41 protein-coding genes and 1 riboswitch (2 of these 42 running past the window's edge) are annotated in these 57,671 nt (G+C 63.8%); of the genes, 19 read left to right on the forward strand and 22 right to left on the reverse strand.

The features are described from left to right. On the reverse strand, positions 1-19,055 hold the 5' portion of the coding sequence (locus tag R4P70_RS23390) for a non-ribosomal peptide synthase/polyketide synthase (protein WP_317832016.1). Its footprint begins 7,522 nt before the window's first position; the window shows 19,055 of its 26,577 coding nt (coding positions 1-19,055); it begins with the start codon at positions 19,053-19,055; its stop codon lies beyond the left edge, outside the window. Positions 19,056-19,334: 279 nt separating this feature from the next. Next, a complete protein-coding gene (locus R4P70_RS23395) occupies positions 19,335-19,691 on the reverse strand; it encodes a hypothetical protein (RefSeq protein ID WP_020907776.1) in 357 nt (118 codons plus the stop codon). A 189-nt stretch (positions 19,692-19,880) separates the two neighbouring features. Between R4P70_RS23395 and R4P70_RS23400 the strand changes: the two genes are divergently transcribed. Beyond that, positions 19,881-20,219: an RNA polymerase-binding protein RbpA gene (locus R4P70_RS23400; protein WP_019748472.1), complete on the forward strand. Its 339-nt coding sequence runs from the start codon at positions 19,881-19,883 to the stop codon at positions 20,217-20,219. A gap of 427 nt (positions 20,220-20,646) precedes the next feature. Here the strand turns inward: R4P70_RS23400 and R4P70_RS23405 are convergent, their stop codons facing one another. From R4P70_RS23405 to R4P70_RS23430, 6 genes are all read right to left on the reverse strand, one after another. Beyond that, a complete protein-coding gene (locus R4P70_RS23405; RefSeq protein ID WP_172932863.1) occupies positions 20,647-21,825 on the reverse strand; it encodes a PrsW family intramembrane metalloprotease in 1,179 nt (392 codons plus the stop codon). Next, a complete protein-coding gene (locus R4P70_RS23410) occupies positions 21,822-22,475 on the reverse strand; it encodes a hypothetical protein (protein ID WP_230091154.1) in 654 nt (217 codons plus the stop codon). Before R4P70_RS23410 ends, R4P70_RS23405 begins: the two co-directional genes overlap by 4 nt. 136 nt (positions 22,476-22,611) lie before the next feature. After that, positions 22,612-23,457 carry a hypothetical protein gene (locus tag R4P70_RS23415; RefSeq protein WP_113683640.1) on the reverse strand — a complete coding sequence of 282 codons (846 nt, stop codon included), beginning with the start codon at positions 23,455-23,457 and terminating at the stop codon, positions 22,612-22,614. Positions 23,458-23,549: 92 nt separating this feature from the next. Then, a complete protein-coding gene (gene lnt / locus R4P70_RS23420; RefSeq protein WP_232816933.1) occupies positions 23,550-25,055 on the reverse strand; it encodes an apolipoprotein N-acyltransferase in 1,506 nt (501 codons plus the stop codon). A 100-nt stretch (positions 25,056-25,155) separates the two neighbouring features. After that, complete coding sequence (locus tag R4P70_RS23425) at positions 25,156-26,790, reverse strand: amidohydrolase (protein ID WP_317832022.1); 1,635 nt, start codon at positions 26,788-26,790, stop codon at positions 25,156-25,158. A 12-nt stretch (positions 26,791-26,802) separates the two neighbouring features. Next, entirely contained in the window at positions 26,803-27,363 is a 561-nt protein-coding gene (locus R4P70_RS23430) for an FxsA family protein (protein WP_003944915.1), read from the reverse strand. A gap of 250 nt (positions 27,364-27,613) precedes the next feature. On the opposite strand from R4P70_RS23430, the gene R4P70_RS23435 reads away from it, so the two are divergent. Beyond that, a complete protein-coding gene (locus R4P70_RS23435; protein WP_003944837.1) occupies positions 27,614-28,273 on the forward strand; it encodes a hypothetical protein in 660 nt (219 codons plus the stop codon). A 37-nt stretch (positions 28,274-28,310) separates the two neighbouring features. Here R4P70_RS23435 and R4P70_RS23440 read toward each other — a convergent pair whose 3' ends face one another. Then, positions 28,311-28,970, reverse strand: coding sequence for a response regulator (locus tag R4P70_RS23440; protein WP_003945024.1), 660 nt, complete (start codon positions 28,968-28,970; stop codon positions 28,311-28,313). Between the two features lie 57 nt (positions 28,971-29,027). Next, complete coding sequence (locus tag R4P70_RS23445) at positions 29,028-30,191, reverse strand: sensor histidine kinase (RefSeq protein WP_020907782.1); 1,164 nt, start codon at positions 30,189-30,191, stop codon at positions 29,028-29,030. Between the two features lie 38 nt (positions 30,192-30,229). Between R4P70_RS23445 and R4P70_RS23450 the strand changes: the two genes are divergently transcribed. The 4 genes from R4P70_RS23450 to R4P70_RS23465 are packed head-to-tail and all read left to right on the forward strand — an operon-like array spanning position 30,230 to position 34,808. Further along, positions 30,230-30,997 carry a TSUP family transporter gene (locus tag R4P70_RS23450; protein WP_019748481.1) on the forward strand — a complete coding sequence of 256 codons (768 nt, stop codon included), beginning with the start codon at positions 30,230-30,232 and terminating at the stop codon, positions 30,995-30,997. Between the two features lie 30 nt (positions 30,998-31,027). Then, on the forward strand, positions 31,028-32,548 hold the full coding sequence (locus tag R4P70_RS23455) for a TldD/PmbA family protein (RefSeq protein WP_029538132.1): 1,521 nt from the start codon (positions 31,028-31,030) through the stop codon (positions 32,546-32,548). Beyond that, positions 32,545-33,903, forward strand: coding sequence for a metallopeptidase TldD-related protein (locus R4P70_RS23460; protein ID WP_317832026.1), 1,359 nt, complete (start codon positions 32,545-32,547; stop codon positions 33,901-33,903). Before R4P70_RS23455 ends, R4P70_RS23460 begins: the two co-directional genes overlap by 4 nt. Next, positions 33,903-34,808 carry a TIGR01777 family oxidoreductase gene (locus R4P70_RS23465; protein WP_317832028.1) on the forward strand — a complete coding sequence of 302 codons (906 nt, stop codon included), beginning with the start codon at positions 33,903-33,905 and terminating at the stop codon, positions 34,806-34,808. The genes R4P70_RS23460 and R4P70_RS23465 overlap by 1 nt, the downstream gene beginning before the upstream one ends. A gap of 5 nt (positions 34,809-34,813) precedes the next feature. Here the strand turns inward: R4P70_RS23465 and R4P70_RS23470 are convergent, their stop codons facing one another. Next, the gene (locus R4P70_RS23470) at positions 34,814-35,194 is read right to left on the reverse strand and encodes a PPOX class F420-dependent oxidoreductase (RefSeq protein WP_256064483.1); all 381 of its coding nucleotides are present in this window, start codon (positions 35,192-35,194) and stop codon (positions 34,814-34,816) included. Between the two features lie 203 nt (positions 35,195-35,397). On the opposite strand from R4P70_RS23470, the gene R4P70_RS23475 reads away from it, so the two are divergent. Further along, positions 35,398-37,053: a GMC oxidoreductase gene (locus tag R4P70_RS23475; protein WP_020907786.1), complete on the forward strand. Its 1,656-nt coding sequence runs from the start codon at positions 35,398-35,400 to the stop codon at positions 37,051-37,053. Between the two features lie 36 nt (positions 37,054-37,089). Here R4P70_RS23475 and cobN read toward each other — a convergent pair whose 3' ends face one another. Continuing rightward, complete coding sequence (gene cobN / locus R4P70_RS23480; RefSeq protein ID WP_317832032.1) at positions 37,090-40,710, reverse strand: cobaltochelatase subunit CobN; 3,621 nt, start codon at positions 40,708-40,710, stop codon at positions 37,090-37,092. A gap of 63 nt (positions 40,711-40,773) precedes the next feature. Next, positions 40,774-40,859, reverse strand: a riboswitch (cobalamin riboswitch). A 74-nt stretch (positions 40,860-40,933) separates the two neighbouring features. Here cobN and cobG point away from each other — a divergent pair. The 10 genes from cobG to R4P70_RS23530 all read left to right on the forward strand — a co-directional run bounded on the left by cobG (position 40,934) and on the right by R4P70_RS23530 (position 47,567). Then, complete coding sequence (gene cobG / locus R4P70_RS23485) at positions 40,934-42,076, forward strand: precorrin-3B synthase (RefSeq protein WP_020969650.1); 1,143 nt, start codon at positions 40,934-40,936, stop codon at positions 42,074-42,076. Positions 42,077-42,095: 19 nt separating this feature from the next. Then, entirely contained in the window at positions 42,096-42,722 is a 627-nt protein-coding gene (locus R4P70_RS23490) for a precorrin-8X methylmutase (RefSeq protein ID WP_007729839.1), read from the forward strand. Continuing rightward, positions 42,719-44,206 (forward strand): precorrin-3B C(17)-methyltransferase, encoded by a 1,488-nt coding sequence (gene cobJ, locus R4P70_RS23495; protein WP_047270543.1) that lies wholly within the window; start codon positions 42,719-42,721, stop codon positions 44,204-44,206. The genes R4P70_RS23490 and cobJ overlap by 4 nt, the downstream gene beginning before the upstream one ends. Positions 44,207-44,232: 26 nt before the next feature. Then, positions 44,233-44,592 carry an HNH endonuclease gene (locus R4P70_RS23500; protein WP_084325960.1) on the forward strand — a complete coding sequence of 120 codons (360 nt, stop codon included), beginning with the start codon at positions 44,233-44,235 and terminating at the stop codon, positions 44,590-44,592. Beyond that, the gene (locus R4P70_RS23505) at positions 44,589-44,993 is read left to right on the forward strand and encodes a hypothetical protein (RefSeq protein WP_020969653.1); all 405 of its coding nucleotides are present in this window, start codon (positions 44,589-44,591) and stop codon (positions 44,991-44,993) included. Before R4P70_RS23500 ends, R4P70_RS23505 begins: the two co-directional genes overlap by 4 nt. Positions 44,994-45,097: 104 nt before the next feature. Continuing rightward, positions 45,098-45,289 (forward strand): hypothetical protein, encoded by a 192-nt coding sequence (locus R4P70_RS23510; protein WP_084325977.1) that lies wholly within the window; start codon positions 45,098-45,100, stop codon positions 45,287-45,289. After that, the gene (locus tag R4P70_RS23515; RefSeq protein ID WP_020969654.1) at positions 45,286-45,618 is read left to right on the forward strand and encodes a type II toxin-antitoxin system HicB family antitoxin; all 333 of its coding nucleotides are present in this window, start codon (positions 45,286-45,288) and stop codon (positions 45,616-45,618) included. Before R4P70_RS23510 ends, R4P70_RS23515 begins: the two co-directional genes overlap by 4 nt. A 98-nt stretch (positions 45,619-45,716) precedes the next feature. After that, positions 45,717-45,956 (forward strand): PLDc N-terminal domain-containing protein, encoded by a 240-nt coding sequence (locus R4P70_RS23520; protein ID WP_020907792.1) that lies wholly within the window; start codon positions 45,717-45,719, stop codon positions 45,954-45,956. A gap of 77 nt (positions 45,957-46,033) precedes the next feature. Continuing rightward, entirely contained in the window at positions 46,034-46,603 is a 570-nt protein-coding gene (locus R4P70_RS23525; RefSeq protein WP_283567889.1) for a dihydrofolate reductase family protein, read from the forward strand. A 631-nt stretch (positions 46,604-47,234) separates the two neighbouring features. After that, positions 47,235-47,567: a hypothetical protein gene (locus R4P70_RS23530; RefSeq protein WP_176450547.1), complete on the forward strand. Its 333-nt coding sequence runs from the start codon at positions 47,235-47,237 to the stop codon at positions 47,565-47,567. 409 nt (positions 47,568-47,976) lie between these two features. Here the strand turns inward: R4P70_RS23530 and R4P70_RS23535 are convergent, their stop codons facing one another. Next, positions 47,977-48,720 (reverse strand): MerR family transcriptional regulator, encoded by a 744-nt coding sequence (locus R4P70_RS23535; RefSeq protein WP_317832043.1) that lies wholly within the window; start codon positions 48,718-48,720, stop codon positions 47,977-47,979. Between the two features lie 65 nt (positions 48,721-48,785). Between R4P70_RS23535 and R4P70_RS23540 the strand changes: the two genes are divergently transcribed. Both R4P70_RS23540 and R4P70_RS23545 read left to right on the forward strand, forming a co-directional pair. Beyond that, complete coding sequence (locus R4P70_RS23540; protein ID WP_317832045.1) at positions 48,786-50,117, forward strand: amidohydrolase family protein; 1,332 nt, start codon at positions 48,786-48,788, stop codon at positions 50,115-50,117. Next, the gene (locus R4P70_RS23545) at positions 50,117-50,461 is read left to right on the forward strand and encodes a hypothetical protein (RefSeq protein ID WP_172932873.1); all 345 of its coding nucleotides are present in this window, start codon (positions 50,117-50,119) and stop codon (positions 50,459-50,461) included. The genes R4P70_RS23540 and R4P70_RS23545 overlap by 1 nt, the downstream gene beginning before the upstream one ends. A 498-nt stretch (positions 50,462-50,959) precedes the next feature. Here the strand turns inward: R4P70_RS23545 and R4P70_RS23550 are convergent, their stop codons facing one another. The 9 genes from R4P70_RS23550 to R4P70_RS23590 all read right to left on the reverse strand — a co-directional run. Then, positions 50,960-51,742: an alpha/beta hydrolase gene (locus R4P70_RS23550; protein ID WP_134999299.1), complete on the reverse strand. Its 783-nt coding sequence runs from the start codon at positions 51,740-51,742 to the stop codon at positions 50,960-50,962. Positions 51,743-51,943: 201 nt separating this feature from the next. Beyond that, complete coding sequence (locus R4P70_RS23555) at positions 51,944-52,459, reverse strand: DUF1990 domain-containing protein (RefSeq protein ID WP_283567891.1); 516 nt, start codon at positions 52,457-52,459, stop codon at positions 51,944-51,946. Then, positions 52,459-52,818, reverse strand: a complete 360-nt coding sequence (locus R4P70_RS23560; RefSeq protein WP_021344312.1) for a VOC family protein — start codon at positions 52,816-52,818, stop codon at positions 52,459-52,461. The genes R4P70_RS23555 and R4P70_RS23560 overlap by 1 nt, the downstream gene beginning before the upstream one ends. A gap of 10 nt (positions 52,819-52,828) precedes the next feature. After that, positions 52,829-53,470, reverse strand: a complete 642-nt coding sequence (locus R4P70_RS23565; RefSeq protein WP_019748499.1) for a ScbR family autoregulator-binding transcription factor — start codon at positions 53,468-53,470, stop codon at positions 52,829-52,831. Between the two features lie 159 nt (positions 53,471-53,629). Continuing rightward, positions 53,630-54,529: a HAMP domain-containing protein gene (locus R4P70_RS23570; RefSeq protein ID WP_225320034.1), complete on the reverse strand. Its 900-nt coding sequence runs from the start codon at positions 54,527-54,529 to the stop codon at positions 53,630-53,632. A gap of 166 nt (positions 54,530-54,695) precedes the next feature. Then, a complete protein-coding gene (locus R4P70_RS23575) occupies positions 54,696-55,442 on the reverse strand; it encodes a cobalt-precorrin-6A reductase (RefSeq protein WP_317832049.1) in 747 nt (248 codons plus the stop codon). 23 nt (positions 55,443-55,465) lie between these two features. After that, positions 55,466-56,215 (reverse strand): precorrin-4 C(11)-methyltransferase, encoded by a 750-nt coding sequence (gene cobM, locus R4P70_RS23580; protein WP_019748502.1) that lies wholly within the window; start codon positions 56,213-56,215, stop codon positions 55,466-55,468. After that, positions 56,212-57,495 (reverse strand): precorrin-6y C5,15-methyltransferase (decarboxylating) subunit CbiE, encoded by a 1,284-nt coding sequence (gene cbiE / locus R4P70_RS23585; RefSeq protein ID WP_317832052.1) that lies wholly within the window; start codon positions 57,493-57,495, stop codon positions 56,212-56,214. The genes cobM and cbiE overlap by 4 nt, the downstream gene beginning before the upstream one ends. Next, positions 57,492-57,671, reverse strand: the final stretch of a protein-coding gene (locus R4P70_RS23590; RefSeq protein ID WP_051636475.1) for an SDR family NAD(P)-dependent oxidoreductase. It continues 582 nt past the right edge of the window; only the last 180 of its 762 coding nucleotides appear in the window; its start codon lies beyond the right edge, outside the window — the gene reads right to left on this strand; it ends in the stop codon at positions 57,492-57,494. The genes cbiE and R4P70_RS23590 overlap by 4 nt, the downstream gene beginning before the upstream one ends.

Below are 57,671 nucleotides of genomic sequence, written 5' to 3' on the forward strand. Positions count from 1 at the left end.
GTTTCCTTGACGACTTTCACAGCGGAGGCCGCGGTTGATCCCCCGGACAGTGCATCGACGACATTGAGTCCGGTGAGATCGATCCGGACGGGGAACAAGGTGGTGAACCAACCGACTGTGCGCGAGAGGTCTGCGCCAGGCGCTGCGTTCTCCTCGCGCCCGTGTCCCTCGAGATTGACGAGCACTTCCCCGCTGCGCTGTCCGCGCGATCGACGCCAGGCGGTGACGGCAATCGCGAGAGCAGCAAGCAGCCCGTCGTTCACCGAGCCTCCGAAATGTCGTGGCACCGCCGAGATGATGTTCTCGGTCACCGAGGTCGGTACGTCGACGCTGACGCGGTCGACGGTGGCTCCGACGTCGACCGCGGGGTCTAGCCCGCGCGTTCCGAGCATTGGTTCGTCGGTCCGCATCCTCGACCACAGGTCGATCTCGTCGCGTCGATCTGCGGCGGTCTCGGCGAGCGCTGTCGCCCAGCGACGTATCGACGTTCCGCCGGGCGGAAGAATCGGTGTTTCGCCGTCGAACGCCGACGCATATGCCGTGACCAGGCCGGGGACCAGCATTCGCCAGGACACACCGTCGACCGCGAGGTGATGAAGTACCAGGAGCAACCGTCCCGCCTCAGGCCGGTTGCCGTTCGCGCTGACCGGATCCAACCAGACTGCGCTGATCATCTTGCCGTGCTCGGGATCGAGTCGGCTGGATGCGTCCTGCATCGCGGCTTCTGCCGCGCGCAGGAATTCTTCGCCGCCGGTGGACACGATGGGGGTTCGGTGCAAGATGTCGGAGGCTGCGACGGTGCCGGGTTCGCTGATCTCGAGTTGGTGAGTCGCGGCCTCCAGACGTGCCCGCAGTACGTCGTGGCGGTCGAGGATCGTTTGTAGTGCGCGCTCCAGCGCGGGGCCGGACACATCCGCGGGCAGTGCGATCAGCGCACTCTGGCTGTAACTGCGGATCGCGCTCAGGTCACCGCGACTACGTTCGACGAGCCACTCCATGATCGGTGTGAGCGGTAGCGGGCCGGCTCCCCCGCCGGGTAGCTCGGTGAGAACCGGTGCCGTTTCCGATGATTCGATGAGGAGGACCTTGGTGAGGCCGGCCACGGTCTTCGCTTCGAAGACGTCCCGCGGAGTGAAGATGAGGCCTGCGGACTTCGCCCGTGAGACGAGTTGGATCGACATGATCGAATCGCCGCCGAGGCCGAAGAAGGAATCGTCCACTCCGATACCGCCCCGCCCCAGAACCTCTCCGAAGAGGTCCGCGAGGACCGCTTCGGTGGCGGTGGCTGGTGCCCGCGTCGCCTCGGTTGTTCCCGTCACGGTGAAGTCCGGAGCCGGGAGGCTGCGTCGGTCGAGCTTTCCGTTGACCGTCAGTGGAAGCGATTCGAGGACGACGATCGCGGTGGGCACCATGTACTCCGCGAGTTCGGCGGCGACGAAGTCGGTCACCGTCGCTGAATCGACGGTACTGCCTGTTTCGGCGACCACGTACCCGACGATCCGCGGTGACGCTCCCTCTGTGCGAACAAGTGCTACCGAGGCAGCGACGCCGGGGCAGCGGAGCATTGCGGCTTCGATCTCTCCGAGTTCGATGCGGAAACCACGCACCTTCACCTGGAAATCACTGCGGCCCACGTACTCCAACTGCCCCGCGTCGTTCCACCTCGCCAGGTCCCCGCTCCGATACATTCGATCCCCCGAACTACCGAATGGATCGGGAAGGAACCGCACCGAAGTCAATGCGGGTTTCCCGAGGTATCCCCGAGTCACCTGGTCACCGGCGACGTACATTTCGCCGACAACACCTGGTGGCACCAGGTTCAGTCGCCGATCGAGTACGTAGACGGACAATCCTGGTACTGCTCGCCCGATGATGCTCGCCGACGCGTGCTCGCTGTCGTTGCGGTCGAGCGCGATTCGACTGACGTGCACTGTCGTCTCGGTGATCCCGTACATGTTGACCAGCGTCGGCGCCGTGTCGGCCCGCCGGTCGTACCACTTGCGCAATTGCCCGAGATCGAGCGCTTCTCCACCGAAGACGACGTAGCGCAGTGCAAGGTCGGGACCGGTGCCGTTCGGTGAGTACGCACGGTCGGCTTCGGCGAGTTGGTAGAAGGCGGTGGGTGTTTGGTTCAGCACCGTCACTCGCTCACGGCGGAGCAGTTCGTGGAACATGTCCGGCGATCTGGTCGTGTAGTAGTCGACGACGACCAACCGGCCACCGTGCAGCAGTGGCCCCCACAGCTCCCAGACGGAGAAGTCGAATGCGTACGAGTGGAACATCGTCCACACGTCCGTGTTGTCGAACCCGAATGTCGGGGAGGTGTTGTCCATCAGAGTAAGGACGTTTCGGTGGCTGACCTGGACACCTTTGGGGCGCCCTGTGGATCCGGAGGTGTAGATGATGTACGCGATCGCGTCGGGCAGAAGTGGTGTCGTCCGGTCCGCGTCGGTGATGCGATGTGGCGCGGAGTGATCGAGGCGTACAGCGATCTCCGGCGATCCGAGTTCGACGATGTCGATGCCGGATTCGATGATCTCCGAAGGTAGGTCGCTTCGGAAGTCTCCGGTCGTGACCAGGCATACCGGCCGCGCGTCGTCGAAGAGGAATCGCATGCGCTCGGCCGGGTAGGTGATGTCGACCGGCAGGTATGCCGCCCCGGTTTTGATGACGGCGACGAGGGCGAGCACGAGATCGGTGGTTCTGGGCATCGCAACGGCAACCACGGATTCCGGACCGATACCGCGGCCGATCAGGAGCCGCGCCAGGCGGTTCGCGCGCCCGTCCAGTTCGGCGTACGTCATGGCGCCGTCGCTGTCGTTGACCGCGGTCGACGACGGATGTGCTGCAACAGCTTCGAAGAATCGGTCCGCGATGTTGTCGGCCGGAGCCGGTTCGGCGTGAATGTTCCACTCGGTCAGCATCTGTCGACGCTCGCCGGCGCCCACGACGTCGATGTCACCGGTAGGAGTCGACGGCTCTCGGGAGACCGCCTCGAGGAGGGTGAGCAGTCTGCGCGAGAACGACTCGATCAATCCATCGTCGAACAGGTCTGTGGCGTAGATGAATTCGGCGTCGATTCCATCCGTTCCGCCATCCGCGTCGTAACGCTCGGTGACCGAGAGTTGCAGATCGAACTTGGCGACGGGTAGGTCGAACTCGACTCCCGAGACCGACAGACCTGGCAGTTCGAGTTGCGGTAGCGCGTTGTTACGGAACTCGATGAGGATCTGGAACAACGGAGTGTGCGACGTCGAGCGTTCCGGGGCGAGTGCGTCGACCAACCTTTCGAAGGGCAAGTCGGTGTGTTGGAACGCGCCGAGGTCGCCTTCGCGAACCTGGGCGAGTACGTCCTCGAACGACGCGTCGGGCGTGATCTGTGTCCGCAGCACAAGAGTGTTGACGAACATTCCGACCAGGTGATCGAGTTCGGCCTCGCCGCGCCCGGCGACAGGTGTACCGATGGCGATGTCCTCGGTACCGGCCAGGCGTGCCGCAAGTACCGCCAGTGCTGCGTGCATGACCATGAACATGGTGCTGCCGTGCTCGCGGGCCAGATCGGTCAGCGCCCGATGGGACTGCGGCGATACCGCGAACCGGTGAACAGAGCCGACCATGGACGGCTTTGCCGGACGTGGGAACGACGTCGGCAGGGCGATCGGCTCGCCCAGTCCCGCGAGTCGGTCCTTCCAGTAATCGAGCTGACGGGTCAGAGCCGAGTCCGGATCTTCCTCGGAGCCGAGCACTTCGTGCTGCCACACAGCGAAGTCGCCGTACTGCACGGCCAGTTCCGACCAGCTCGGCGCACTGCCGGCGCTGCGGGCCGCATATGCCGCTGCCACGTCCGCTGCCAGGGGGTTCATCGAGAACCCGTCGGCGACGATGTGGTGGACGACGATCACGAGTACGTGCCTGCGCTCGTCCCCGTCGACGCGCAGGACCGCGCAGCGGATCGGAACTTCGGCCGAGGCGTCGAAGCCTGCCGAGGCCAGCTCGAGGATTCGATCGGACACTCTGGCAGCAGTGACGATTTCCGGCTCCAGGATCGGCATGACCTCGTCGCTGGACATCACCTGCTGCACCGGCTGTCCGTCGATCGAGGGGAACTTCGTCCGCAAGCTCTCATGGCGACCCAATACGTCCGCTACCGCGGCCTGCAATGCGGCGAAGTCCAGATCGCCGTCGAGGCGCACTGCCAGGGGAACGTTGTAGGCCGGCGAGGTCACGTCGAACTGGTTGAGGAACCACATCCGCTTCTGTGCCAATGACACGGGCAGTGGATCCGGGCGAGATCGCCGAGTCAACGGTGGTCGGGGGTTCTCGCCGCGGCCGACACTCTCCGCCAGACGAGACAGCTGCCGAACTGTCGGAGACTCGAACAATCCTCGAACGCCGATGTCGGTGCCGAGAAGTGCGTTGACGCGGGCGATGACGCGGGTCGCGGTCAGTGAGTTTCCGCCGATGTCGAAGAAGTGAGTGTCGACACCGATCGGGGACACTCCGAGCACGTCCTCGAAAACGCCCACCACCAGCCGTTCGAGCTCGGTCGCCGGTGCAGCGAGTGTTTCGGGATCGGTGTCGAAGCGAGGCGCAGGAAGAGCAGCTCGATCGACCTTGCCGACGCCGGTCAGTGGTAGCTCGTCGAGCACGACGACGCTCGCGGGCACCATGTGTGCCGGCAGTAGCTCCCGTGCCGCCGCCCGGATGTCCTCGGCGCTCACCGGGCGTTCGTCGTCGCAGACGACATATGCCGCCAAGGCCTGCTCGTCGGAGGGTCCGCGCACCGCCAATGTGACCGCGTACTCCACACCGGGCAGCTGACCCAACGCCGTGTCGACCTCGCCTAGTTCGATACGGAACCCGCGGATCTTGACCTGGAAGTCGCTGCGTCCGAGGTACTCGATGGTGCGGTCACTGCGCCAGCGCACCACGTCTCCGGTGCGGTACATCCGCTCCCCCGGCTCGCCGTACGGGTTGGCGACAAATCGTTCGCTCGTCAGCGATGAACGCCCGTGATAGCCGCGCGCGAGTCCAACTCCGGCGACATACAGTTCGCCGGGAACTCCGACGGACACCGGTTGAAGTCTGCGATCGAGGACGACCTCGCTGAAGCCGCGGTTCGGCGGCCCGAGATAGACCTTCTCACCGGCTGGAATGGGGTCACTGAGGTTGCAGGAGATGGTGGTTTCGGTGGGTCCGTAGACGTTGACGAACGATCTTCCCGGCGCCCAGGTGCGCACCAGGTCCGCCGAGGGAGCCTCGCCACCGACCGTGATGGTGGTCAGATCGTCGAGTCCCTCGGGATCCACCGACGTCAGCGCTGCGGGCGTGATGAACGCGTGCGTGACATGTCCCTCTCGGAGAACGTCGGCCAGTTCGGCCCCTCCGTAGACGGTGGTGGGAGCTACGACCAGTTCGCCGCCGACGGCGAAGGCGAGCAGATACTCGAGAACGGAGGCGTCGAAACTCGGCGAGGCGAAATGCAGTGCGCGTGAATTCTCCGTGAGACCGTAGCGATGACGCTGTTCGTCGGCGAAGTTCTCGAGACCGGTGTGCGTGACGACGACACCCTTGGGCCGGCCGGTCGAGCCCGAGGTGTAGATGAGGTAGGCAGTGTTCTCCAGCCGCGGGGTTCCCCGGCGCTCGTCTTCGCGTAGCGGTGACGTGGACACTCCGGAGAGCCGAGTGGCGTTCTCCGGGTCGTCGAGTTCGAGCCACTTCGTTGCGCCACCGCCGGCCGGTGCGTGTGCAGCCGTGGTCATTCCGAGCGATGATGCCGAGTCCTCGAGCATGAACGAGATCCGGTCACTCGGGTAGCGAGGATCGATCGGCACGAAGGCGGCGCCGGTCTTGGTGATCGCCCAGACCGCTGCGACGGATTCGAAGGACCGTTCCACACAGATCGCCACCCGTGAGTCCGGGCCCGCGCCTTCCGAGATGAGCACGCGCGCCCACTGATTCGACGCCTCGTCCAGCTCTCGATAGGTCATCTTTCTGTCACCACAGGACAGTGCGACCCGTTCGGGGAATCTGCTCGCGGTGTCCGAAAAGATGCGATCGAGTGTCCTTACCGAGCGGCCTTGCCGGCCGCGCGCGGGAACCAATTGCTGCACTTGCGAATCCGGCATCAAACGCAGTTTCGCCAGCGGAAGATCCGGTTGTGCGGTGATCAGTTCGAGGGTGCGGAGCAGCCGGTCCGCGATCGCGTCGATGTCGTGATCGCCCAGGACTCCCGGGAAATACTCGAATTTGAGCCGCAGTCGCCCGTCTGCCGCAGAGGCAACGATCGCGAGTGGATAGTGCGCGGCATCCTCGGCGTCGTGGACGTCGAGAACGTGCATTCCGGCGATGTCGGTGCCCGAGGAGAGTCCACCGCGGTCGACGGGATACGACTCGAACACAGTCAGCGTGTCGAACGATGCAGCGGCCCCCACTGCCGAAGTGATGTGCGAAAGCCCCACATGATGGTGATCGGACAACCGCGCCTGTTCCGCTTGGACACGAACGCACAGCGCTGCCAGTGACTCTCGCGGGTCGAGGCGAACTCGGACGGGGACAGTGTTGATGAACAAACCCACCATCGACTCGACGCCGGACACCTGGGGTGGTCGGCCGGAGACGGTTCCACCGAAGACGACGTCGTCGCGGCCGAGGAGTTCGGCGAGCACGATTCCCCAGGCCACCTGGATCAAGGAGGCTGTCGTCAGGCCACGGGAGCGGACGAATCCACGCAGAAGTTCCGTCTCACGTTCTCCGAGGGCTGTGGTGGTCGAGCGTGAGGTGGCGCCGTCCTCGTCGACGGCGTGAGTTCCGGTGAGCAGCGTCGGGTCGCCGAGTCCGCGGAGCGCTTCGCCCCAGGCTTCGATCGACACGCTGTCGTCGCGAGTGCTGATCCAGCTCAGATAGTCCCGGTAGGGGTGCACGCGTGGGATGGCACTGTGATCACTGTCGGTGGCGTAGAGCGTCAGTAGGTCACGGACCAGCAGCGGCATCGACCATCCGTCGAGGAGGATGTGGTGGTTGGTCAGGATCAACCGATACGCGTCGTCTCCGGTTCGCAGAAGCAGGAACCGCAGCAGGGGCGGCGTGGCCATGTCGAAGCCTCGCACCCGATCCGCATGGAGGAGCTCGCGTATCTCGGTTGCCTGTTCGGTGGGGGCCAACGGAGAGATGTCGATCTCGGTCCACGGCACGTCCACGTCGGCGCTGATCACCTGCACCGATCGCCCACCGGTGTCGGTCGTGAACGCAGCTCGCAGGTTCTCATGACGGTCGAGCAACGCCTGTGCGGCGCGGTGCAACCTGGACGCGTCGACGCCGTCGAGTTCGAGTGCGAGTTGGACGGTGTACGCGTCGACTGTGTGTTCGGCGTAGCGGGCGTGGAAGAGCAGTCCGGATTGCAGCGGTGAAAGGGACCAGACGTCGGTCAGTGTCGGGAACTCGCGCTCGAGGTGGTCGATGGACTCCTGGTCCAGTTCGATCAGGTCGATGTCCGACGGTGTGAGTCCCCCGCGTTCGCTGTGTTCGGCGTAGGTGGCCAGAGCGCGCAACGACTGCACCCAGAGTTCGGCGATGGCGCGAGCATCGCGCTCTGCCAGCACGCCGGTGGGATAGGCGATAGTGGCACCGATGTGCGGTGCACCCGAGATTTCGGTGGTGACGACATTGACGTCCAGGACCGAACCCACGGGCATCTCGGACCGAGCTGCCGCTTCCAGATCGACGTCACGGGCCAGTGCCCAGTCCCCCAGCGACTCTCCTGCCTCGGTGCCGGAGAAACGACCGAGATAGTTGAAGGAGATCTGCGGTTGGCGGAGATCTTCCAGTTCCGCTCGGCCCACCTCGTCGAGATAACGCAGAACTCCGTACCCGATGCCGCTGTCCGGAACTCCCAACAGTTCTTCCTTGACCCGCTTGAGAACCACCGCTGCCTCGGGGCCGCTGCTCAACACGTTCGAGATGTCGATGTCGGCGAGGTCGATTCGCATCGGGAAGACACTGGTGAACCAGCCGACGGTGTGCAGGACGTCCGCACCGGGCACCACGTGAGCCTCGCGTCCGTGACCTTCCATCGAGACGAGCACGTTGTCGGTTCGTATGCCCTGTGCCTGCCTCCACTGCGTCAGTGCCAGCGCGAGAGCAGCAACGAGACCGTCGTTGACGGATCCACCGAAGAGCGCGGGAAGCGTGGTCAGGACTGTGTCGGACAGTTCGACGGGCACGTCGGCGACAACTCGGCCGACCGAATCGAACGTGTCGAGCCGCGGGTCCAGCGGCCGGGTTCCGATCAGAGGGTCGTCACCTTCGAGGATCGAACGCCACCGGGGCAATTCGACTCTTCGATCGGGCGCGATGTCACGGAGCGCATGCGACCAACGACGAACCGACGTGCCCGAATACGACGGCTCCGGCTCCTCGCCGGCGTCGATCCGGTGGAAAGCGGACGCAAGTTCCGGTACGAGCACGCGCCAGGACACGCCGTCCACCGCGAGGTGGTGGATCACCAGGATCAACCGGCCGGTGTTGCGTACGCCGGACAACCAGACGACCCGCACCATCTCGCCCCGGACGGGGTCGAGTTCTCGACGTGCATCACCCAGGGCAGCGACGATCGCCGCGTCGAACACTGCGGAGCCCGGCTCGGCCTCGACCTCGACTACCCGGCAGATGTCCTCGGCTGCAACAGATCCCGGATCGTCGACAACGAGCCCGCGCTCGCCGTCGAGTTCGAGACGCGAGCGAAGGATGTCGTGACGATCGAGAACAACTTGAAGCGCTGCGGTCAACTGCTCCGCACTGCGAAGCCCGTGCGGCGCATTGAGAAGAGTCGCTTGGGAGAACGAATCGAGCCCCTGGAGATCGGAGCCGAGCCGGTCGAGCCACCACTGAGCCACCGGCAACAACGGCACGTGGCCGACGCCGCCTCCGGGAAGTTCCTCGAGCACCTCGGGTTCGTCGTCCTTGGTCGATGCCAGCAAAACCGCAAGACCGGCGACCGATTTCACCTCGAAGACGTCACGCGGGGTGAACACGAGCCCGGCGTCGCGGGCACGGGCGACGAGCTGAATCGACATGATCGAATCGCCGCCCATCGAGAAGAACGAGTCGTCGACGCCCACCGATTCGACACCGAGGACATCGACGAACAAGGCGGCCAGCGTGCGCTCGGTATCGGACTCGGCAGCCCGCGAGCGTGCCTGGGTTGCTCGCAGGTCGGGAACCGGCAGGGCTCGGCGGTCGAGCTTTCCGTTGGCAGTCATCGGCAGTTCGTCGAGCACGACCACCGCCGCAGGAACCATGTACGGGGCCAGAGCCGAGCCCGCGAACGCGATGACGGCCTCGGGATCCACAGTCTGAGCATCGTTGGCGGGCACGACGTATCCGACGATTCGCGCGGCGCCTCCGTCACGTTCGAGCGTGGTCACCACGGAATGCGCGACCCCGGGGTAACGAGCCAGAACTGCTTCGATCTCGCCGAGTTCGATGCGGAACCCACGAATCTTGACCTGGAAATCACCTCGGCCCTGGTACTCGAGTTCGCCGTTCTTGTTCCACCTGGCGAGGTCGCCGGTGCGGTACATCCGTGTGCCCGCACTGCCCGCGGGATTGGGCACGAAACGTTCGGCGGTGGTGCCGGCGCGGTTGCGGTAACCGCGGGCGAGTCCGTCGCCACTGACGTACAGCTCCCCCGTCACTCCGACCGGGACGCGGTGCAGGCGATTGTCGAGGACCCACGCAGTGATGCCTGTCGACGGGCGACCGATCGTCACTCGATCGGCCGGGGACATCGGCTCGGTGATGCTGGCGACGACCGTCGATTCGGTCGGTCCGTAGGCATTGATCATGATCCGGTGATCACTGACCCAGGCGGCGACGAGATCGGGCGGGCAGACGTCGCCACCGGTTCCGATGCAAACCAGCTCGTTCAGTTCGCTCGGATCGACCGTGGCCAGAGCGGCCGGGGTGATGAAGGCGTGCGTGACGTGCTGATCGGCGATCAGGCTCGTCAGTTCGGTTCCGCCGATGATGCTCGGTGGAGCGATGACCATCGTGGCCCCGGCACCAACGGCCATCAGGAGTTCGAGAATCGAGGCGTCGAAGCTCGGTGAGCTGAAATGCAGCGTGCGCGAAGTCGATTCCACCCCGAATCGAGTACGTTCCTGTTCGGCGAGTGCCGAAAGCCCACGGTGAGTGACCATGACACCTTTGGGGACGCCGGTGGAACCGGAGGTGTAGATGACATAGGCGGGATTGTCCAGAGACACCGTCCCCGCCAGTTCCGAGGCCTCCAGCCGCTGATCTCCGAACTGTTCGAGGGTTACCAGTGTCTCGGCCTGATCGAGCAGAACTGCGTCTGCCTCGTCGGGGACGACACCCACATGCTCGGCGGTGGTGAGGACGACGCCCGCTCCCGAGTCGTTGATCATGTGATGTACGCGGTCGACGGGGTACGCCGGGTCGACGGGTACGAATGCGGCGCCGGTCCGAGCAACCGCCCAGATCGCGACCACGGATTCCAGTGAGCGTGGCAATGCCAGGGCGACAACGGATTCCGGACCTGCCCCGCGGCCGATCAACAGTCGTGCAAGCCGATTGGCCCGGCGGTCCAGATCGGAGTACGTCAGATGTCGGTCGCCGAAAATCAGTGCAGTTCTCTGCGGTTCGTCGACGTACTTCCGCTCGAGCAACGTCGAGAAGTGAACCTGGCCGGGAAGTTCCGGTGCAGACACGACGCTCATCGTGTCGGTGTCGACCACGAGATCGATGTCGCCGACCGGCGTGTGCGGTGATTCGGTCACCGCACCGAGGATCCGAACAAGATATCGAGCGAAGCCTTCGACCGTCGACTCGTCGAACAGGGCGCTCGCGTAGGTGAACCCGGCCTCGATTCCCGCCGGCCGGCCGTCGTCGTCGAATGTCTCGGCAAGCGTGAGTTGCAGATCGAAATTCGAGACGGCGGATTCGAGTTCGAGGACCTCGACCTCGAGGTCCGTCAGACGAACTGCTGGTCGACTGGTGTTCTTGAACTCCAGCATCACCTGGAACAACGGTGAATGCGAAGTCGACCGCTCCGGAGCGAGCGCATCGACGACGCGCTCGAAGGGGACGTCTGCGTGAGCGAAGGCGTCGAGGTCGGTGCTGCGAACTCTGGCCAACAGATCGGTGAACGAGGCTGCGGGGTCGACATCGGCGCGCAGCACCAACGTTCCGACGAACATACCGACCATCGGATCCAGGAGGGCATTTCCGCGTCCGGCGATCGGTGAGCCGATCGTGATGTCTTCCATGCCGGACAATCTGGCCACGAGCACCGCGTACGCGGCGTGTATCGCCATGAACATACTGCTTCGGTGTTCGATCGCGGTTTCGCTCAGACGACGATGGATGCCGGCATCGATGTCGAATCGAACGACGCCGCCCGAGAGATCCTGTACACGCGGCCGCGGGCGATCTGCGGGGAGCGCGAGAAGCTCGGGCACACTTGCCAGCTGACGTGTCCAGTACTCGAGCTGGCCGGCGAGGGTGCTCTCCGCTTCGTCGATCCGTCCGAGAGCCCTTTCCTGCCAGATCGCGAAGTCCGCGTACTGGACCGGGAGAGGAGACCAGTCGGGTGCCTCACCTCGATGCCGTGCCGAGTACGCGCTCATCACGTCGAACGCCAACGGTGCCATCGAGAATCCGTCGGCGCAGATGTGATGGACGACCACAGCCAGGACGTGATCTTCTGCGTCGACCTCGATCAGTTCCGCCCTGATCGGTGGAGCCTGCGTCACGTCGAAGCCCCTCGCGGTGACGCGTTCGATCTCCCCGAGTACCGCTTCGGTGCTCGCGCCGACAATCGGTAGCGACCCCAACGCTTCACCGGGTTCCACGATCACCTGCGCCGGCACTCCCTCGATCATGGGAAACAGCGTGCGCAGCGATTCGTGGCGATCGAGCACATCGGTGATCGCGCCTTCCAAGGCCGCAACGTCCAACCGGCCTCTCAGCCTGATCGCTATGGCCACGTTGTACGCCGCGGAGGTGACGTCGAATTGATTGACGAACCACATGCGCTTCTGGGCCAGCGACAGCGGAATCGACTGCGGCCGCGGCAACGCCTCGAGCGGAAGAACGGCTGCTCCCCCTCGCGCCGTGGCGCACTCGACCGCCAACTGCGCAACGGTCGGCGCGTCGAACAACTCTCTGATCGACAGGTTCAACGAGAGTGAATCGTTCACGCGCGCCACGGCTCGGGCAGCGACGAGACTGTTTCCGCCGATCTCGAAGAAGTTGTCGTGAACACCGACGGCCCCGGATTCCAGCAGCTCCTCGAAGATCGCCGCCAACTGTGCTTCGAGCGGTGTTCGCGGCGCCAGATACGTCTGCGAGCTGTCGAAGCTGGGAGCGGGCAGAGCTTTCCGATCGAGCTTGCCGGTCGAGCCGAGCGGAAACACGTCGAGGGCGATGACCACTGCGGGAACCATGTAGGCGGGAAGGAGACCTCTCAACTCGGCGCGCATGCCGTCCGTGTCGATCGAGGTGCCGGTCTCGGCGATGACGTAGCCGACCAAGCTGTCACCGACCACGTCGTCGTGATGGACGAGAGCAGCAGCTTGCGTGACACCGGGCAGCCTGAGCAACGCTGCTTCGACCTCGGCGAGCTCGATGCGCTGGCCGCGGATCTTGACCTGGAAATCGCGTCGACCGACGTAGTCGAGCAGCCCGTCGGCGCGCCACCGGACGACATCACCGGTTCGGTACATCCGGGTGCCAGCCGGGCTGTACGGATCGGCCACGAATCTGTCGGCGGTGAGATCGCTGCGCCCGAGGTATCCACGCGCCAGTTGCACTCCCGCCAGGTACAGCTCGCCGTGAACGCCGACCGGAACGGGATGCAGCCGCCCGTCGAGGACATAGAGCTGGGTGTTCCACACAGGAGCACCGATGGGAACGGTGACGGTCATGTCTGGGGTGAATTCGGCGGCGCTCACGTCGACGGCAGCCTCCGTGGGTCCGTACAGGTTGAACAATCCTGCAGAACTCAGACGGGTGAACGCCTCCGCGGTGGTGGGAGCGAGAGCTTCACCGCTGCAGAACACCTGACGCAGGCTTGCGCACTGCCCGGCAGTCGCGACCGCGACGAATTCCGCGAGCATCGACGGAACGAAGTGCGCCGTCGTGACGCCTTTTTCGGCCATCAACGCCGACAGGTACCCGGGATCACGGTGCCCCTCCGGTTCCGCGATCACCAACTGCGCACCAGTTTGCAGGGGCCAGAACAGTTCCCACACCGAGACGTCGAAGGTCACCGGAGTCTTGTGCAGCACCACGTCCGACGCGTGAAGTGGGTACGCGTCTTGCATCCACAGAAGGCGATTGACGATCGAACGGTGTGATACTGCAACGCCTTTCGGCCGACCGGTCGATCCGGACGTGAAGATCACGTATGCAGCATTGTCCGGGAGGAGGGGTCGGATCCGATCAGCGTCGGTGATCGGCACCGTCGTGGACACGGGACGATCGAGATCGACGTCGACGATCGGGACTCGCGCGGGAAGTGCGCCGTGGTCCTGGGGCCGGCTCAGCACACAGATCGGTGCGGCGATGTCGAAGACGTACGCGATACGTTCGGCCGGATGGTCGGGGTCCACCGGGACATACGCCGCACCGGCACGGATCACGGCGTGGACCGCGACGAGTAGTTCGGGTGACCGGCGAATCGACACCGCGACGCGCATGTCCGGGCCGACACCGTGGGCGATGAGGGTTCTGGCAAGTTCACTGACCCTCGCGTCGAACTCCGCATACGTCAGTGTCCGCTCGCCGTAGATGAGCGCGGCCCCCTCGGGCGTCCGGGCTGCCTGCTCCGCCACCAGGTCGGAGAGGGTGGTGATCGGTACGGCGTGTTCGGTGGCATTCCAGCGCTCGAGGACCAGTTCCGCCTCGCCCACAGCTGTGAGATCGACGTCGCCGACGATTGATTCGGGGTCGGCCGCTACCGCGTCGAGGAGCATCGTGAAGCGATCAGCGAGGCCCGACATGGTGTCCGAGTCGAAAAGTTGGCTGGCATAGTTCAACTGGCCGTCGAGATGGTCGCCGCGGTCGGTGAGAATGACCTGAAGATCGAACTTCGCTGCACCCGTGGACAGTTCGTCAACAGTGACGTCGAGCTCGGGCAAGGTGACCTCGGCGGGAGCAGCGCCTTGCATCACCAACATGACCTGGAACAGCGGTGCCTGGCGCTCTGCGAGGGATTCGACGAGTACGTCGTACGGCACTTCGGTGTGCTGCAAGGCCGCCACGTCGACGTCCCGGACGCGGGTGAGAACTTCACCGAAGGTGAGTCCCCCGTCGAGAACCGTCCTCAGCACCACCGTGTTGACGAACATTCCGACGACGTCGTCGAGGGCGCGCTCGCTACGCCCGGCCACCGGGGTGCCGATCGTGATGTCGTTCGCTCCACATTCTCGACTGAGCAGGACGGCCAGCGCGGCGTGGATCACCATGAACACGCTGACGTCGCATCGCGCCGCGATCTCGCCGACCCGGCGGTACGTCGCGGAGTCGATCCGGAAATCGAGATCTCCACCGCGCAGCGAGACACCTGCAGGCCGCGGGTGATCCATCGGCAGTTCCGCGAGCTCACCGCGTTCGGCGAGCGTGTGCGACCAGAACCGCAACTGCTCGGCGAGAATCGAATCCGGGTCGGACGCTTCGCCGAGCGCTCCTCGTTGCCATTCGCTGAAATCGCCGTACTGCACTTCGAGCGGCAACCACGCCGGTACACGCCCGCTCGCCCTCGACGCGTAAGCGACCATCACGTCACGAGCCAGCGGCGCCATCGACAGGCCGTCCGCTGCAATGTGGTGAACGACGAGGACCAGCGTGTGCTCGCGTTCGTTCACCTCGAGCAGAGTGGCGCGGATCGGCACCGATTCGCTGACGTCGAATCCCGTTCGTGCCAGTTCGCTCGCCCGCGCTGCGGCCGCTGCGGCAGGCACCGTTTCCACCTCGAGATGATCGAACATCTCGTCCACACCGAGAACGTGCTGGACCGGACCACGGGCGCTCTCGGGGAAAACGGTCCGCAAGACCTCGTGCCGAACGATCACGTCCCGCAGTGCGGTGAACAGTGCGTCGACGTCGAGATCGCCGGTCATCGAAACCGCGATCGGAATGTTGTACGCCGGCGAACTCGGATCGAGTTGATTGGTCAGCCACATACGTTGCTGAGCCAGAGATACCGGTATCCGGTCAGGGCGATCGATACGCGTCAGTGCTGGAGCGCGCGTGTTCCGCGAGTCCGCGAGGTCTGCGCGAGCAGCCAGAGCGGAGACGGTAGGCGCCTCGAAGAGGTCGAGAACGCTCAGCGTCGTCCCGAGTGCTCCGTTGACCCTCGACACGACTCGGGTCGCGATCAGCGAGTCACCGCCGAGGTCGAAGAAACTGTCGTCTGCTCCCGCCCTGGTGATGCCGAGCAGATCGCAGAACACCGCAGAAATTCGCTTCTCGGTCGAGGTCTCGGGGGCACGGTATTCGGCCGTGCCGCCCGCCGAATCGATGTCCGGTAACGCTTTCCTGTCGATCTTTCCGGCGGGAGTCAGTGGAATGGAATCGAGTACGACGATCCGCGACGGAACCATGTGCGCTGCCAACGAGGATCCGGCGTGGGCGATCAACTCGGAGTTGTCGATGTGCGTGCCCTCAGCCGCCGTGACGTACGCCGCCAACAGTGTTTCCCCACTCGGGCCCGAAACTCCGGCGGTGACGGCCTGCGCGACGCTCGGATGGCGGCGCAGTACGTCGTCGATCTCGCCGAGTTCGACGCGGAAACCGCGGATCTTGATCTGGAAGTCGCTCCGTCCGAGGTACTCCAGCTCACCCGCGCCGTTCCACCGCGCGAGGTCACCCGTGCGGTACATGCGCTCTCCCGCAACGCCGTTGGGGTCGGCGACGAATCGTTCGGCCGTGATCGTGGCTCGCGCGTGGTATCCACGCGCCAAACCGATACCGCTCACATAGAGTTCGCCGGCGACACCGATCGGCACCGGTTGAAGCCGCGAATCCAGGAGGACGGCCGCGGCGCCGCGCATCGGCTTTCCGATGGTGACGGGAACATCGCTGCTCAGCGGTCCGGTCAGGGTGGCGACGACGGTGGTTTCGGTCGGTCCGTACGCGTTGAACATCGAGCGTCCGTGTGACCACTGATCTACCAGCGCGGGCGAGCAGGCGTCGCCGCCGGTCACGACCACTCGTAGATCCGGTAGGCCGGCGGGATCAACTGTTGCCAGAGCGGCCGGGGTGACGAAAGCGTGTGTCACCCGGCCGACGCGCATCACCTGGGCCAGTTCGTCGCCGCCGTACACGGTGGGCGGCGCTATCACCATCGTCGCCGCGCCGCCGAAGGCCAGGAGAAGTTCCAGTACCGAAGCGTCGAAGCTCGGCGAAGAAAAATGCAGGGTGCGGTCGCCTGGTTCGACTCCGAACCTGATTCGTTCTTCGTCGGCGAAGCTGCTCAGCCCACGGTGACTGACCACGACGCCTTTGGGGACGCCGGTAGATCCCGAGGTGTAGATCAGGTAAGCCGGGTCGTCGTAGCGCACGCGTGAGCGACGTTCGACATCGTCGAGCGGTGCGTCCGAGCGGTACGCGTTCGGTTCGTCGGTGCGGAATTCGTCCAGAAGCAGCCAGTCCACCGAATCGGCGAGCCCGGCATGGTGCTCCCCCACGCTGATTCCGACAACAGCTCCCGAATCGGTGAGCATGTGCCGAATACGATCCTCGGGGTAGTGCGGATCGATCGGAAGGAAGGCGCCGCCGGTCTTGGCCACTGCCCACGTCGCGGTCACCGATTCGATCGACCTCGACAGTGCAAGGGCGACGTAGGTGCCTGGGCCGACTCCCCTGTTGATCAGTTCGCGGGCGAGTGTGTTCGACTCGGCGTCGAGTTCCCGGTAGCTCACCTCACGATCACCGAAAACGAGCGCCGGGGCATCGGGGTTCACAGCCGCGGCCCGCCGGAGGATATCGGGCAGGGTCAACGGCGCGGACGCGGTCGCTCCCCGTGCCGGCATAAGGAACTCACGCTCGAACTCGTCGAGAAGATCGAGATCTCCGACCGACGTTCGCGGGGCTGCCGCTGCGCCCGCAAGGATCCGCACCAGTCGCGAGAGGAAGGCTTGGACCGTGGATTCGGCGTAGTGCTGCGTGGAGTACGCCACCTCGAGGGCGCCGGTATCCGCGTGGACGTCGATCGCCACATCGAGGCCGGCAATCGTGGTCTCCTGCGAGCCGTCGTTGAGATGGACGTGCAACTCGGGCAGCTCGGGGATACCTGCCGCCGATCGAACCAACAACGTGTCGCGTTCTCGAGCAAGAAAACTCACGAACTCGTCGAACGGCGCCGCCGGATCGACCTCGCAGCGCAGTGGCGAAGTCCCCCACTCGGTCCTCGTTCCGATCAACACGTCACGGCGCTCGGTCGATCTCGACAACAATGCCGCAAATGCCGCGTGGACAACGGCGAAGAGTGAGACATCTTCCGTACGTGCAAGTTCGGCGACCGCGGGATCGAGCGGGAAGCTGAGCCGATTCGTAGTGGTCGGCTCCGATTCTGCGTCGATTCGCTCGAGCCCCAGCGCCGAACCCTCGTCGGAGTCCCCCAGATATCCAGCCCAGAACCTTTCGGTTTCCCTCCGCTGCGCACTGCGTGCCCCGGCCTCGGCGCTTGCCGGATGAATCCGGTTCATCGGCGTACCGGCCGGTGCTGCTGTCAGTTCTGCGACCAACTCGGTGAACGCCCGGTGGTGTTCAACCAGTTCGTCGTGACCGTAGCGATTGGGGTTGCCACGAAAGTCGATCAACGTCTGAGCTGGGTCGCCACTCTGGTACACGTTGACCAGGAGATCCTCGACGGGCCCCGACGTGACGATGTGAAACTCGCCGGTCAGTGATCCCAGTGTTATCTCCTGCCGGAAGAGCATCACATTCATCATCGGACCGGACAGTCGTGCATCGCCGACCGCCAAGCCCGCATCGCGCCTGATGTCTTCGAGACTGCATCGCTGATGACGAAGCGCGCCGAGGAGTTCGAGTTGGACCCGCCCGACCAGATCGTCCACGCTTTCGTCGGGGTCGACGTGGATGTGAAGGGGCGCGACGTTGACCAGCATTCCGCCGGAGCGTTGCAGCGGTGCCGTGGTCCTCGCCGAGACCGGCAGATTTATCAGAACGTCGTCGTAGCCGGTGTTGCGAGACAAATAGCACGCCAGTGCAGAAATCAGCACCGCCGCCGCAGTGGCACCGGAACGCGAATTCCACTCGTCCAAGGCAACAAGGCTGTTCGCCGACATCGCGGCACTGACGAGTTCGCTACGCGCGGTCGGAGGTCCCTCACGCGTTGCCAACGTAGAACCGTGCTCGACGCCGGACACTCGCTGGGCCCAGTATTCGCGGTCGGCCTCGAACCGACTCGATTCGCGGTACTTCTGATCGAGTTCGGACAGCGTCGTGACGTCGAGCGCCTTGTTTACCGCAGGCTCCCGGCCCTCGACTGCTGCGGTGTAGATCGCGGCAATGCGATTCACTATCGTCATTCCGCTGTATCCGTCGAGAGCAACGTGGTGAATCCTGGTGTACCACAAGTAGTCTCGATCGCCAGTTTGGAGAATTGTCATCTCGACGAGACGATCACGCGTCAAGTCGAGCGTCGTCGCGTAATCGTTGTCCATCCACTCCGACGCAGCCTGCCGAGGGTTCTCACGCTCGCGGAAGTCGAAGTAGTCGATACCCGGATCGATCGTGAAGTCCACGATCTGGCACGGCTCACCATCGGGGTACATCAACCGCAGAAATGGCGACTCGAACTCGTGGGCGGCCTCCACTGCAGCGCGGCTGAGCAGTTGCATGTCCAGGTCGCCGTGGAACTCGATGTACTGCGCAATGAAATACGGCACCGTCGGGTGAAGTTGCTGCGCAAACCACATACTGCGCTGCACCGCTGACAGGGGAAACGCCCCTGCCGGCAGGCTTCGCGATCCGGTCAGCGGATCGATCCTCTTGCCGGTATCCATCACGACCACCCCCACACAGCGTTGTGACGATCAGCGCCGGGAACTGTGGCTCGGGGATTGAAGAGAAACATCGCACCGCCTCGATATCGAGTGGAAACCATGTGGCGATCCTGCGAGAGCGCAGCCGAAGGTCATCGACCTCGACGAAGGGTCGCTTCGAAGTCCGAACCTCCCCGAAGGTCCGAACTCAGGATCAGAATTTGTCGTCGTCAGGCGTCAGGCGCACCGCAGTGCTGCGGTGCTCAACGCAAGGCTAGAAACCGGTTGCCCACACCTGCTTCACCGGAAACGTTCGGCTTCACGGGCAAGTTCGGTCAACCGTTCACACAACTGTGCGAGTTCCGAACTTTCGGCTCCCTCGGCAACAGCAGTCGCCACATCTTCGGCGGCGCAGCGAACCTCGAACATCCGATCCACCAGTTCGACGGCCTCGACGGCGGTCAAGATGACGGCGTCAGCCGGGATCGTCGTGCCCTTGACGGCATTGCGCTGCTCGTACGCGCGCTGGCGACAAGACTGGCTGCAGTACCGGCGACGACGACCCACTCCCGTCACCGCGACCTCGCGGCCGCACCACACACACGGGTTTCCGGAACGCGCAGTCTGCGGTGATCCGACGCGTGTGCTCTCAGCCATGAGTCGACACTGTACTCGAGATTCGGACGCCTTCGATGAACGCGCGCGGTACCCGGTAAGATGGAGAGGTTGCGTCTTCTCGCCACACGGGAACCAATCGGGTGCTCGTGGCGTTGTAGATGAGTGTGAGCGTCTACTCCCCAAGTCAGGGCGCCCACCAGCGGTGACGAACGAAGAGAGGACACCACCATGGCAGATCGCGTACTTCGAGGTAGCCGTCTCGGAGCTGTGAGCTACGAGACCGACCGTGACCATGACCTCGCGCCCCGTCGTATGGCCAAGTACAAGTGCGAGAACGGCGAGATCTTCGACATCCCGTTCGCGGACGAAGCCGAGATCCCCGGCACCTGGTTGTGCCGCAACGGCCTCGAAGGCGCCCTCATGGAGGGAACTGCCCCCGAAGCCAAGAAGGTCAAGCCTCCCCGCACCCACTGGGACATGCTGCTCGAGCGTCGCTCGGTCGAGGAACTCGAAGAGCTCCTCAAAGAGCGTCTCGATTTGCTGAAGGCCAAGCGTCGCGGCGCATGAACTAGCACTTCGATCAAGACCGTCCGGTTCTACACCGGGCGGTCTTTCTCGTTCTACGGGGAGTGATCGTTCACAAGTCGACGTCATACTTCGGCCCTTCTTCGACGTGGCAACTTCAGGATGCTTCGCGGTCCTCAAAGGCACTTCAGGACAACGTCATTCAGCATCCAGGCGCACTCGCGAGCCGACAGTGCGCGGATTCGCGATTCGCGCTGGAGAACCATCGGCACTGCTTCGTGCACCAGTGTGAGCTGTATCCCCCACCCCGCGACACACCAAACTTCGGTACCCCACTCACGCCGATCGTGAACTGGTAGCCCAGTCACTCGGCCGGGTTGCTTGCCAAGTGACGTTGGCAAACAACCCGGCCGACTGGGGTGTGGGTAAATGACTTACGGTGCTGAACGGTACTTCCGCTACTTCGCGGTCACTGAGCGATGCTCTGTGCCGCGGTTCCTTGGCGGAGGCGGGTGATTTCGTTGCGTGATTCGACGACCTGGGAGCTGTCGTCGCCCTTGCTGACAGCAAGGTCGCTGCACAGATCCAGCGCGGCACGAACGATATGTCGTCGTTGGCGACGTTCGGTGCGAGTGGGTGCGGCTTTCGCGTAAGTGCGTTGTTGTCGCCATCCGCCGGCGGCTGTCACCTCGGCGTCGGTCAGGACGCCGGACTCGATTTCCGGGGCGAGAATGTCACGGACGAAGTGGGACTCACGTGGGTGCGCCCAGACGAACGCGATCCACAAGGCAGTGAAAGCGAAGACGATGTCGCCGATCATGATGACGAACACGAGCGAACTGCTGCCGCCGGCGATCGCGAGCATCGAATCCCACACGCCGTGGATCAGGATGGGTGCCACGATCAACGCCAATCCGCGTCCGATCCGCCGGGGCTGGGCCGGGGTGCCGATCAGATAGATCACGCCGGCGCAGAAAAGGGCTGTAAAGAGGGGATGAGAGACGATGTCGGAGTAGGTGCGGGTGGCGATGGAACCGATCAGTCCGTCGGTTTGGTGGGCGCCGAAGCCCTGCGTCGCGCCGGCAATCGAGTACAGAAAGTCTTCGCTGGTCTGAAATCCCAAGCCGATGAAAGCGCCGAGGAGCAGGCCGTCGGTTGCGGTGCGCACCAGTCGCGGTGCAAGCGCGAGGAGGACGACGATGCCGATGCCTTTGGCGGTTTCCTCCACGAACGGTGCAGAGAGGCCCGCATGCCAGTCCTGAGCCCATACCTGCCCGAAAATCTTCGTGTAGAGCGAGCCGACTGCTCCGTTCGCGGGTACTGCGATAGTGAACGTTGCTGCGGTGGCGCCCCAGATGAAGCCGGTTACCACTAGCCCTACGGGTTGGCGTTCGTAGCGGTCGATGTGCCGGAACCACCATGTCCAGACCGCGGCGCTGATGATGCCGACGATGCCGGCAACGAGGAGTGCGCGCCCGAAGTATCCGGCGAAGGGGGCGAACATCTGCCAGCCTTTGACGAGGCCGAATCCGCACATCCACAGGTATATCCAGAACACGACGTTGCGTGGTTGGAAGAAGTGAAATTTCTCGCCCCAGGCCGTCGTATCGAATGCGCGGGAGCGGGTTTCGAGGAGATCGCTGCTCACTTGGTGTCTCCCTCATGTGTGCCGATGGAGGCGATCATGTCGGTGATTTCTCGACCGCGGGCGGCGATCTGATCGGGTGGGCCGACTACCTGTACCCGAATTCCCTCGCCGTCGGTGACGAATGTGGTCACCGATCCGGCGGACCGCGGAGTGTCAAAGCTGACCTGGACGCCGCTCAGACCCCCGTCGGTGCTGATCGGCTGGCGTGTACCGGAGACCGCAAGCACGGAACTGCCGTTCGTCGCAAGACTCACGGCATCTGTTTGGGAGAGGAGCTCGTCGGCAGTTCCACTGAATGTGTCGGCGTCGACGCTCACGGTGACGGTGCCGCCGGTCAACGTCACACGTGGGAGCGAATCGGACGCGCCATGTTGGTCGGTTCGGAAACCACTCTCGACATTCCAGCCCGCAGGTGCGGCGAAGGAGACCGTTTCGGTCACGGCCATTCGGTCTCCGGCGCCGGTTGGATCTTCGGAGGAGACAGCGGAATCGATGGCGGGCACGATCACGGTCCAGAGCATCCACACCCCCAAGATCGCGAGGGCGTGTGGGAAGACGCGTGTGTCGAGTCCGAGGAAGCGGTGATCCGCTGGTGGACGTCGTCCGTGTATGGGCTCGTGCTTGTGTGCAGTACTCGAAATAACGCTCAATTTCCCTCGTTTCCATTGCACGGCAGGTGCACTGACTATCGCAGAAACGGACAAATTTCGTGCATCAGCCGGCACCTGCCGGTCATCGAGACGATCGTGCACCAAGTTCCCGTCGGCGCGAGATCACCGAGAGCTCCTAGTCGACGGTGAACCGTCGCATCGCCAGATGTCCGAACACGCCGACCAGAATCAACGTGACGCCTGCGGTCACGGAAACGGAGTCGGTCACCAACCCCGCGATGCCGGTCACGGCTACGAACACCGGCAAAAAGTCGAACAGCCTGAAAATCGACTGCGGTGGTTCGGTTTCGAGGCCCTGAGCCTGAGCGGCCTTGTTCGGCGCATACTCGGGGTACCACTCGGTGAAGGAGATGGCGAAGAAGGTTCCGAGCAACTGCAGAATCCATCCGGTCCAGAAGTTGTCTCCGTCGTGCAGCAGTGCGTCTCCGAACAGGCCCACTGCGGCCGACCATGTGAAGGCGAGCGCCCACACTGCGGTGATGACGTAGTTGATGCGCAGAAACAGTGGCGTCGTCCAATACTCTTCAGGCGTCGACTCTTTCGCGTACTGCAAAGTGAAAGGATTGCGGAGCAGGATCGATCCGAAGGCAAAGACCACCAGCGCGATGTTGGTCAGTTCGCCTCCCCAGAGTTCGAACCACCGAATCGTGTTCGCCGACGCGAGGAGGCCGATGGCCGCCAGAACGCCGAAGAACACGACGTCGAAGACCTCCAACAGCTTCACCGTGCCGCCGCGCCGGTGACTGGCCGCCAAGATCAGCAGTGACAACCCGAGCGCGGCGGCCGCGGATTCCTCGAACCTTCCCGGCCCGGAGAGCAAGGACAGCAGGATCCACGGTGACAGCCCCGCGAGCGGTGACTGCAGCACCGCGTCGACGACACTGGTCTTGCGAACTGCAGTCTGGGGCCCGGTCTTCTCAGGCTGGGTCTTGTCTGGCTCGGTCTTGTCTGGCTCGGTCACAGGAGGCCGCCTTTACGCAGGAACGGGTGGCACAGCGAGTACCCGCGTAGGCGCCCCTCGGAACATCGGCAGCCCGATATCCGTTGCTCGGGTCAGATTGCCGCAGTCTCCTCAGGTGATTGCTCGGCCCGATCTCGGCGCCGGGCTACCAGCGCCATGGCAATCGCACCGACCGCGATGATGCTGAGCACGATCTCCGGCGCCGGACCTACTCGGCTAGCGAGGGTGGAGCTGGTCGAGAGCGGCACCTTGGCCACAAGTGCCGCCGGCACGAACAGGTCGGTCTGCGACGTCACTGCCCCGTCGGGAGCGATGATGGCGCTGACACCACTGGTTGCGGCCACAACGACGGCACGGCCGTGCTCGACTGCCCGCACACGGGACATTGCCAGCTGCTGATACGTCATCTCGGTGTCCCCGAAGGTGGCGTTGTTGGTCGGTACTGCCAGCAGCTGCGCACCATTGCGCACCGATTCCTGGAACGCCCGGTCGAACGCAACCTCGTAACAAGTCGCGACGCCGATCGGTACACCCGCTGCGTGGACAACGCCGTTGCCCTCGCCGGGCACGAAATTGCCCGCACGATCGGCGTACGAGGAGAAGTTCCGGAAGAAGCTTCGGTATGGCAGGTATTCACCGAACGGCTGGATGATCTTCTTGTCGTGCTGTTCCTGAGGACCATTGGCGCCGTCCCACACGATCACTGAATTGGTGGTCGTACGATCGGCATTCACGAGTACGGTGCCGACAAGAATCGGGGCTCCGATCGCTTCGGAGGCTCGGGTGATGTCGGCCGCGGCATCGGCGTTTCGCAGTGGGTCGATGTCCGAGGCATTCTCCGGCCAGATCACGACGTCAGGCTGATCGACGCGGCCCGCGTCCACCTCGGCTGCCAGTTTCACGGTTTCGGTGACGTGGTTGTCGAGGACCTGCTTGCGTTGCGAGTTGAAGTCCAAGCCCAACCGCGGAACGCTGCCCTGGATCGCGGCGACGGTGATCGTTCGGTCGCCGGAATCCATGGTGGCAAGAAACGGCGACACCACGAGAGCAACGATCACGGGCACGATGGCGGCGGCAACGGCTCCGAAGAATCCTCGGTCCCATCGTTTTGCCGCGACAGCGACGACGACTGCTGCCAAGCCGGTACCGGTCAGGGCCACCGCGAAGCTGAGCAGCGGCGCACCGCCGATACTCGCGAGTGGGAGGAGCCACCCTTCGGATTGACCGAATGCGAGCCTGCCCCAAGGAAATCCGCCGAAAGGGACGCTGGAGCGAAGCCACTCGGTAAGCGTCCAGGTCGCGGCAATCCACAAAGGCGCCCAAGGCAACCTCGCCACCAGTACCGCCAGCAAACCGAACAGTCCGATGAACAACGACTCCACCGCGGCCAACGCGATCCACGGGACCGCGCCCACGAACACACCGATCCACGGAAGCAACGGCACCAGGAATCCGAGACCGGCCAGGTACCCGTAACCGAAGCCGGCACGAAGACGCAATCCGCCTCGACCGAAGTTCGTCAACACGCACGTCAGAAGAGCGATCCCGACTGGCGCCAGAAACCACAGCGGACGAGGTGGGAACCCGGCGAAGATCATGAATCCGCCTGCGGCTGCGTACAGCGAACGTAGCCATGCCGAACCGGTGAGCACAGCGCTCACGCGGGAGCGATCACTGCTGGGCGCCTCTGCGCCGGCCTCACTCACTCGTCGAGCCGCGCTGGTAGACGACGCGTCCGCGATGCACCGACTTGATGCAGACCGGAATCGGCGCATCTTCCGCCAGCCTGGGCAGAGCGGGTACTCGCGAGCGCGGATCGGTAGACCATCGCTGAACCGAATCGGCCGGTGCACTGACTTCGAGTTCGCCTGCCGCCCACAACACGTAGGAGGCGGGTGCACCCGGATTGAGCGTTCCCGCGGCGCCGTCCCGCACTCCGCCCGCGCGCCAGGCGCCGCGCGTTGCGGCGGAGAAGGCCGCACGCGGTGAGATTCCACTTCCGTCGGTGCGGTGCTGGACAGCGGCGCGCAGCATCGCCCACGGCTCGATGGGGGTGACCGGGGCATCGGAGCTGAATGCGAGCGAGACACCCTTACCGGCAGCAGGTGCAAACGGATTCAACGCTGCTGCGCGGTCGACTCCCAGGCGCGTGGCGTACAGACCGTCGGTACCGCCCCACAGTGCGTCGAACACCGGTTGGACGCTCGCGATGACACCCAAGGCCGCGAAGGTTTCCGCGTCGGCCATCGACATCATTTCCGCGTGCTCGAGGCGGTGACCCAACGCGGCGACCTTGGGGCCACCCAGTTCGTCGGCGACCTTGCGGAACGCGGCCGCTGCCGACGAGACGGCACCGTCGCCGATGGCATGGAAGCCGGCCTGGACACCCGCGAGGGTGCAGGCCCGGATGTGTGCGGCGATCGCGTCGACGTCGAGATAGGCGTTGCCCGTCGAATCAGGTTGGTCTGCATAGGGTTCGAGCAGCCACGCGGTATGCGAACCGAGCGAACCGTCGATGAAGAGATCTCCGCCGAGTCCGTCTGCTCCGGTTTTGTCGAGGAGTGCGCGAGCATCCTCTTCGGTGTCGACGCGCTCACCCCAGTAACCCCGAACCTCCACTCCGTGGTCGTGGGCCAGTAGTTCCTGGAAATCGGTCAGTCCCGAGATGTCCGGTCCGCCGCACTCGTGCACTGCGACGATCCCGCGGGAGGCGCACAGATCGAGCGCCGCGGTACGAGCAGACGCGCGCTGAGATTCGGTCAGCAGGTTCCGAGCCGCATTGCGCGCCAGGTGGTGTGCGTCGAAGGTCAGCGGGCCGTCGACCGAGTATCCGGCAGTGTCGGCGAGGCCGGAGATCCCGTCGCGCAATGCGCTCGAGCACGCGGCCGAGTGAACGTCGATCCGCGAGAGATACACCTTGCGGCCAGGGGCAGCCGCGTCGAGATCCGCGGTCGAGGGCGGCGTCTGATCTGCCCACTCGGTGTCGTCCCAACCGTGTCCCCAGATGACTGCGTCGGGATGGGCAGTTTCGGGGTTTGCCGCTGCGAATGTTCGTACTCGCGAGAGGCATTCGTCCAGTGAGGGCGCGCCCACGAGATCGAGACCGACGAGATTGAGTCCCAATGCAGTGATGTGGACGTGGGTGTCGACGAACCCGGGAGTGACAAACGCACCGCCCAGGTCTTCGATCTCCGCGGCGGGGTGCAACGCCCGTCCGGCGCGCTCGTCGCCGACCCACACGACGGTGCCGTCGGTAATGGCGATCGAGGTCGCGTCAGGTGCAAATGAACTGTAGATCCGGCCGTTGACCAGCAGACGAGTAGTCACGAGCACCCAGTCTGCCTGTTAGTACTGCGGCCCCCGCGAACGGGTGGGTGTATCCGTGTCCAGAATCTCACCCTCGAGGACCAGTTCCTTGCCGTTGCTTGCTACGTACTCGGTGGTTTCGGGTGTCTCGACGATGATCTCGCCGTCGATCACCTCGCCGTTTCCGCGCATGCGCGCCGCGTAGCCGACGGTTCCGGCGAAGGCGTCACCACCGGCGGCAAATGCTGCTGCGCGCTTGCCTGCCAGGAGCACCGCAAGCGGGCGGAGCGCCCACCGGGTCGGCGGAATCAGAAGCAGAAGGCCCAGAACGGAAGTCACGAGTCCGGGTACGAACATCAACGCGGAGCCCGCCGCGACCAAGGCGCCGTCGGCGACCGCCAGTGACGGCGATCCCTCACCTCGCGTTGCCTTGCGGAATCCGTCCATGACTCGTCGCCACTGCGAACGCATGAGGATCAATCCGACAAGCGAACCGGCGAGAAACAGCAGCACTGTCCAGGCGACACCGATGGCGTTGCCCACGATGACCAATGCGGCGATCTCGACGATCACGTAGAGGAGGAATACGGCGGCGATCATGACGTCCCCTTTCAGACGGTCTATCCGTTCAACGCTCGAGGGGCCGGATTTTCTCCCGACAACGACGTAGAGGTGCAAAACAGGCGAGTGCCGTGAGTCACACGGGCTTTCTCTCGCGCACGTGCGACTTGCCTGGCGTTAACTAACGCTCCGCTAACGATTCTAAACCTCAAGTTGACGTTGAGACTATGCGCATGGTCAAGTCACTTCGGGCCGCATTTCCCGGCCTCATGAAATGAAGGAGCCCGACATGAGCCGACTCCCCGGCAAGACACTCGCCCGACGCATTCCCGCTGCCATCGCCGGCACTGCCGCCGTCGTGGCACTCACGGCCGGCAGCGCGATGATCAGCGCGGGAACCGCGGCCGCAGAACCGGTAGTACCCGAAGGAATTGCCGCGCTGATCGCGCAGGCCGCAGCCATCTCCCCCGAAGCCTCTGCTGCTGTTCAGCAGTTGATCGGCACGGCAGGCGCTGATCAGATCACGACCGCCCTCGATCTCCCGGACATCGGCGTCACCAAGCCGCAGTCGTTCATGTACCCCGCACCGACGGTCGGGTGTGGCGTGGCCGGTGAACCTGTCACCGTCACCCTCAGCTCCGCACAGGCCGGTCCGAACTTCCCGTTGCCGCCGTGGGTCGAGGCCGACCATCTCCGGTTCCAGGCAATCCCGGGTTACGTCGGCATACCCAAGACCTCAGGGTTGAGTGTTGCCTGGATCAACGTCGGCACCTTCAAGGGCGGCATCGTCCCGTTGGACGAGAAGTTGCCCGTACTCGATACGCCGTTGCTCTCGAAGGTCGTCGACACCGGCGACGGCAAGGTGTTTGCCGCTCTGTTCGGCAATGTCGATTACGCAGACGGGAAGACCTGCATCGTGCTGCCAACAGTGGGCGCTTTTGATGCCTGAGCAGAGCGAAACGCTCGCTGCCTGACAGGCGGCTGGCCTACGCGCCCGGAGTCACCAGTCCGGTCTCGTAGGCCAGCACCACCGCCTGCACACGATCACGCAGATCGAGTTTGGTCAGAATGCGTCCGACGTGCGACTTGATCGTCGATTCGGACAGGTACAGCTGCTGTGCGATCTCGATGTTCGACAGTCCCGTGGCCACGTGCCCGAGAACTTCGCGTTCGCGTTCGGTCAGGACGTCGAGAACCACCGGATCGCGTCGCGGCGCCGGACCGTCCACGATGAACCTCGACAGCAGACGACGTGTCACCTTCGGGGAAACAACCGCATCACCGGCCGCCACGCTGCGGATAGCCGACACGAGGTCCTCGGGCGGGGTGTCTTTGAGTAGAAACCCACTCGCTCCGGCACGCAGGGCGCCGAGCGCGTGTTCGTCCAGGTCGAACGTCGTCATGACCAGGACCCTGGATTCGATCCCGGAGGCAAGAATCTGCTCCGTCGCTTTCACACCGTCGACAATCGGCATCCGCACATCCATCAACACGACGTCAGGCTTCAGCGCTACCGCCGCTGCGACCGCCGCGGCTCCGTCACCGGCCTCACCGATGACCGAGATGTCCTCATGTGCTTCGAGCACCATGTTCAGGCCCATCCGCATGAGTTCCTGGTCGTCGACTAGCAGCACGGTGATGGGCACGGCGTAAACCTATCGGGCCTGAGACGTCGGTGCCAATGCGATTGCGGCGAGCCGGTATCAATCGTGGATCTCGAGCGGCAACTCTGCGTACACACGCCAACTGCCGTCGGGGCGTCGTCCCGTCTCGAGTGTCCCGTGCAGTACCGCCACCCGCTCACGCATGCCGACCAGTCCGTTGCCCGAACCGTGAGCGAAGGTCGAGCTCGACGTTCCGTTGTCGACGACCTCGAGCAGTACCGCGGTCTCGGTGCGGCGCACGGTGACTCGGGCCTTCGGGTTCGCGCCGGCGTGGCGGAGGACATTGGTCAGTGATTCCTGAACGAGGCGATGAATGCCCAGGCTGACCGATGGACTGACGTCGTCGAGCTCGCCGGTCAGCTCGAGGCGCACGCCGAGACCGGCAGCCCGCATCATCTCGACGACCTTGGCGAGGCCGGCCGTTCCGTGTTGCGGCATCAAATCGCTACTGACCTCGGTGCGCAGAAGCGAGACGGTCCGGCGAAGCTCGGCAAGCGCGTCACGTCCGGTGCTGGAGATGTTGCCGAGCGCCTTCTTCGCCAACGCCGGATTGGAATCGACGGCGTACGAGGCGCCGTCCGCTTGAACGATCATCACGCTGACCGCGTGGGCAACGACGTCGTGGAGTTCGCGGGCGATCCGGGTTCTTTCCGTCGCCACCGCATCCTCGGCGCGGCGGTCTCGTTCGTATTCGGCCACTTCGAGTCTGGCGGCCACTTCCTCGTCGTAGGCACGTCGCGCGCTCAAGAACTCGGCGGTGATCCAGGCCAGCGCATAGAGCAGCGTCGCGATGATGATCGTCAGGATCACGTCTTGGCGGATGACGAGCAACGAGAAAGTCATGTCCAGGGCAAGGAAGCACGCGAATATCGCCCCGGTACGCCGATCGACGTACGCAACGAGTGTGTAGAGCGAAACTCCGAGCGCCAGCAGGCCTGGATGTTCCGCAGCCGGATCCCCGGTCGCCCACATCATCAGGGTCGCGAAGTACGACATCGACAATATGGACGCAGCGGACACACGCGGATATTTGCGACGCCACACGACGGGAAGGCAGATCAGAAATCCGACGACGAGCTGAGGCCACCGCTCCTCACGCGGCGAACTGACGAACGTGACTACCTCGAGCGCGAAGAACACGAGCGCCAGCGCGCTGTCCGCGATCATCGGCTTTCCTCGCAGCCACAGGCTGAACCTCCGCATGTGCTCAAGAGTGTCACAGCTGTGAAAGAGTCACCGCCGTGGATATTGCTGATTGGGGACTGCTGATGACGGCAGCAACGGCGGCGGGTTGGGTGGACGCCGTCGTCGGCGGCGGCGGATTGATTCTGTTGCCCGCGCTCTTTCTGGTCGCCCCGCAATTGACCCCGCAGGCCGCACTGGCCACCAACAAACTGACGGCATTCACCGGGACGAGTGCTGCGGTGTACACGTTCTCGCGTCGAATCCCGATGGAATGGCGGCAGATGGCGCCGGCAGCCGCCTTGGCTGCGGTGACGTCCGCGTGCGGGGCGGCGGCCGTTTCACTGATCGACAAGAAGTACTTCATTCCGATCGTGATGGTCGTACTCGTCGCTGTCGCCGTCTTCGTGACAATGCGGCCGACGCTGGGCACCACGATCGCCACTCATCGTCCGACGCAGCGCAAGACCGTCCTCGTCCTGCTGCTCTCCGCCGGACTCATCGGGCTTTACGACGGTCTGCTCGGACCCGGTACCGGCACATTCCTCATCATCAGCTTCGCCACCTTCCTCGGAACCGAATTCGTTCGGAGCGCGGCCATGGCGAAGGTGATCAATCTCGGTTCCAATTTCGGCGCGCTCGCCTACTTCGCCGTCACCGGGCATGTCTGGTGGAGTTTGGGTTTGGCGATGGCGGTGTGCAACGTTCTCGGCGCGGTCATCGGTTCGCGGATGGCGCTGAGCAAGGGATCCGGATTCGTCCGGATCACGCTGTTGGTGGTCGTGATCGCCATGGTGATTCGCCTCGGATGGCAGCAGTTCGGTTGAGATCGGCGGTCGTCGGCTAGCGTCGTGTGCGTGACCGTCACCCGAGATGTCGATGCAGATTTCCTCGCCCTCCCGCTGCGAGCCGTCGCTGATGCAGCGCTGTCGGCAGCGAGAACAGCCGGCGCCCAGCACGCCGATGTTCGTGTCCACCGCGTGCTCACACAGTCGATCCGCTTGCGCGACGGCGTAGTTCAGGCGGTGTCCGACGGAGACGAGATCGGGGTCGCCGTCCGCGTGATCGTCGACGGCACGTGGGGATTCGCCTCGCACGCCGAGGTATCCCCTGACGTCGCGGCTGCGCTGGCACGCCAAGCGGTCGAGGTTGCGAAGGCATTACGCTCGCTCAATCGGGATCCGGTCACCCTCGCCGACGAACCCGTCTACGCCGACGCGACGTGGGTGTCCCCGTACCTCGAAGATCCCTTCGCGACACCGACGGCCGACAAGGTAGCGCTGCTGGTCGACTACTCCGGACGGCTTCAAGCCGCTGACGGTGTGGATCACGTCACGGCGAGTGTCCTCCAGGTCAAGGAGCAGACTTTCTACGCGGATCTGGCCGGTTCGTCGATCACCCAGCAACGGGTGCGTCTGCACCCCGAATTCGAGGCGACCGCCGTCGACAAGTCGGCCGGCAGCTTCGAATCGATGCGCACCTTGGCGCCGCCGGTAGGTCGCGGATGGGAGTACCTCGGGGCGCAGAGCACGTGGAACTGGGGCGATGAGCTCGCGCAGATCCCGGAGTGGCTGGCCGAGAAGACGAAGGCACCGACCGTCGAAGCGGGTCCGACCGACCTCGTGATCGATCCGACCAATCTGTGGCTCACGATCCACGAATCCATCGGACACGCCACCGAATACGACCGCGCGATCGGCTACGAAGCGGCCTACGCCGGTACGTCGTTCGCGACGCCGGACAAGCTGGGAACGCTGAAATACGGAACGCCACTCATGCACGTGACCGCCGATCGTAACGAAGAGCACGGCCTGGCCAGCGTCGGATTCGACGACGACGGCGTCGCCTCTCAACGGTGGGATCTGGTGGCAGACGGAACACTGGTCGGGTATCAACTAGACCGCGTGTTCGCGCCGAGGCTGGGGCTGACTCGTTCCAACGGCTGCTCGTACGCCGACTCCGCACATCACGTTCCCATCCAGCGAATGGCCAACGTCTCGCTCTCCCCCGACCCTTCTACGGACACCTCGACCGCAGACCTGATCTCGCGAGTCGAGAACGGCATCTACGTCGTCGGTGACAAGTCCTGGTCGATCGACATGCAGCGCTACAACTTCCAGTTCACCGGTCAGCGGTTCTTCAAGATCCGTGACGGAAAGCTCGACGGTCAGGTGCGTGACGTGGCGTATCAGGCGACGACGACGGATTTCTGGGGCTCGATGGAAGCCGTTGGCGGTGAGTCGACCTGGCGCCTGCAGGGCGCATTCAACTGCGGCAAGGCGCAACCCGGTCAGGTTGCGGCGGTCAGCCACGGCTGCCCGTCCGCTCTGTTCCGCGGAGTCAACATCCTCAATACTCGTTCGGAGGCTCAGCAGTGATCGATCCGCAGCAGGTCGTCGAGCGTGCATTGGCCGCGAGGACGGTAGACGAATCGTTGGTGATCGTGACCGATGCGAGTGAGGCGTCGCTGCGGTGGGCCAACAATTCGATGACCACCAACGGAGTCTCGCTGTCCCGGACGTGGACGGTGATCTCGATCGTGCGCGAGGGTGACATCGCGAAGGTGGGCACTGTCAGTTCCAGCAGTGTCGATCCGGAGCAGATTTCTGCGCTCGTACAGGCAAGCGAAGAAGCTGCGCGCACAGCCACTCCGGCTGACGACGCGTCCGACCTGATCACGCAGTCGGCGGCAGAGACCGACTGGGACCTGCCGGCCGCCCTGACCGACATCGGTGTCTTTGCGCAGTTGGCTGCCGACCTGTCCACGGCCTTCGACAGTGACGACCAGTTGTTCGGCTTCGCTCACCACCAGTTGCACACCACCTGGCTCGGAACTTCGACGGGCGTGCGACGTAGAACGGCTCAGGCCACCGGCTCCGTGGAGATCAACGGCAAGCGCGGCGACGCCAGCGCCTGGGTCGGATCCGGAACTGTCGATTTCACTGACATTTCAGTGCCGAACCTTTTGTCGCAGTTGACCACTCGACTCGACTGGGCGGAAAATTCGGTCAGTCTGCCCGCCGGCCGCTACGAGACGATTCTTCCGCCTTCGGCTGTCGCGGACCTGATGATCTATCTGATGTGGACCATGGAGGGGCGCGGCGCCGAAGAGGGCCACACCGCACTTTCCACCACCGGTGGTACCCGGATCGGCGAGAAGCTCGGATTGCCACTGACACTCACCTCCGACCCCGGCGCCGAGGGCTTGCAGTCCGCGCCGTTCGTGATCACGACGTCGTCGAGTGAATCCGTCTCACTGTTCGACAACGGTATGGAGATCGAACCCGTCGACTGGGTCCGAGACGGCGTCGTCAATGCACTGGCGTACCCGCGCCACGCTGCACGAGAATTCGGTCGACCTGTCGCAGTTCCCGGCGACAATCTCATCCTGACCGGTGGTGACGACACCTCGATCGAGGACATGATCGCAGGTACCGAGAAGGGGCTACTGCTCACAACCCTCTGGTACATCCGTGAGGTGGATCCGACGACGCTGCTGTTGACCGGACTCACCCGTGACGGGGTGTATTTGATCGAGGACGGCAAGATCGTCGGCGCCGTCAACAACTTCCGTTTCAACGAGAGTCCGCTCGATCTCCTGCGGCAGGTCACCGAGGCTGGACGCACCGAGATCACGCTTCCCCGCGAGTGGAAAGACTGGTTCACCCGCACGGCCATGCCGCCGATGCGGATTCCCGACTTCCACATGTCCTCGGTCAGCCAGGCGCAGTGATGACGAAGGTCGTGATCGCCGGCGGCACCGGCGCTCTCGGCCGCCGGATCAGCGACGATCTCGCCGACCGCGGGTATGACGTCGTGGTCCTGACTCGGTCACCGAAACCCGGCAGGCACAGGCAGGTTCAGTGGGACGGTGTCACGGTAGGCGACTGGGCAGGAGAACTCGACGGCGCCGCGATGATCAATCTGGCCGGCGAGTTGGTCGATCGCCGACCCACCCCGGCAAACATCGCACTGCTCACCAGCTCCCGTGTCGATCCGACCCGCGCGCTGGTCGAAGCGTCGAAACTACTGGCGAACCCTGTTCCGGTGTGGATCCAGGCGAGCACGCTCGCAATCTACGGCGACGCCGGAGAGACCCGACTCGACGAGGCTTCCCCACTCGCTGACGGACCACCTCAGATGACCGACGTCGCAAAGGACTGGGAGGCAGCGGTCGAGGGAGCAAACACGTCACGAGTAGTGATCCTGCGAACCAGTGTCGTGTTGGAGAAGGGCACACCGGCGCTCGAGCGACTCCTGTTGCTCGTACGTCTCGGTCTGGGCGGACGCGTTGCCTCGGGTAGACAATGGACCAGTTGGATTCACATCGACGACTGGCTGTCGATCGTTCGTTGGGCCCTCGAACCCGATTCGGCTGCCTCGGGCGTGGTCATCGCGACGGCCCCGGATCCCGTCCGCAATTCAGAATTGATGGCCGGGCTGCGCAAGCACCTTCACCGGCCACCTGCGCCGCCGACGCCCGCTGTCATGGTCAGATTCGGCGCGTTCCTGCTGCGCAGCGACGCTGCCTTGGGCCTGACGGGTCGTCACGCCGTGTCGAAAGTGCTGACGGACAACGGCTTCCCCTTCACCTATCCGCGGTTCGATTCAGCGTTGGACGATCTGCTCGGCAACTGACGCGGTCAAGCTGCAGTGATGGCAAGTCCGATCGTTCCGGTCTTGCCGCGGCGCAGGAGACTGCCTTTCATGGTGATCCAGCCAAGGATTCCGTAGCGACGCGCGATCGCGTCGCGAGCATGATCGGTGCCCGGCGCGTCGAGGATCTCGGCGACGGCGGCAACCGGTTCACCCTTCGGATTTCCCCGCGCGTCACACGCGGCGACTGTGACCGAGGGGTTTCGCGTGATGCGCTTGACCTTGTAGGAATCGGTGACGGTCCACATCAGGAGCTTGTCGCCGTCCGGCGCGGCCCAGAGCGGCGTCGCCACCGGCGTTCCGTCCTTGCGGAAGGTAGTGAGTAGGACGTACTTGGCCTCGGAGACGCGCTTGAAGTCGGAGTTCACTCCTCGAGGATAGGGGCGGGAACCTCTCACTGGACACCGATGAGCCTCGGCGACTATCCGGCGACCTTCCGCAATCGGCTGAAACATGCCACTTATGCACGTTTTATCCGGTTTCTGTGCGCATTCAACATGCCGTTTCGTCCCCAAACTCCATCTCGAGTTATTCTGAGGCAAATCATCGAATTGGGGAGTCGAACAAACACATGCAGCGTCGTGACATGCAGCGTCGTGACTTTTTCAAAGCGGCCGGAGTGGGGGCAGCAGTTGCAGCCGCGACACCGCTCATGTCGACCTCGATCAGCCACGCCGCCCCCGCGCCTCTGCGTGCGCTACCGATGGGTGCCGATCACTACCGCGCACTCGTCCCCGAGTTGTTCGTACCCTCGCCCACTCCCCCGGAACATTCCGAAGCCATCGTCATCGGGTCAGGTTTCGGCGCCAGCGCGACCGCTCTCCGGTTGGCGCAGAGCGGCACCCAGGTCACCATCCTCGAACGCGGACTCCGATGGCCGCATGATCCGCAGCGGGAGATTCACACCTCCGACATGCTGGCCGACGGCCGCGGAGTTTTCCGGCGCACATCGTTCACCAACCTCACCGGACTCCCGGTGGTGTGCGACTACTTCAGCGGCGTCCTCGATGCCACCGACTACGAACACATCTCGGTCTGGCGCGGCGCTGCAGTCGGCGGTGGTTCCATCATCTTCACCGGCGTGATGATCGCGCCCGAGCGCCGATTCTTCGACGCAGTCTTCGGCAACTCCCTCGACTACGACGAGATGGCGTCCACCTGGTACCCCAAGGTGCGCCAGATGCTGCGTCTGAGCCCGTTGCCCGAAGACATTTACCAAACCCCGAATTTCGGTCACTCGCGTCGTTGGGATCAGGACGCTCGTCGTGCCGGATTCGATCCGCAGCGGATCGACGGGATCTGGAACTGGGACGTGGTGCGCTCAGAACTCGACGGCCGAACCCGAGCCTCGGCCACTGTCGGTGACAGCAACATGGGTAACTCCAACGGCGCGAAGTTCGACCTCACACAGAACTACATTCCCGCCGCCGAAGCCACCGGACGAGCCACCGTCTGTTACGGACATCAGGTGCTCGCGATCAGTCGCGAACGTGATGGACGCTACGTCGTCGACGTCGAATCGACGGATCCGACGGGTGGCGTTCTGGCCCGGAAGACTCTTACCTGTGACCGTCTGTTCCTCGGCGCCGGTTCGATCGGCACCTCCGAACTGCTGGTACGCGCCCAGGCGACGGGCGCGCTGCCGAACCTCAACGAACACGTCGGTAAGGGCTGGGGAACGAACGGCGACGCCGGGATGGTGCGCTCGTTCGGCTTCAGTGACGGCACTGCGCAAGCCGCACCGTCGGCATCACGGATCGTCGACGAGTCGGGAATGCCCCTCTCCCTGGAAAACTGGTACGTCCCCGGGCTACCCGTCAACATCGGCATGCTCGGAACCTTGGGTATGACCCTCGATTCGCAGCGCGCCGACTTCGCCTACGACGGGGGCAACGATCGGGTGGTGCTGAACTGGCCGAAGAACGGCAACGACGCCACCGTCGAAGCCCTGCGCGCCGTCCAGAACAAGATGGCCTTTGCCGGCACCACGCTGCCGTCCGCCTTGCCGTTCGCGAAGGACGTCAATTCCTCGTTCACCGCGCATCCCCTCGGCGGTGCGGTTCTGGGCAAGGCCACTGACGGCTACGGGCGAGTCAAGGGCTACGACGGCCTGTACGTGATGGACGGCGCTGCTATTCCGGGCAGCACCGGCACCGTCAATCCGTCACTGACAATCACTGCTCTGGCGGAGCGGAACATCGCTCAGATCATCAAGTCCGGACGCTGAAGCACTTCAGCGCCCGGACCTGCCGGTGATCGAGGTTTACTCCCCCTCGAGTTCGCCTTCGGTTTCGAGGTACACCTGACGCAAGCCGTCGAGTGTCTTCTGCTCGGGGTGCTCCCACATGTTGCGCTCGGCGGCTTCGAGGAGCCGCTCGGCGATTCCGTGTAGTGCCCACGGGTTGGATTGCGTCATGAACTTCTGGTTCTGCTCGTCCAGAACGTAGGTCTCGGCGAGCTTTTCGTACATCCAGTCCGCGACCACGTTGGTGGTGGCGTCGTACCCGAAGAGGTAGTCGACCGTGGCTGCCATCTCGAAGGCACCCTTGTACCCGTGACGGCGCATCGCGTCGAGCCAGCGGGGATTGACCACGCGCGCCCGGAAGACACGTGCGGTCTCTTCCGAAAGTGTGCGTGTGCGAACCGATTCCGGCCTAGTGCTGTCGCCGATATATGCCTCGGGCGACTTTCCGGTCAGCGCGCGCACGGTGGCAACCATGCCGCCGTGGTACTGGAAGTAGTCGTCCGAATCGGCGATGTCGTGCTCACGTGTGTCGGTGTTCTTGGCCGCCACGTTGATTCGACGGTATGCACTGCGCATGTCGTCGGCTGCCGGGATTCCGTCGAGCCCACGGCCGTACGCGAAGCCGCCCCAGTTGGTGTACACCTCGGCGAGGTCGTCGTCACCGCGCCAGGTCTTGGAGTCGATGAGTTGCAGCAGTCCGGCGCCGTAGGTTCCGGGCTTCGAACCGAAGATACGGGTGGTCGCACGCCTGGCGTCGCCGTGCTCGGCAAGGTCGGCCTGTGCGTGGGCGCGCACGTAGTTCTGCTCGTCCGTCTCGTCCAGTGCCGCGACCAGCTGAACGGCGTCGTCGAGCAGTGCGAGCACGTGTGGGAACGCATCACGGAAGAATCCGGAGATGCGGACGGTGACGTCGATGCGCGGGCGGCCGAGTTCTTCGAGATCGATGACTTCGAGGTTGACGACGCGTCGGCTTGCTTCGTCCCAGACGGGGCGAACACCGAGGAGCGCGAACACTTCGGCGATGTCGTCGCCGGAGGTACGCATTGCGGCGGTTCCCCACACCGACAGACCCACCGAGCGCGGGTATTCGCCGTGATCGGCGAGATAGCGAGCGGCGAGCGACTCGGCCATCGCCTGACCGGTCTCCCATGCCAAGCGTGAAGGAACTGCCTTGGGGTCGACGGAGTAGAAGTTACGACCAGTGGGAAGAACGTTGATCAGGCCGCGGAGCGGTGACCCACTCGGACCCGCGGCGATGAATCCGCCGTCGAGCGCGTGCAGGACCTGCTTGATCTCGTTGTCGGTCTGCCGCAGACGCGGAACCACTTCGGTGGCCGCGAACTGCAGGATCTTCACGACGGTCTCGTCGTCGCTGAGTTGTTCTGCCGCAGCGGGGTTCCAATCGGCGTCGTACATGCCGCGAACCAGTGCGTGCGCCTTTTCCTCGACGTCGTCGACACGGGCGCGCGACTCGTCACCGTCTTCGCTGAGCCCGAGTGCTTCACGCAAACCGGGAACGCTCTGTTCACCGCCCCACATCTGACGGGCACGCAGCATGGCGAGGACCAGTTCGATTTCGGCGTCGCCCTGGGGTGCGCGGCCGAGAATGTGCAGACCGTCGCGGATCTGGACGTCCTTGATCTCGCACAGCCAACCGTCGACGTGCAGGAGCATGTCGTCGAACACGTCTTCTTCGGGCCGCTCGGCGAGGCCGAGGTCGTGGTCCATCTTGGCGGCACGCATCAGTGTCCAGATCTGCTGGCGAATAGCCGGGAGCTTGGACGGATCGAGTGCGGAAATGTTGGAGTGCTCGTCGAGCAGTTGCTCGAGGCGGGAGATGTCGCCGTAGCTTTCGGCACGGGCCATCGGCGGGATCAGGTGATCGACGAGCGTCGCGTGAGCACGACGCTTGGCCTGTGTTCCCTCGCCCGGGTCGTTGACCAGGAACGGGTAGATCAGCGGCAGGTCGCCGAGCGCTGCGTCGGTGCCGCAGTTGCTGGACATGCCGAGCGTCTTGCCCGGCAACCATTCGAGGTTGCCGTGCTTGCCGAGGTGCACAACGGCGTCGGCGCCGAATCCGCCGTTGTCCGGGGTGGCAGCGATCCAGCGGTAGGCCGCGAGGTAGTGGTGGCTCGGCGGCAGATCCGGGTCGTGGTAGATCGCGACAGGCTTTTCACCGAATCCCCGTGGCGGTTGGACCATGAGGACGATGTTGTTGAATCGCAGTGCCGCGATGACGATTTCGCCGTCCGGATCCTGCGAGCGATCGACGTACAACTCGCCGGGCGCTGTGCCCCAGTGTTCCTCGACTCCGCTGCGCAACTCTTCGGGCAGGGTGGCGAACCAGTCGCGGTACTTCGCTGCCGAGATGCGGATCGGATTGCCCTCGAGCTGCTCGGCAGTGAGCCAGTCGGGATCCTGTCCGCCGGCCGCGATCAGGGCGTGGATCAGCGCATCGCCGTCCTTGGCTGCCAGGCCGGGAACTGCGTCAGGACCGTCGACCGGACCGAGGTCGTAACCGGCAGAACGCATTTCGGTGAGCAGATCGATTGCGCTCGCCGGAGTGTCGAGGCCGACGGCGTTGCCGATACGGGCGTGCTTGGTCGGGTACGCCGAGAGCATCAGAGCAACGCGACGCTGGGTGGTCGGAATGTGGCGAAGCTTGCCGTGACGGACTGCGATGCCGGCGACACGGGCAGCGCGCTCGACATCGGGGACGTACGTGGACAGCCCGTCGGAGTCGATTTCCTTGAAGGAGAACGGGACGGTGATGATGCGACCGTCGAACTCCGGCACCGCCACCTGCGTCGCGACGTCGAGAGGCGACAGTCCGTCGTCGTTCTCGTCCCAGGTGGCGCGGCTACTGGTCAGGCACAGCCCCTGCAGGATCGGGACGTCGAGTGCAGCGAGTGCGGCGACGTCCCAGGCTTCGTCGTCCCCACCAGCGGACGCGGTGGCGGGCTTGGTGCCGCCGGCAGCAAGAACTGTCACGACCATGGCGTCGGCGCGGCGGAGCGTGCTCAGAAGTTCGGCTTCTGCGGTTCGCAGAGATGCGCAGTAGATCGGGAGCGCGGTGCCACCGGCCTCGGCGACCGCGTCGCACAACGCCTGGATATACCGGGTGTTTCCGGCCAAATGCTGGGCGCGGTAGTACAGAACTGCGATGACCGGACCGCTCGCCGAGTCGAGATCGGGCGCGAAATCAGCGATGCCCCAGGAAGGCAGGTGAGCCGGCGGCTCGAAACCGTGGCCGGTGAGCAGGACGGTGTCGGAGAGGAAGTGGTGCAGCTGTGCCAGATTCTGTGTGCCACCCTCAGCCAGGTAGTTGTGCGCCTCGGCAGCAACACCGGCGGAGACCGTCGAGCACTCCATGAGGTCGGCATCCGGCGCGTGCTCGCCGCCGAGAACGACTACGGGGAGTCCGGAGGCGAGGACCATCTCCAAGCCGTCTTCCCAGCTGCGACGGCTGCCGAGGATACGAACGATCACGAGGTCGACGCCGTCGAGCAAGGGCGGCAAGTCCTCCGAGACCAGCAAGCGTGAGGGGTTGGCCCAGCGATAGGAGACGCCGTCGCCGGCTTCCTGGCTGGCGCGGGCGCTCAGCAGATCGGTGTCGGACGTGGAGAGCAGAAGAATCACGGGTGAAGCCTTCCTGGGGTTTCGCGCCCCGTGGCACAGATCTGTCATCGACGGCGGTTGAGGGTCTGACTCGTGTTTCCGAGCGGAAACACGTCCCGCTCGAGCAACACTCACAGTGGCGCGACCGCACCGGACTTTCACCGGTTTCCTCAACTGCCGTCACTGGTGGTGGTGATGCTACCGGTCCGCAGAAGGCACTCATGACAGGTCGTACCCTGGAGCCATGCCCACGGACCGTTCACAGCCAGACGCGTGCCCGGGTGCACTGCAAGTTCACCACGCCGCCGACGGCGCACTGGCACGCGTGCGCCTACCCGGCGGACTCCTCACCCCGGTCCAATTGCAGACGCTCGCCGACGCAGCGCGCGATCTCGGCAACGGGCAGATGGAACTCACCTCGAGGGGCAACGTCCAACTGCGCTCGGTCTCGGACCCCGAAGCCTTCGCAGCGCGAATCGCGTCGGCCGGTCTGCTGCCGTCCGCGACGCACGAGCGAGTGCGCAACATCCTCGCGTCCCCACTGTCCGGCCGTATCGGGGGCGTAGCCGACATTCGTGAACTGGTCCACCGTCTCGATTCGGCGATCCAAGCGGATCAAGCATTGGCGGATCTGCCAGGGCGAACCCTGTTCACCCTCGACGACGGGCGCGGAGACATCACCGGGCTACGGGGCGATTTCGGGCTCCATGCGCGCAGCGCCACCGAGCATTCACTGGTGCTCGCCGGTCACCACACCACTCACCGCGTCCAGGCGGACGACGCCGTCGAATTGCTCCTCGAGGCGGCTCGATCATTCCTCGACGTCCGCGACAAGCACTGGCGCCTGGCCGAGGTTCCGGACGGAATCGAACGCACCCTCGAGCAGCTGGGTCTGAGCGCCGAGTCCACCGGTGCGGCGGACCTCACGCCGGATGCACGACCCACCATCGGCTGGCTCGAGCAGCGCGACGGGACCGTAGCCCTGGGCGGAGGCTTGCGATTCGGGCTGCTCGACGCTCGGCTGGCCGAGTTCCTGGCCGCCGTCGACAAGCCCGTTGTCGTGACGCCGTGGCGATCGGTGCACATCTTCGACCTCGACGAATGGGCTGCCGAGCAGGTAGTCCGGGTGTTGGCGCCGATGGGGTTGATCTTCGACGAGAACTCACCGTGGCTCGACGTCACCGCCTGCACCGGAAGCCCGGGATGCGAGAAGTCGCTCGCCGATGTGCGCACCGACGCAATCACCGCCGTCGAGCAGGCAGAACTGCCCGTCGTCGGGCGCCAGCACTGGGCCGGGTGCGACCGCAGCTGCGGACGTCCCCGCGGGGACGTAGCGGATGTGATTGCGACGGGTGACGGTTACCGGGTGAATCCGGCCGATCGGTGATGCCTCTATCGTGTGGCACATGATCGAGTACATCCGTGACGGCGCGGAAATCTATCGCCAGTCCTTTGCCACCATTCGGGCCGAAGCCGACCTGAGCCGTTTCCCGGCGGATGTCTCGCAAGCTGTAGTGCGCATGATTCATGCAAGTGGCCAGGTCGATCTCGTCGACGACGTCGCCTTCACACCCGGTGTCGTCTCGGCTGCGCGCGCAGCTCTGCGCGACGGCGCGCCGATCTTCTGCGACGCCCAGATGGTGGCTGCCGGCATCACGCGCAAGCGTCTGCCCGCCGGCAACGACGTCATCTGCACCCTCGGAGATCCGCGGGTTCCCGTGCTGGCGTCGACCATCGACAACACTCGTTCGGCAGCTGCTCTCGAACTGTGGGGAGCCAAGCTCGAGGGCGCTGTTGTCGCGATCGGAAACGCACCCACCGCACTGTTTCATCTCCTGAACCTCATCGAAGCCGGCGCGCCCCGTCCGGCCGCCATCGTCGGAGGTCCGGTCGGCTTCATCGGTGCTGCCGAGTCGAAGGAAGCCCTCATCGAACACGCCAGCGGGATCGATCATCTCGTTCTCCGCGGCCGACGCGGCGGCAGCGCGATCACCGCCGCCGTCGTCAATGCGATTGCGAGCGAAGTCGAATGAGTGCAGGCAAGCTCTGGGGTGTCGGTATCGGCCCCGGCGATCCCGAATTGGTGACCGTCAAAGCCGCTCGCGTCATCGGCGAGGCCGATGTGGTTGCGTTCCACTCCGCGAGGCACGGCAAGAGCATCTCCCGCGGAGTTGCAGCGCCGTACATGCGCGAAGGACAGATCGAAGAACACCTCGTCTACCCCGTGACCACCGAGACCGTTGATCATCCCGGCGGATACCAGGGCGCGATGGACGAGTTCTACGAAGCGGCTGCCGAACGGTTGGCAGTTCACCTCGCGGCCGGTCGAACAGTTGCCCTGCTCGCGGCCGGCGATCCGCTCTTCTACAGCTCCTACATGCACATGCACAAGAGGCTGGCCGATCGCTTCGACGCCGAAGTGATTCCCGGTGTCACCTCCGTCAGCGCGGCATCTGCTGCACTCGGAAAGCCGCTGGTCGAGGGTGAAGAAATCCTGACGATCCTGCCCGGAACATTGCCGCAGGCCGAGCTGACCAGGCGGCTCAAGGAAACCGACGCCGCTGCCATCCTCAAGCTCGGACGCACGTTCCCGCCGGTCCTGCAATCGCTCGAGGATTCCGGCCGCTTGGATGAAGCGCACTACGTCGAGCGCGCGAGCACCACACGTCAACGCGTCGAATCCGCTGCCGAGGTCGACCCGGACGGAGTTCCGTACTTCTCGATCGCCATCGTTCCGAGCCCGTCGAACAACCCTCGACCCGCAACCGAATCCCGCGGCGAGGTGGTCGTGGTCGGACTCGGGCCGGGCGACACCGCCTGGACCACACCCGAAGTGGCGCATGAGCTTTCGTTGGCCACCGACCTCGTCGGCTACGGCCCTTACGTCGATCGCGTGCCGACGCGTCCGGGCCAGCGGCGCCATTCCAGCGACAACCGCGTCGAAGCCGAACGCGCCGCGATGGCGTTGGACCTGGCGAAGAACGGCGCCCGTGTAGCTGTCGTCTCGTCGGGAGATCCCGGCGTATTCGCCATGGCTGCAGCAGTTCTCGAAGTTGCCGCCGAAGACCAGTGGCGCGGGGTCCCGGTCCGCATCCTTCCCGGTATGACGGCGGCAAACGCTGTCGCCAGTCGCGTCGGCGCTCCCCTCGGGCACGACTATGCGGTGCTCTCCCTCTCCGATCGCCTCAAGCCGTGGGATGTCGTCGCTCGCCGTATCTCGGCAGTTGCAGCCGCAGATATGGCATTTGCGGTCTACAATCCGGCGTCGAAGTCGCGGACGTGGCAGGTCCAAGCCATGAAGGACCTCGTACTCGAACACCGCTCCCCCGATACTCCTGTTGTCATCGGGCGCGATGTTGCCGGAGCCGAGGAATCAGTTCGCGTCGTGACCCTCGGCGAGCTCGAGCCTTCCGAAATCGACATGCGGACTCTGCTGATCGTCGGATCGTCGATGACGACGGTCGTCGAAACCGGTTCGGGCCGTCAGGTGTTCACCCCGCGGCGGTACCCGGAGTAACCACCACTCGGCGATAACATGGCGTCATGCCCGTCAACCGGACCCGGAAAGCCAGATACGCGCGCAAACGCAAACGCCGAATGGATCTGGTGGAGCACGACCTGTCCGTCGAGCAGTGGTCCGCGCTCAAAGCGGCCTGGGGTGGCTGCGCGTACTGCGGCGAGCCGGACGAGTCGCCGCAGCGTGACTGTGTGCTGGCGATCTCCCGCGGTGGGCGCTACACGCTCGACAACATCGCACCGGCGTGCCGCTCGTGCAATGCAAGCAAATGCAACAGCGAGGTCACTCTCTGGTTGCGGCGCAAGGGGTATGACGAGAAGGCCTTCCTCCTGCGACACGCGGAGATAGGTATCGCGATGAGGGCGCAGTTCTCGGAGCAGTCGTGACGACCCCGCACGAGTTGCGCCCGATCCTCGACGAGTTGATGGAGTTCGAACCTCTGTTTCACCGAACTCGAGTAGCGATGTCACGAGACGAGTTCGATGCGGTCGTCGACCCGGAGTTCCGGGAGATCGGAGCCTCCGGCGCTCGATACACCCGCGACTACGTGCAGTCGGTAGTTGAGCGCCGACGCCTCCGCGGCGAGGTGAACGACGCCGCCGAACTCGGGTGGAGGGTTGACCGGCCAGCACTGAGCAGGATCGCGCCTGACACGTATCTGGTGACGTACCGGCTGGCGCAGGCGCATCGTGTCACCGAGCGATCATCCATCTGGCGGTTCGCCGAGAATCGATGGAGTGTGTTGTTTCATCAAGGCACAGTCGTCGAAAGTGGTTTGGAAGCGTGAACAGCTCCACCTCCGCCTCGGGAGAGAGAATTGCACGGTGTGGGCACTCACACCTTGCGCACTCCGCTGACCCACGGTGATACTAGATGCAGTATCAATATTGCATGGGGAAGAGAGACAAGCTGCTCGCGCAAATGCGGACCGCGCCGCAGAACGCCGGGTCTCACGCCAAGTTCCAGACGCCGTGGCCGGGACCACGCATCAACATTCAAAAGGGTTCGGGCGGTAAGGCCAAGCAGTACCAGGTAGGGCAAGTTCTGGCAGCAATCGAACGCATGGAAGGAGAATCGCCGTGATCCCCGCAGTGGAGCACTACACATACCGAGTCGAGTGGTACGAACCCGACGGAGAGTTCCTGGGAACCTGCACGGAGTTCCCTGGCCTGTCGTGGCTCGCGGATACCCAAGCAGCCGCGCTCGACGGCATACGTACAGCGGTGGCCGAGACGCTCGAGGACATGGCAGAGACAGGTGAGCGGATCCCCGAGCCGCTGAGCGATCGCGGATATTCCGGCAAGTTCCAGGTCCGGATCACGCCGACTTTGCACCGCAAGCTGGCACGCGCCGCCGCCGAGGAAGGGGTTTCCCTCAACGCGTTGATCTCCGAACGTCTCGCGTCCGCGTGATCGACGGGGTACCGAGGGAAGGTCGATCTCGCGCTAAGCCCAAGAGCTGGAGCGTGTTATTCCAATCAAGTCGCAGCGGTTGAAAGTGGTCTGGAAGCGTGAACGAATCGATCCACAACCCCACCATTCCGCTTTGGGTGGACATCACCTTCACCGTCTTCGTTCTTGCCTGGATCTTCATCACGATTAGCGCGCTCGTGGCGATCGTGCGCACCGACTTCGACCGCTCGGGCGGCAAATTCTGGTGGTCGGCACTGGTGATCGCGGTGCCTGTACTCGGTGCGCTCGTCTGGTTGCTGTTCGGTCGACCCCCGCGTGACTCCAGGTCCCGAACCTGATCTACACCGACGGCCCGGCAGTAGTCTGAGTACGGTCCGGTGCTGTCACTCTGCGCGTATCAGGGGAGAACAACGAGATGAGACCACTTCGATACTCGATCAACGTCACTCTCGACGGCTGCTGCCATCACGAGGCGGGGCTTCCACCCGACGAGGAGTCGATGCGCTACTGGACCGCTCAGATGGAACGAGCCGATGCTTTGCTGTTCGGCCGTGTGACCTACGAGATGATGGAGTCGGCGTGGAGGCGGCCCGGAACGGGCACATGGCCTGACTGGATGGACGAGTGGGAGATCCCGTTCGCCGAGGCAATGGACCGGGCGAAGAAGTACGTCGTGTCGAGCACGCTGAGCGGGGTCGATTGGAATGCCGAACTCGTGCAAGGCGACTTGGGGTCAGCGATTCAACGGCTCAAGGAGCAGCCCGGCGAAGGTCTGTGGGTTGGCGGCGTGACACTCCCCCTGGCATTGGCAGACCTGGGACTGATCGACGAGTACGAGTTCGTTGTGCAACCGGTCCTCGCCGGACACGGACCGACGTTGCTTGCCGGTCTGCGCGAGCGCATCCAACTCGAACTCGTCGATCGCCACGAGTTCCAGTCGGGTGCAGTCGCCGTGCGATATCGGCCCACTCAAATACTGGCTTGACGCGGCTGGCCAATGCGAACATTCGTCTCCCGCCACCGGAATCAAGTGGTGAGTCGTCGCGGCGTTGACCTTGGTCGTGTCGGGAGGTTCGTGGTTGACGAACACCATCGCATTCACCGCGACTGCGTTTGTCCAGGTCAGCATCGAACCGGTTCAAGCATCTGACGATGAGCCGATATTTCATCAGCAACGTGACATCCCCCGATGACGTACCCGCACCTTTCGAATGCCTCGCGCAGGACCTTGGCGGTCATCCCTCCGACTACGAGGCGGATCTGATGATTGCCGCATCGGAGACACAAGGGGCGAGATCAAAGCATCGGACTGCATCACGTCCAAGGTCGTTCTTCCGGCGCACCGTAGGGACCGGATCCCCGGGTCAGGTATCAGAACGGTTCAAATACCTGCAGGTAGGCGACGTGCGACCCGGCTAAAGTCCTCGTGCACGATGACGCTCTTCGCCCATACGGCCGGCACTTAGCTTCAATCGACGCAAAGCCCATAACGCGGCGACAACCACCCGGGACATGTCATCGCCTCAGTTCGAACGCAAGAAGAGTCACCACCGGGGTTGTTCGGTGTTCGGTGTTCGGTATTGACCGAACACCGAACATGCTGAGACGAGACACATGTGAACACCGAAGCTTTCACGATAGAAGCTTTCGTGATCGACGGCTTCGCCGAATTGCGCATCGACGCCCAATCGCCCATCTGCGAACCCGACACCGGCGTCGACCGTGTTCTGGAAACGGACGGCGTTGCCGTCCCGATCCATGAAATATCGCTCCCTGGTCATCGACCAGGTTGCCGAACGACTACTCACCGAAAACCGGTCTCCGGACACGACATTGTTCGTCGTATCGGACCGCGTGATCGAAACCACGCGCGGTCCTCGTCCAGCGACGCTGCGGCTATCTCGACCTTCGCGGACGACTCGCCCTACGTACAGGCAGCATGGTCATAGACACCGAAGTCAAGGCGCTCCAGAAATGCCGTGAACGGTCGGAAGCACTCAGTGGCAAGGCCGGCCTCAAAGTCGCAGCTTGAGTACTCAAGCATCTCGAACGAACTATCGCGGTGCGTGAGCTCGCGCGGGAGTTGGGTCCTGGTGATCGTCTGCAAGCTTCACCGCGCGCGTGGGCCAACGACACCGCCAGCGACATGACCATCGCGGGAATCCGGGCCCACTGCGATTGCGCTAGGGGTGTGAATCCGTTCCTCGTCGCCAGCGCGAAGACTTTGCAGCTCAGAGGCTTAGGTGTGGGCGCAACAGATTGCCAGAGGTGTAGTACAGAGAGTCTTGAGTGGTCAACGGGCTACTCGATCGCCGGGTATCCACATCCGTGGCGGGCCGGATCTTTCAATCCAACGCATCACGGCGGCATACGCTGCTCGGCGTACGCTCCGATTGCCTCCGCGAGCCATTCAGGAAGGGCCGGTTCAATCGTCTCCACGAAACCTCGCTGGAGTGGATCGTCCACATACATCTTGCCTAGTGACCGATATGCCGACGTCGAAGGCGTCCAAAATTGGCTCACCGCAGCATAGTGTTCGGCGACGACATCAAGGACTTCTTCGGAGGTGGCTGCGGCTCCTGTAGCCATGAGATCCGCAAATTTCTGCAGTAGACGAGATTGCTGAGCGCTCATGTGCGCTACGTCGGCATCGGTCATCGCCGTGGGAGGGAGAGATCCCGCTATCTCCGACACGGCCTTGCCGAATCTGTCGTCGAGCCGGGTTGTGAACGCGGAGAACTCTCGCTCATGCCTTTCCTCGTCGTAAGGTGACGCATTCTCGAGCGACACGACGTGTTCTTCGAGGGTGGAGATGAGTTGATCGAGACGATCTCTCTCCATCGTGAGGGCATCGATATGGATACGAAGCGACTCGGCTTCGCCGTCACCTCCAACCGTCACGTCGCGAATCTCGTCCAGCCCTAATCCACTGCGTCGTAAAGCAATAATTCGATACAAGCGTGGCAGGTGCGCTTCGTCATACCAGCGATAACCATTGCCGGACACCGTGGTCGGAGTGAACAATCCGAACTGATCCCAATGCCTGAGCGTTCGCGCGGAAACTCCCACTCGCCGAGACACCTGTCCTATCGACAGTTCCACCACAGAATCCTCTCACCTGCTCACGACTTGACCTTCACATTGTGTCAACTTCTACCGTTCCAGACATGGGAACAACTATCACGAACGTGCGTGTCTTCGACGGCCTGGATCTCATCGCTGCAACAGCGGTCCGGCTCGAACTGGGAACGATTGTCGAACTCGGCGATCTGGTCATCGCTCGCGCCCACGATGACCTGATCGACGGACGCGGAGGCACTCTGGTTCCGGGTCTCATCGACTCACACGTCCATCTGCTCCCCGGTGCTCCTGCACAAGCACTGTCGTTCGGTGTGACCACGGTCCTGGACATGTTCAGTAAGCCGCCACTCGTTCAGCGCGCCATCAGCGAAGGCCACGAGCGGGGGAACGCGACGGTATTCAGTTCGAGTATCGGTGCCACCGCACCCGGTGGGCATCCGTCGATGATGTACGCACCGTTCCCGTATGTCAGCAGCGCTCAGGAGGCGGCGGATTTCGTCAGTGCCCGGCGCAACGAAGGCGCAACCTACCTCAAACTGTTCTACGAGAGCGGCCAAGGGGTCGGGATGACGCTGCCATCACTCGAACTTCCGACCATCCGCGCACTCGTCGACGCGGCACATGCGGAAAACATGCTCGCAGTTGCGCACGTGCAACAGGCTGTCGACGCGGTCGAGGTCGTCGACTGCGGAGTCGATGTTCTGGCTCACGCACCGACGGATGAGATGACGCACGCCCAGATCGCCGCGATCGTCGAGGCCAAGGCGGCGGTCATCGCCACCCTCTCCATCCAAGACGGGTTTCCGTCCCCCGGCGAACCGGCGCCGTTGCTCACCCAAGCGGCTCTGGTCGATGCACTCAGTCCGGCGTGGATCGACGTACTCGAAGCTCAATCGAAACGGTGGATGCCACCGCAGATGCCTTCATTCGAGATCGCAGCACAGAATGTCGGGGCTCTGCACCGAGCGGGTTGCACAATCCTCGCGGGAACGGACGCACCGAACCCCGGCACGGTTCACGGCGCTTCGCTGCATAGGGAGCTACAGCATCTGGTGGCCGCGGGATTCTCGCCTGTTGCTGCGCTACGTGCTGCGACCGCGGGTCCGGCGGAGGTCTTCGCACTCGTCGGCCGCGGGCGGATCATTCCTGGCGCCATCGCCGACCTGGTGCTGGTCGATGGAAGACCTGACGAGGTCATCAGCGATTCACAAAAGGTCGTCGGAGTGTGGAAACGAGGAGAACGGCAAGATCTCACCCGCTACGACGGTTCCGCGACCGAACGTGCGGGGATCTCCTTTCATCATGAGCAAACTCAACGAGTCATCGACGCGGTCATCGCGATGTATCCGCAATTTGCAAAAGAACTGCGAGGGCAATCGTTCGCCCGCACAAAACAACCCGAGAAGGACACTCACTGATGCGATCGCCTGAACCTGTGCATCGCGACGACGACGGCGAACTCATCGGACTGCTGAAAGGGAACGCGACTGGATTGTTCGAGCCGTGCACGCTCTTCGGCTATCCCCTCACTGAAGCGACAACACACGAAACCGCCACTGAATACCTCACCAACCACGGGTTGAGCTACCTGGCTCAAAACTGGGAATTTCGTGACGGAGATCGATGGCTGACGGCGCAGATCATCGAGGCCAACCTCAGCGCCGTGACCGTCCGTCTCATCGACTACGGCAGCCCGGACACATACGGCAGCCAACGAACATTGCATCCACCCTCCATCGAACACATTCGACTCCGCCGTTGACTGCATGTCATCGCGCCCCTGTGTTATCTCGGTGTCCTTCGAGACGCAAAATCGTTCAGGACATACCAAATTTCTTTTCGGAATAGAACTCTCGGACCCTGCAGATGGGCACTGTTTCCGTACGATCTGGATCTGTGCCATCGCCTGTCACGTCAATCTGTGGTTCAAGGAGAGACGAGAGCAATCTCTCCAGCGGATCCGAGCAGCGGGCGACCGAGATATCGCCGCCGACGACTTCGATCTGGTCGCCGAATTGCTAACTGACGCAACAGATCATCAACGCTGACCACAAACGGGCTATGTCGGACGCGGGAACCGGCCCGGGTGACATTAGTGAAAAACTCCCGTAAGTACGGTGTCGACGTGTTCGACGATCTGCTCACCGACTGGGCCTGTGTCCCCCCGTTGTGAGCGCGTCGCGGAGTCCGGGCGGTCACGCCATAATGGTCGACTTCGTATCGACGTCCGACACAGGCCGGACGCCGATACGTGTTCACGTCAGCTCACAGGAGCGCCACCGCTCCCGCCGAGGTGGCGGGCGAAGAACCGAGCCGAACTGTCGCGCTCGTAGTCGGGCACCGGATAGTGCCTGCCCGAGTAGGCGTGCAGCGTCTTCTCCTTCGAGCCGAAGGCATCGAACAATGCCACCCCTGACGTGCGGTCGTAATCCTTGTCGTCCCAAGGGATCCGGTACTCGACCGGGACCGTGAGCTTTCGTGCCGCTTCGATGAGGGAGTCGTCCACAAAAACTCCCCCGAAGCTCATGGCAGCGATCCTGGATTCGACCGGGGCCAACATCAGCCCGGTCACGACCCCTAGCGACACGCCGCCGAAGCCGATCGGAGCGTCGGCGTTGACGTCGGGCAGCGTTTGCAGAGCGTCGATGGTCGCCTGCCATTCCGGCACTGCACGCTCCGCCAACGATCGGTTGTACTCGACGACGATCGGGGCGACCGGCTCGTGGGCCGCCCTAGCCTGGTGGATCGCCTCGACCCACTGTTCGTCCTGTGTGTTCCGCGGCCGGTCGCCGTGTCCGGGTGCGTCGATCGCGGCGACTGTGAACCCGTGGGAGCTCACACTGTGGAGTGCGCTGGCAACCAGTCCTGGTGCCTTCTTGTGCATGCCGCCGGAGTGCCCGGACAGCAGAAGGGGTGATTCGACAGATCCGGACGCGGGTGACCAGAGCACACCGGTGATGTCGTCCAGATTGAAATGGCGTTCGACGACACCGTTCAACGTCGTCTCGGAAGTGAATTCGATGGTCGGAGAATTGGATTGCATGGTGTTACCTTTCGGGATTGCCTACTCGAGGCGCTCCCGGCGACACCTACGTCAATCGCCGATCCGTGAACACGAGTGGGAGCACCCACATGGTTACAGCGTTCATGGGTCTCACCTCCTGGCGTGTTGTCACGGTCTCGCACAAGCTATCAACCCGAACCGAAGCTCGTCCAATCATTTTTCCAGCGCGCCCGACAGCGGTCAGACCCGCGATTGGTCGACGCTCTCGCGGACGGCACGGATGTAGCGGCGCGTCACAAACGCCTGAACTCGACGTCCGATCGGAGCGCCGAGACGCACCCACCACGTTCCAGGCTTGGAGAATGCGACGATCTCGATACGAACCGCTTGGCTGGTCTCGTCGAACTGGACGACAAACAATTCCTCCCCGCATTCGGGGTGGCCTGCGCGGGTTCCGTACGCGAAGCCCTTGCGATTGGGGTCGTCGACGACATAGACGATCCGAACCGGAATAGTCACCGGACCGAGTCCGAAGGTCGCATCTTGACCGGCCACCGCGGTCGGGGCTGCCGTACGGACGGTCAGACCGGCTCCGCGGTGCATTCCCCATTCCAGGACGGTACGAGCTGCGACCTCGAAATCTTCACGTCCGGATCCGACCGTCGCGCTCTCGTGAACGTGGTGATAGCCAGCGGGGAGAACGCCTGACGTTGCGCCCACCTCGAGGTACGTCAATCCGCCCGGGCCGGACGCCATCACTGCTCGCGTCGGTGGCTGAGGATGTTGATCACGTGACCGTCGGGGTCGGCAGCGAAGAACCTGCGCACACCCCACGGCTCCTCGGTGACGGGATAGACGATGGCGTCGCCGCGCTGCACCGCGGCCTCGTACGCCGCATCGAGATCGTCCACCTCGACGGAGACGTCCGGCACGACGGGCGCATGCGCGTCGTGCGTCATGACGCTGATCTGCAAGGACGGATCCGTCGGCGAAGCCAACGTCACGATCCACCCGTGATCCATGACAACTTCGAGGCCCAGCACTTCGGTGTAGAAGCGCTGCGCGGCCTCGAGCGAACTACTCGACAGATCCGAAACTATCCGCGTGACGGCCATGTCCCGCAGGCTACGCCGCCGCCGGAGTCCACCGCGACTTGACGAGGCGCTCGATGTCACCGGAAAGTTCGTCGCTGACGATTCCCGGAAGCAGGATCTGCCACATCTCGTCGACACGATCCGGAAGGTCCGAGCGTCGGGTGAGAACGTTCGAAACCAGCTGTACTCCGGTGAATGCCGAGGGCATGAACCTGCCGAACGATTCTGCACTGACCGATTTTCGGATTTCACCTTCCGCCTGAGCTCTGGCGGTGAGATCGGTGATTGCCGAGATCCATTCGGCGTACGGTTCCACCGGCCCCTCGTACGTGCTCAGTTCCAGCGTCAGGCGAATGCCCGCGCGAACGATCGGCTCGTCGACGATCTGGCGTGCCATTTCGTGCGTGAGCATGATCATCTGTTCCAACGGGTCCTTGCCCGTCGCGGAAATCGCCTGCACCGATTCGATCGAGAGCCGATGCTGTTCGGCAATGATGAATTGCGCGAGCTCGTCCTTCGACGCGAAATGGAAGTACAACGCGCCCTTGGTAGTACCGGCCCCCGAGACTATGTCGGCCATGCTGGTGCTGCCGTAACCAGTCTTCTCGAACTGCGCGGCCGCGCCGGCAACGATTTGCTGCCGAGTCAGCTCGGCGCGTGCTTGCTTGACCACTGAATCCCTCTCGTCCTCCAAAGGCCCCCGCCCAGCAAACCCCACGGTTCGCGCCACACTCCAGCTATACCCAAAAACTTCACAATTGCCCCACATTACCAGCGCTCCTTCCATTGCTTCAATTACGAATGCAACAAAGGCGCTGGTCAGACGTCCGATTTAGAGGGAATCTCCTCTCCCCAACGTGCTTTCGTCAACCCGCGCACGGTCCACCAACTCTCCGACGAGGAGCGTCAACTCCATCATCTGGTCCGTAATTTCCTCACGCAACTGCGTTGCATCTGCCTCGGAAATCGCGCCGGACTTGGTATCGAAAGACATCAACAACTCGATATTGGTGCGAAGTGCAGTCAACGGAGCCAGAAGGTCCTGGCCCGCTTCGGTGATCAGACTTCTCTGGCGCGCCCGCGATTCCGACAACGTCCCGAGCATCCGATTGAAACTGACTGTCAACGACGCCAACTCGTCGTCGCCGGTCACCGGAATCGGCGCAAGATCATCCGTTTCGGCAACCCGCCGCGTTGCCGCAGTGAGTCGCGCAATTGGCCGTAATCCTGTGCGTGCCACAGCATCTCCGGCCGCGTAAGCGAGTGCGATACCGGCCGCCCCGAGTGCCGCCAACACCACTGCGAGTCGCTTGAGGACCGAACGGGTCGGCCCCAAGGATTGCGCGACAACCAAAGTTTGGCCCGCAACCGAGGGCTCGACAAGAATTCGATACGCATCGACGGTTGCGATCGTCTGCGACGAATTGCCGTCTGCGATCGACCTGATGGCGTCTGCGCTGGTGCTGAACGGCGGCAGACCGGGAGTCGCCGTCACCAAGGCGCCGTCGGCAGTGAGAAGCCCCACCGCCTGGATGACCGCTGTATCCGCGCCGGCCGTCAATCCCAGAACCGGTGTGACACCGCCGAAATTGACGGTGTCGGTGATCGCGTCACTCGTGCGCTCGAGTTGTCGATCGACGTTGCCTTGCAAATACGCGTTGAACACGATGTACACCGCCGACGCCGACACGATCACCGCGATCGCCACCAGGCCTGCAGTCAGCAATTTCACGCGCGCATGGAGCGTCCGCACGTGAATTCCCGATGGTTTTCGACGGCTCATTCCGGGAACCGACACTCTCATGCGCGGTCCCGCAGTGCGGCGTCGAAAGATCCCAACATCCCTCCAGTATGGTCACGGAACCTTAGACGAACCTGAAGCGAACGCGATGTCGGCCTCACAACGCCGTTCCACTACCGAAAGCCGTGAGCCAGTCCACCGCCCCGGCTTCGGTGTCGAATGCCGGAGCGGTCGCCGGGATCGGTGGTCGTTCGACGACGATCACCGGGATCGACAATTGCCTGGCTGCGGCGATCTTTGCGTACGTCTGCTCGCCGCCACTGTTCTTGGTGATCACGACGTCGATGCCGTGAGTTCTCATCAGATCGACTTCCGCTTCGACGTCGAATGGGCCACGTGCGAGCAGCAACTGCGAGTGAGGCGGCAATGTCCCTGAAGGCGGATCGATGGAACGCACGAGAAACAAGACGTCCTTCACACGGTCGAACGCCGAAACTCCTTGCCTCCCGATCGTCAGAAAAGCGCGTGAGCCGACGGTCGGCACCAATTCTGCGGCGTGATCGAGATCGCGTACCGGAAGCCAGGTGTCGCCGGGTTGCTCGCGCCACGGGGGGCGTCGATACATGGCGTACGGAACGGAATTCGCGCGGCACGCGTCGAATGCATTTTTGGTGATGCGAGCGGCAAACGGATGCGTGGCGTCCAGCACTGCACGAATATTGTTGGCCGACAACCACTCCGAGAGCCCTTCGGCTCCCCCGAACCCACCGATGCGCACTTCCCCCTCCGGCCATCGAGGATCACGAACCCGGCCGGCCAGCGATGTGACAACTTCGAGGTCGGCTGAATCGGCCAACCGAGAAGCGATCACTCGACCTTCACCCGTGCCGCCGAGCAAGAGCACGCGACGACGAGTACCCGTCGGGGTCAGTGTGTGCTTCTCTCACGCGCCGCCGAGTAGAGATAGCTGTCCGGGAATCCTTCAGCAGTCAACACTCGGCCCACGATCACAACGGCCGTCTTCGTGATGCCGGCTGCATGAACAAGTTCGACGATCGTCTTCAAAGTGCCTCGAACAACGATCTCCTCGGGCCGCGAGGCGAAGGCGACGACCGCCACAGGGCAGTCCTCGCCGTAATTGTCGGCCAACTCGGATGCGATCTGTTCGATGCGATGAGCGCCGAGGTGAACCACCATCGTTGCGCCGCTGCGGCCCAGGGACCGCAGATCCTCGCCCTCCGGCATTGCCGTCGACAAGGTGGAGACTCGGGTGAGAACAATGGTCTGCGAGACGCCTGGGACGGTCAGCTCACGCCTCAGCGCTGCGGCGGCCGCGGTAAATGCAGGAACACCGGGAATCATGTCGAAATCGACACCCGCGGCGTCCAGGCGACGAGCCTGCTCGGCTACCGCGCTGAAGATCGACGGATCACCGGAATGCAGACGCGCGACGTCCAGCCCGGCCGAATGCGCTTCGACAAGGATCGCGGTGATCTCGTCCAGGCTCAGGCGAGCAGTGTCCACGACCTGCGCCCCGACCGGGCACCACTCGAGCAACTCCGCTGGGACAAGGCTGCCGGCGTACAAGCACACCGGGCTCGCAGCGATGATGCGTTGCGCGCGGACAGTGATCAGATCTGCCGCACCGGGACCCGCACCGATGAAATGAACGGTCATTGTGTGGATTCCTCCGGCGTATCTGTGCCTGCGCCTGCAGACGGCTGACTTTTTGTGACGGACCATTGGACCACCGGAAGTTGCGGTCGCCAAACGTTGAACGCGCCCAAAGGCTCGGCGCGCTGCACCTGAAAGCGTCGCAGCGTCCCACCATGGCGACTCATCCAGCCGAGCAGCAACGATTCGGACTCGGCAGTCACGGCGTTGGCAACCAGACGACCACCCACGCTCAACTGCTCCCAGCACGCTTCGAGCATTCCCGGTTGCGTGACGCCGCCGCCGACAAACACCGCATCGGGACGCCGAACCTCTTCCGCAAACGCCTCGGGCGCGGTCCCTTTCACTGCCAACGCAGGCACGCCGAGATTGAGTGCATTGGCACCGATCTGCGATACCCGGCTCGCCACTTTCTCGAATGCTGTTGCAGTGCAACGCGGGTGGGTTCTCATCCACTCGATGGCGACGGTGCCCGACCCTCCGCCGACGTCCCAGAGGTGTTCTCCCGGCGCCGGTGCGAGTGCACACAAGGTCAATGCGCGGATCTCCTGCTTGGTCATCTGACCGTCGCCGACAAACGCAGCATCCGGTAGACCCGGGATTCGAGTCAGCCGCAACGGATGATCGACCGAGATGCACTCGACGGCCAGAATGTTCAACGCGTCCACGTCCTCGTCCGCGTGATCCCACTCGTCCGCCACCGTGACGGTCCGCGATTCCTCGGCCCCGCCCAGCTGGGCCAGCACGGTCACGATCGATCGTCCGAAGCCCGCGCCGGACAACAGACGAGCCACCTCCCCCGGTGTCGAGCGCCCGTTGCTCAGAACCAACAGGCGCGCGCCATCGACCACTGCCGCCGAGACGGTCGCCGAGTCTCGGTTCACCAGGCTCACGACGTCGACCTCGGCCGATGCCCATCCCATTCGCGCGCTCGCCAACGCCACCGACGACGGGTGCGAGATCACTCGCACGTTGTCCGCGCCGAGCAACCGGACCAACGTGACGCCGAGGCCGTGGAACATCGGGTCACCGCTGGCGAGCACACATACTTTGCGGTCCGCGTTCTCGGCGAACATCGACGGCAACGCCGGAATCATCGGAGACGGCCAGGTGAGCCTGGTGGGCGCACGCCGTGCCCCGAGATATGCCGCCGGGACCAAGTCCAGCTGGCGCGGCGACCCCATCAGGACCTCCGCACCGAGGATTGCACCCTGCGCGCTCTCGGACAGCCCTTCCCAGCCGTCGGCGCCGATGCCGACGATCACCACCGGGTGTGCGGTCATCGCGGCATCCGGCGCCAGATCGTCTGAGGCAGAAGCCGCATGACGAAGAACACCGGCTGCAGAATTCGCGGAACCCACACCCGAGTCGCCCCGGAGTTCAGTCCCCGTACGACGGCGTCGGCGACCTGCGACGGAGTGCTCGACATCGGGGCAGGCGACATTCCCTCGGTCATCTT

The organism is Rhodococcus sp. IEGM 1241, assembly GCF_033142365.1.
Lineage (GTDB): Bacteria > Actinomycetota > Actinomycetes > Mycobacteriales > Mycobacteriaceae > Rhodococcus_F > Rhodococcus_F erythropolis.

Bases quoted from the DNA above. Each gene is read 5' to 3' on its own strand.
- R4P70_RS23395 (WP_020907776.1), bottom strand. From the start codon at position 19,691: ATGGCTGAGAGCACACGCGTCGGATCACCGCAGACTGCGCGTTCCGGA.
- R4P70_RS23400 (WP_019748472.1), top strand. From the start codon at position 19,881: ATGGCAGATCGCGTACTTCGAGGTAGCCGTCTCGGAGCTGTGAGCTAC.
- lnt (WP_232816933.1), bottom strand. From the start codon at position 25,055: ATGATCTTCGCCGGGTTCCCACCTCGTCCGCTGTGGTTTCTGGCGCCA.
- R4P70_RS23430 (WP_003944915.1), bottom strand. From the start codon at position 27,363: ATGATCGCCGCCGTATTCCTCCTCTACGTGATCGTCGAGATCGCCGCA.
- R4P70_RS23435 (WP_003944837.1), top strand. From the start codon at position 27,614: ATGAGCCGACTCCCCGGCAAGACACTCGCCCGACGCATTCCCGCTGCC.
- R4P70_RS23445 (WP_020907782.1), bottom strand. From the start codon at position 30,191: ATGCGGAGGTTCAGCCTGTGGCTGCGAGGAAAGCCGATGATCGCGGAC.
- R4P70_RS23465 (WP_317832028.1), top strand. From the start codon at position 33,903: ATGACGAAGGTCGTGATCGCCGGCGGCACCGGCGCTCTCGGCCGCCGG.
- R4P70_RS23475 (WP_020907786.1), top strand. From the start codon at position 35,398: ATGCAGCGTCGTGACATGCAGCGTCGTGACTTTTTCAAAGCGGCCGGA.
- cobG (WP_020969650.1), top strand. From the start codon at position 40,934: ATGCCCACGGACCGTTCACAGCCAGACGCGTGCCCGGGTGCACTGCAA.
- R4P70_RS23490 (WP_007729839.1), top strand. From the start codon at position 42,096: ATGATCGAGTACATCCGTGACGGCGCGGAAATCTATCGCCAGTCCTTT.
- cobJ (WP_047270543.1), top strand. From the start codon at position 42,719: ATGAGTGCAGGCAAGCTCTGGGGTGTCGGTATCGGCCCCGGCGATCCC.
- R4P70_RS23500 (WP_084325960.1), top strand. From the start codon at position 44,233: ATGCCCGTCAACCGGACCCGGAAAGCCAGATACGCGCGCAAACGCAAA.
- R4P70_RS23510 (WP_084325977.1), top strand. From the start codon at position 45,098: ATGGGGAAGAGAGACAAGCTGCTCGCGCAAATGCGGACCGCGCCGCAG.
- R4P70_RS23525 (WP_283567889.1), top strand. From the start codon at position 46,034: ATGAGACCACTTCGATACTCGATCAACGTCACTCTCGACGGCTGCTGC.
- R4P70_RS23540 (WP_317832045.1), top strand. From the start codon at position 48,786: ATGGGAACAACTATCACGAACGTGCGTGTCTTCGACGGCCTGGATCTC.
- R4P70_RS23545 (WP_172932873.1), top strand. From the start codon at position 50,117: ATGCGATCGCCTGAACCTGTGCATCGCGACGACGACGGCGAACTCATC.
- R4P70_RS23550 (WP_134999299.1), bottom strand. From the start codon at position 51,742: ATGCAATCCAATTCTCCGACCATCGAATTCACTTCCGAGACGACGTTG.
- R4P70_RS23555 (WP_283567891.1), bottom strand. From the start codon at position 52,459: ATGGCGTCCGGCCCGGGCGGATTGACGTACCTCGAGGTGGGCGCAACG.
- R4P70_RS23560 (WP_021344312.1), bottom strand. From the start codon at position 52,818: ATGGCCGTCACGCGGATAGTTTCGGATCTGTCGAGTAGTTCGCTCGAG.
- cobM (WP_019748502.1), bottom strand. From the start codon at position 56,215: ATGACCGTTCATTTCATCGGTGCGGGTCCCGGTGCGGCAGATCTGATC.
- cbiE (WP_317832052.1), bottom strand. From the start codon at position 57,495: ATGACCGCACACCCGGTGGTGATCGTCGGCATCGGCGCCGACGGCTGG.